General features: G+C 65.2%; 49 protein-coding genes, 1 tRNA gene and 1 riboswitch (2 of these 51 cut by a window edge). Of the genes, 25 read left to right on the top strand and 25 right to left on the bottom strand.

Going from position 1 to position 57671, the window contains the following annotated elements; genetic code table 11:
• The 4 genes from CH293_RS10745 to CH293_RS10730 form a co-directional block, all read right to left on the bottom strand.
• Positions 1-151, bottom strand: partial view of an ABC transporter ATP-binding protein gene (locus CH293_RS10745; protein ID WP_037104095.1) — the start only. 632 nt of this gene lie to the left of the window's left edge; 151 of the gene's 783 nt are visible here — the first part of the coding sequence; it begins with the start codon at positions 149-151; its stop codon lies off the left edge, out of view.
• On the bottom strand, positions 148-1185 hold the full coding sequence (locus CH293_RS10740) for an iron ABC transporter permease (protein WP_094720172.1): 1038 nt from the start codon (positions 1183-1185) through the stop codon (positions 148-150). The genes CH293_RS10745 and CH293_RS10740 overlap by 4 nt, the downstream gene beginning before the upstream one ends.
• Positions 1186-1187: 2 nt before the next feature.
• Complete coding sequence (locus CH293_RS10735) at positions 1188-2219, bottom strand: ABC transporter substrate-binding protein (protein WP_176459971.1); 1032 nt, start codon at positions 2217-2219, stop codon at positions 1188-1190.
• A 45-nt stretch (positions 2220-2264) separates the two neighbouring features.
• A riboswitch (cobalamin riboswitch) is annotated at positions 2265-2390 on the bottom strand.
• Between the two features lie 105 nt (positions 2391-2495).
• Positions 2496-3707 (bottom strand): MFS transporter, encoded by a 1212-nt coding sequence (locus CH293_RS10730; RefSeq protein ID WP_094720170.1) that lies wholly within the window; start codon positions 3705-3707, stop codon positions 2496-2498.
• Between the two features lie 46 nt (positions 3708-3753).
• Here CH293_RS10730 and CH293_RS10725 point away from each other — a divergent pair, with 46 nt between their 5' ends.
• From CH293_RS10725 to CH293_RS10710, 4 genes are all read left to right on the top strand, one after another.
• Positions 3754-4803 carry a LacI family DNA-binding transcriptional regulator gene (locus CH293_RS10725; protein WP_094720169.1) on the top strand — a complete coding sequence of 350 codons (1050 nt, stop codon included), beginning with the start codon at positions 3754-3756 and terminating at the stop codon, positions 4801-4803.
• Positions 4804-4916: 113 nt separating this feature from the next.
• Positions 4917-6968: a bifunctional diguanylate cyclase/phosphodiesterase gene (locus tag CH293_RS10720; RefSeq protein ID WP_037104083.1), complete on the top strand. Its 2052-nt coding sequence runs from the start codon at positions 4917-4919 to the stop codon at positions 6966-6968.
• Positions 6969-6987: 19 nt separating this feature from the next.
• Complete coding sequence (locus CH293_RS10715) at positions 6988-7401, top strand: TIGR03668 family PPOX class F420-dependent oxidoreductase (protein ID WP_094720168.1); 414 nt, start codon at positions 6988-6990, stop codon at positions 7399-7401.
• Between the two features lie 175 nt (positions 7402-7576).
• Positions 7577-8122 carry a GNAT family N-acetyltransferase gene (locus tag CH293_RS10710; protein ID WP_255122795.1) on the top strand — a complete coding sequence of 182 codons (546 nt, stop codon included), beginning with the start codon at positions 7577-7579 and terminating at the stop codon, positions 8120-8122.
• Here CH293_RS10710 and CH293_RS28555 read toward each other — a convergent pair.
• Positions 8107-8640, bottom strand: a complete 534-nt coding sequence (locus tag CH293_RS28555; protein WP_255122794.1) for a hypothetical protein — start codon at positions 8638-8640, stop codon at positions 8107-8109. The genes CH293_RS10710 and CH293_RS28555 overlap by 16 nt on opposite strands.
• Positions 8641-9434: 794 nt before the next feature.
• Here CH293_RS28555 and CH293_RS10700 point away from each other — a divergent pair.
• The 6 genes from CH293_RS10700 (at position 9435) to CH293_RS10675 (ending at position 16969) form a co-directional block, all read left to right on the top strand.
• Positions 9435-10676, top strand: coding sequence for a fatty acid desaturase (locus tag CH293_RS10700; RefSeq protein WP_037104251.1), 1242 nt, complete (start codon positions 9435-9437; stop codon positions 10674-10676).
• Positions 10677-10822: 146 nt separating this feature from the next.
• A complete protein-coding gene (lysX, locus tag CH293_RS10695; protein ID WP_255122808.1) occupies positions 10823-14134 on the top strand; it encodes a bifunctional lysylphosphatidylglycerol synthetase/lysine--tRNA ligase LysX in 3312 nt (1103 codons plus the stop codon).
• Between the two features lie 52 nt (positions 14135-14186).
• Positions 14187-15050 carry an alpha/beta fold hydrolase gene (locus tag CH293_RS10690; protein WP_176459976.1) on the top strand — a complete coding sequence of 288 codons (864 nt, stop codon included), beginning with the start codon at positions 14187-14189 and terminating at the stop codon, positions 15048-15050.
• A 78-nt stretch (positions 15051-15128) separates the two neighbouring features.
• Complete coding sequence (locus tag CH293_RS10685) at positions 15129-16133, top strand: beta-ketoacyl-ACP synthase III (protein WP_037104249.1); 1005 nt, start codon at positions 15129-15131, stop codon at positions 16131-16133.
• Between the two features lie 88 nt (positions 16134-16221).
• Positions 16222-16623 (top strand): PPOX class F420-dependent oxidoreductase, encoded by a 402-nt coding sequence (locus CH293_RS10680; RefSeq protein WP_094720164.1) that lies wholly within the window; start codon positions 16222-16224, stop codon positions 16621-16623.
• 46 nt (positions 16624-16669) lie between these two features.
• Positions 16670-16969 carry a DUF4190 domain-containing protein gene (locus CH293_RS10675; protein ID WP_037104072.1) on the top strand — a complete coding sequence of 100 codons (300 nt, stop codon included), beginning with the start codon at positions 16670-16672 and terminating at the stop codon, positions 16967-16969.
• Here the strand turns inward: CH293_RS10675 and CH293_RS10670 are convergent.
• Positions 16894-18162 (bottom strand): MFS transporter, encoded by a 1269-nt coding sequence (locus CH293_RS10670; protein ID WP_094720163.1) that lies wholly within the window; start codon positions 18160-18162, stop codon positions 16894-16896. The genes CH293_RS10675 and CH293_RS10670 overlap by 76 nt on opposite strands.
• Before the next feature lie 82 nt (positions 18163-18244).
• Between CH293_RS10670 and CH293_RS10665 the strand changes: the two genes are divergently transcribed.
• From CH293_RS10665 to CH293_RS10655, 3 genes are all read left to right on the top strand, one after another.
• Positions 18245-19147 carry a LysR family transcriptional regulator gene (locus CH293_RS10665; protein ID WP_241483574.1) on the top strand — a complete coding sequence of 301 codons (903 nt, stop codon included), beginning with the start codon at positions 18245-18247 and terminating at the stop codon, positions 19145-19147.
• Positions 19148-19151: 4 nt separating this feature from the next.
• Positions 19152-19748: a histidine phosphatase family protein gene (locus tag CH293_RS10660; protein ID WP_037104064.1), complete on the top strand. Its 597-nt coding sequence runs from the start codon at positions 19152-19154 to the stop codon at positions 19746-19748.
• 115 nt (positions 19749-19863) lie between these two features.
• On the top strand, positions 19864-21378 hold the full coding sequence (locus CH293_RS10655) for a phage infection protein (protein WP_094720162.1): 1515 nt from the start codon (positions 19864-19866) through the stop codon (positions 21376-21378).
• Here the strand turns inward: CH293_RS10655 and CH293_RS10650 are convergent.
• Positions 21361-21657 carry a putative quinol monooxygenase gene (locus tag CH293_RS10650; protein ID WP_094720161.1) on the bottom strand — a complete coding sequence of 99 codons (297 nt, stop codon included), beginning with the start codon at positions 21655-21657 and terminating at the stop codon, positions 21361-21363. The genes CH293_RS10655 and CH293_RS10650 overlap by 18 nt on opposite strands.
• 101 nt (positions 21658-21758) lie before the next feature.
• On the opposite strand from CH293_RS10650, the gene CH293_RS10645 reads away from it, so the two are divergent.
• A complete protein-coding gene (locus CH293_RS10645; RefSeq protein ID WP_037104246.1) occupies positions 21759-23264 on the top strand; it encodes an MFS transporter in 1506 nt (501 codons plus the stop codon).
• Position 23265: 1 nt separating this feature from the next.
• On the opposite strand, the gene atzF is transcribed toward CH293_RS10645, so the two are convergent.
• The 5 genes from atzF to CH293_RS10620 are packed head-to-tail and all read right to left on the bottom strand — an operon-like array spanning position 23266 to position 29935.
• A complete protein-coding gene (gene atzF / locus CH293_RS10640; protein ID WP_255122793.1) occupies positions 23266-24951 on the bottom strand; it encodes an allophanate hydrolase in 1686 nt (561 codons plus the stop codon).
• Positions 24938-26980 (bottom strand): 5-oxoprolinase/urea amidolyase family protein, encoded by a 2043-nt coding sequence (locus CH293_RS10635; protein ID WP_094720159.1) that lies wholly within the window; start codon positions 26978-26980, stop codon positions 24938-24940. The genes atzF and CH293_RS10635 overlap by 14 nt, the downstream gene beginning before the upstream one ends.
• Positions 26977-27597 (bottom strand): urea amidolyase associated protein UAAP2, encoded by a 621-nt coding sequence (locus tag CH293_RS10630; RefSeq protein ID WP_176459970.1) that lies wholly within the window; start codon positions 27595-27597, stop codon positions 26977-26979. The genes CH293_RS10635 and CH293_RS10630 overlap by 4 nt, the downstream gene beginning before the upstream one ends.
• Positions 27597-28388, bottom strand: coding sequence for an urea amidolyase associated protein UAAP1 (locus CH293_RS10625; protein WP_094720157.1), 792 nt, complete (start codon positions 28386-28388; stop codon positions 27597-27599). Before CH293_RS10625 ends, CH293_RS10630 begins: the two co-directional genes overlap by 1 nt.
• Before the next feature lie 5 nt (positions 28389-28393).
• Complete coding sequence (locus tag CH293_RS10620) at positions 28394-29935, bottom strand: amino acid permease (RefSeq protein WP_037104043.1); 1542 nt, start codon at positions 29933-29935, stop codon at positions 28394-28396.
• Positions 29936-30136: 201 nt separating this feature from the next.
• On the opposite strand from CH293_RS10620, the gene CH293_RS10615 reads away from it, so the two are divergent.
• Positions 30137-30829, top strand: a complete 693-nt coding sequence (locus CH293_RS10615; protein WP_094720156.1) for a TetR/AcrR family transcriptional regulator — start codon at positions 30137-30139, stop codon at positions 30827-30829.
• On the opposite strand, the gene CH293_RS10610 is transcribed toward CH293_RS10615, so the two are convergent.
• The 4 genes from CH293_RS10610 to CH293_RS10595 form a co-directional block, all read right to left on the bottom strand.
• Positions 30802-31728, bottom strand: a complete 927-nt coding sequence (locus CH293_RS10610) for a cutinase family protein (protein WP_094720155.1) — start codon at positions 31726-31728, stop codon at positions 30802-30804. The two genes, CH293_RS10615 and CH293_RS10610, sit on opposite strands and share 28 nt — an antisense overlap.
• Positions 31729-31972: 244 nt before the next feature.
• Entirely contained in the window at positions 31973-33424 is a 1452-nt protein-coding gene (locus CH293_RS10605; protein WP_037104035.1) for a glutamate synthase subunit beta, read from the bottom strand.
• A complete protein-coding gene (gene gltB / locus CH293_RS10600) occupies positions 33417-38006 on the bottom strand; it encodes a glutamate synthase large subunit (RefSeq protein WP_094720154.1) in 4590 nt (1529 codons plus the stop codon). Before gltB ends, CH293_RS10605 begins: the two co-directional genes overlap by 8 nt.
• 518 nt (positions 38007-38524) lie before the next feature.
• Positions 38525-38607 (bottom strand) — tRNA-Leu (locus CH293_RS10595).
• Positions 38608-38786: 179 nt separating this feature from the next.
• Between CH293_RS10595 and CH293_RS10590 the strand changes: the two genes are divergently transcribed.
• The 7 genes from CH293_RS10590 (at position 38787) to pknB (ending at position 48648) form a co-directional block, all read left to right on the top strand.
• Positions 38787-40238, top strand: a complete 1452-nt coding sequence (locus CH293_RS10590; protein ID WP_094720153.1) for a DUF3662 and FHA domain-containing protein — start codon at positions 38787-38789, stop codon at positions 40236-40238.
• A gap of 154 nt (positions 40239-40392) precedes the next feature.
• A complete protein-coding gene (locus CH293_RS10585) occupies positions 40393-40857 on the top strand; it encodes an FHA domain-containing protein (protein ID WP_020112263.1) in 465 nt (154 codons plus the stop codon).
• Positions 40854-42299, top strand: coding sequence for a PP2C family serine/threonine-protein phosphatase (locus CH293_RS10580; protein ID WP_094653353.1), 1446 nt, complete (start codon positions 40854-40856; stop codon positions 42297-42299). The genes CH293_RS10585 and CH293_RS10580 overlap by 4 nt, the downstream gene beginning before the upstream one ends.
• Positions 42299-43756: an FtsW/RodA/SpoVE family cell cycle protein gene (locus tag CH293_RS10575; RefSeq protein WP_026347777.1), complete on the top strand. Its 1458-nt coding sequence runs from the start codon at positions 42299-42301 to the stop codon at positions 43754-43756. The genes CH293_RS10580 and CH293_RS10575 overlap by 1 nt, the downstream gene beginning before the upstream one ends.
• A complete protein-coding gene (locus CH293_RS10570; protein ID WP_094720152.1) occupies positions 43753-45240 on the top strand; it encodes a penicillin-binding protein 2 in 1488 nt (495 codons plus the stop codon). The genes CH293_RS10575 and CH293_RS10570 overlap by 4 nt, the downstream gene beginning before the upstream one ends.
• A 7-nt stretch (positions 45241-45247) precedes the next feature.
• Entirely contained in the window at positions 45248-46717 is a 1470-nt protein-coding gene (locus CH293_RS10565) for a serine/threonine-protein kinase (protein WP_193748923.1), read from the top strand.
• The gene (gene pknB / locus CH293_RS10560) at positions 46714-48648 is read left to right on the top strand and encodes a Stk1 family PASTA domain-containing Ser/Thr kinase (protein ID WP_037110019.1); all 1935 of its coding nucleotides are present in this window, start codon (positions 46714-46716) and stop codon (positions 48646-48648) included. Before CH293_RS10565 ends, pknB begins: the two co-directional genes overlap by 4 nt.
• A gap of 142 nt (positions 48649-48790) precedes the next feature.
• On the opposite strand, the gene CH293_RS10555 is transcribed toward pknB, so the two are convergent.
• The 4 genes from CH293_RS10555 to CH293_RS10540 all read right to left on the bottom strand — a co-directional run bounded on the left by CH293_RS10555 (position 48791) and on the right by CH293_RS10540 (position 51412).
• On the bottom strand, positions 48791-49210 hold the full coding sequence (locus tag CH293_RS10555) for an SgcJ/EcaC family oxidoreductase (RefSeq protein WP_094720150.1): 420 nt from the start codon (positions 49208-49210) through the stop codon (positions 48791-48793).
• 59 nt (positions 49211-49269) lie between these two features.
• Positions 49270-49899 carry a maleylpyruvate isomerase N-terminal domain-containing protein gene (locus tag CH293_RS10550; RefSeq protein ID WP_094720149.1) on the bottom strand — a complete coding sequence of 210 codons (630 nt, stop codon included), beginning with the start codon at positions 49897-49899 and terminating at the stop codon, positions 49270-49272.
• A gap of 86 nt (positions 49900-49985) precedes the next feature.
• Positions 49986-50627: an aminodeoxychorismate/anthranilate synthase component II gene (locus CH293_RS10545; protein WP_019665036.1), complete on the bottom strand. Its 642-nt coding sequence runs from the start codon at positions 50625-50627 to the stop codon at positions 49986-49988.
• A gap of 29 nt (positions 50628-50656) precedes the next feature.
• Positions 50657-51412 carry a DUF881 domain-containing protein gene (locus CH293_RS10540; protein ID WP_094720148.1) on the bottom strand — a complete coding sequence of 252 codons (756 nt, stop codon included), beginning with the start codon at positions 51410-51412 and terminating at the stop codon, positions 50657-50659.
• A 275-nt stretch (positions 51413-51687) separates the two neighbouring features.
• Here CH293_RS10540 and crgA point away from each other — a divergent pair, with 275 nt between their 5' ends.
• Together crgA and CH293_RS10530 are read left to right on the top strand one after the other, a co-directional pair.
• Positions 51688-51951 carry a cell division protein CrgA gene (gene crgA, locus CH293_RS10535; RefSeq protein WP_019665038.1) on the top strand — a complete coding sequence of 88 codons (264 nt, stop codon included), beginning with the start codon at positions 51688-51690 and terminating at the stop codon, positions 51949-51951.
• Positions 51952-52008: 57 nt separating this feature from the next.
• Positions 52009-52491 (top strand): PH domain-containing protein, encoded by a 483-nt coding sequence (locus CH293_RS10530; RefSeq protein ID WP_170945201.1) that lies wholly within the window; start codon positions 52009-52011, stop codon positions 52489-52491.
• A 39-nt stretch (positions 52492-52530) separates the two neighbouring features.
• Here CH293_RS10530 and CH293_RS10525 read toward each other — a convergent pair whose 3' ends face one another.
• Together CH293_RS10525 and CH293_RS10520 are read right to left on the bottom strand one after the other, a co-directional pair.
• Positions 52531-53442 (bottom strand): rhomboid family intramembrane serine protease, encoded by a 912-nt coding sequence (locus tag CH293_RS10525; protein WP_094720147.1) that lies wholly within the window; start codon positions 53440-53442, stop codon positions 52531-52533.
• 43 nt (positions 53443-53485) lie between these two features.
• The gene (locus tag CH293_RS10520) at positions 53486-54013 is read right to left on the bottom strand and encodes a peptidylprolyl isomerase (protein WP_037110007.1); all 528 of its coding nucleotides are present in this window, start codon (positions 54011-54013) and stop codon (positions 53486-53488) included.
• 81 nt (positions 54014-54094) lie between these two features.
• On the opposite strand from CH293_RS10520, the gene CH293_RS10515 reads away from it, so the two are divergent.
• The gene (locus CH293_RS10515) at positions 54095-54529 is read left to right on the top strand and encodes a hypothetical protein (protein WP_094720146.1); all 435 of its coding nucleotides are present in this window, start codon (positions 54095-54097) and stop codon (positions 54527-54529) included.
• 3 nt (positions 54530-54532) lie between these two features.
• Here the strand turns inward: CH293_RS10515 and CH293_RS10510 are convergent, their stop codons facing one another.
• From CH293_RS10510 to CH293_RS10500, 3 genes are all read right to left on the bottom strand, one after another.
• A complete protein-coding gene (locus tag CH293_RS10510; RefSeq protein WP_094720145.1) occupies positions 54533-56152 on the bottom strand; it encodes an alpha/beta hydrolase in 1620 nt (539 codons plus the stop codon).
• A gap of 64 nt (positions 56153-56216) precedes the next feature.
• A complete protein-coding gene (locus CH293_RS10505; RefSeq protein WP_037110001.1) occupies positions 56217-57263 on the bottom strand; it encodes a GGDEF domain-containing protein in 1047 nt (348 codons plus the stop codon).
• A gap of 138 nt (positions 57264-57401) precedes the next feature.
• Positions 57402-57671 carry the 3' portion of an acyl-ACP desaturase gene (locus CH293_RS10500; RefSeq protein ID WP_094720144.1) on the bottom strand. It continues 678 nt past the right edge of the window, so the window shows 270 of its 948 coding nt (coding positions 679-948); its start codon lies beyond the right edge, outside the window; the stop codon is at positions 57402-57404.

Below are 57671 nucleotides of genomic sequence, written 5' to 3'. Positions count from 1 at the left end.
TTCCCGCCAGAATCCGCAGCAGCGACGACTTACCGGACCCGTTCGGTCCGATCAGCCCGACGGTCTCACCCGGATGCGGACCGAAATCCACTCCGTCGAGGATCTGGTTGTGGCCGCGAGACCACCGCACGGATGCGGCCTCGATCGTCATCTCGTCCTCCGCATTCTGAAGAGAATCACCGCGAACGCAGGCACGCCGATCAGCGCGGTCACCACGCCCACCGGAATTTCCTGCGGCTGGAACACCGTGCGGGCGATCGCGTCGACCCACACCATGAAGATCGCGCCGACGAGCACCGTCGTCGGCAACAGGCGACGATGCCGGGCGCCGACCAGGAACCGCGCCGCGTGCGGCAGAACCAGCCCGACGAATCCGATCGCTCCGGCGGCACTGACCAACGTCGCGGTGATCAACGCGGTGATGACCAACAGCACGATCCGAATCCACTTGACCGACACTCCCAGCGACGCCGCGGCGTCGTTGCCGAAGGTGAACGCGTCGAGCGCCGACGAATACAGCAGGCACACGACGATGCCGATGGCACAGACGATCCCGCACATCATCACATCACCCCAGTCGGCGCCGCCCAGGGATCCGAGCAGCCAGAACAGAACCCCTCGTGTCTGTTCCGCGTCGGCCGACGAGATGACGATGAACGACGTCAACGCCGAGAACAACTGCGTCCCAGCCACTCCGGCGAGCACTACCCGATCGGTGCCTCCCCCGGCACCGGCGGCGAGCAGCATCACCAGCAGAAACGAGAACACTGCGCCGACGAACGCGCCCGTCGACAACGAGTACATGCCGCTGCCGATTCCGAGGACAGCGACCAGCACCGCGCCCGTCGACGCACCGGACGAGATGCCCAGCACGAACGGATCGGCCAACGGGTTACGCAGCAGCGATTGCATGATCGCGCCGCACAGAGCCAGACCAGCGCCGCACACTGCGGCCAGCAGCGTCCGCGGGAGCCGAAGCTCCCATACAATTCCATCCTTGATTCGGCTCACGCCGGAACTTCCGAACCCCATGTGCTCGAACGTGATTCGGTAGACATCGGCCACCGACAGATCCGCCGGTCCGATCGTGATCGCAACTGCAATCGACAGCACCAGAACGACGGAGCCGATCAGCAGCAGCGGAAGCAGAAAGCTCCGCCGCACCGACGGCTCCGCCTGGGGCACGGTCAATTCGCCAAGCCCCAGCCCTGCAGTGCAGCAGCGACCTTCTCGACGCCGTCGACGGTGCGGATCGACGGATTCAGATCCGCCCCGTTCACGACGATGTAGCGCTTGTCGGTCACCGCAGGAAGGCGCTGGGTCACCGGGTTGGTCTCCAAGAACTCGATCTTGGAATCCAAGGCGTCACCGGCCAGCGACCGGCGGCTCAGATCGGCGAGCACGAACGCCGTCGGGTTGCGGTCCGCCACCGACTCCCAGCTGACCTGCGGCCATTCGTCGGTGGTGTCCGAGTAGATGTTCTCCGCGCCCACCGAATCGGTGATGATGCCCGACGACCCGCAGCACCCCGCCATGTACGGCGTCGCAGTGTCGGCGAACCAGTAGACCAACGAGGTGCCCGACGCATTCACCGTGCCCGACGCCTTCTCGAACCGCTCCTGCAGTTCGGCGACGAACTCCTCACCGCGCTCGGACACGTCGAAAATGGCCGCGAGATCACGAACCTCCTGGTAGACGGACTCGATCTCCAACGGCTGAGTACGAGCACCATCCGAATTGACGCTCTCGTCGGTCTTGCCGTTGCAGTCCGTCGGCGACAGGTAATTGGGCACACCGAGCTGCTCGAGCTGACCACGCTCCGCCACCCCGCCAGGCCCGAGGGTCCCGCCGAACGACGCCGACACGAAATCCGGCTCGGCGTCGAGCACCACCTCCAACGACGGCTTGTTGTCCGCCAAACGCGGAACACGCTCGTTGTCCGCCGCCAGGTTCTCCCGCACCGGATCCGTCCACGTCGCCGACCCGACCATCCGATCCGCCAAACCGAGACTCAACAGAATCTCCGTCGACCCCTGATTCAGCGACACCGCTCGCTGCGGAGGCGCATCGATCACCACCTCCTGACCACAGTTGAAGATGGTCAACGGAAAATTGCCGGACGATTCCTGCACCGCCTCCGACTCGGAACCGGAAGAACAAGCAGACAGAACAAGAGCTGCTGACAGCACAGCAACACCAAGGGGGACACGAATAGCCATGAGGTGGCGCAAACTTCCTACTAGGGGCCCTGTTCGCGGAGCCGCGGGACATACGCTGCAACAGGCAAGCGATCGGACTCCCACACTCGTGGTCACCGTTGCGCGTCAGTCCCGGATTCACACCGGATTCCCTCACCCATCACACAGATCACCACACAAGCGACCCTGGGGTCACTTTAACCCCCCTTGACGTTTCCCCTCGACCCGGTCGTTCAGCTCTCGCCTTGTTCCCGGACCGAACGTGGCCCCTGTTCCCGGACCGAACGTGGCGTTCGGTCACTTGGAGTGACTGAAGGTCACGTTCGGTTCGGTGGGAACCGCGCCCGGGAAGGTACTGCGCCCAGCGATGACGGTGATGAGAGCTCCGATGACGAGTAGGCCTGCGAGGGCGATGACGTCGGCGATGGAGGCCCTGTCGACGACGATTCCGCCCACGAGGGCTCCCGAGGCGATGGCCAGCTGGAATGCGACGACGTAGACGGCCGAGGCGCGGTCGGGGTCGGCGCGCGTGGTGTTCAGGACGGTCGACTGCAGGCAGACCGGGACGGTGGTGAAGGCCAGACCCCACAGTCCGATGCCCAGGACAGTTAGTGCGGCAAGGGAACCCGGGGCGGAAAGCATGGTTGTCCACAGCAGGGCCAGTGCGGCCAGAACGACGGACAGTGCACCGATGGTGGATCGCCTCGGCCATCGATCGAAGGTTCTGCCGACGATCCAGATTCCGACGACTCCGCACAGCCCGTACAGCAGCAACATCACGGTCAGAATCGTTCCGACGGAACCGAGGCCGCGGTCCACGATCAACGAGAAGTAGGTGTACGCGACGAAGTGGCCGAGCACTGCGAGAAATGTTGCGACACAGATCATCACCAGGGATCGGTCGAGTACTCGCACGCGGGCTGTCGGGCCGGAGCCGACGTCAGCGACCTTCATCGTCGGCAGAACCGCGAACAGTGTCACCGCGATGATCGCCGCGACCACACCGATGCACACGGCCGCTGTGCGCCAGCCGAGCCACTGGCCGAGTGCAGCGGTCAACGGATTGCCTGCCACCAGCGCCAACGACGTTCCGGCGTACACCGTCGCGATGGCCTTTCCTTTGCGTTCGGGGGCGACGAGCGATGCCGCGACCGGTGCGACCACTGCCCAGAACACACCGTGCGTCGCAGCACAGACCATTCGGGCTATGACCAGCATGGGGTATCCGATGGCGACGGCAGACAGAAGTTGCGACACGGCGAGTGCACCGACGGTCACCACGACCACCGTTCGACGCGGCCACCTGCGTACGAACGTCATCAACGGCATCGTCATCACTGCGACTCCGTAGGCATAGAACGTCAGCAGCAGGCCGACGCTCGATTCGCTGACCCCCATGTCCGACGAGATCTCCGGGAGCAGCCCGACGGGCAGAGTCTCGGCGGTCACGTAGACGAAGGCCGCGGCCGCGAGAACCAGAAGCTTGACGAGAGATCTACCGTCACCCATGTTGTGTATCGTTACACATGCCGTCGAGGAACGCTAGGGTGAACCCATGCAACCCCGCCCGACCATGGCCGACGTCGCCGCCGCCGCGGGCGTGTCCACGATGAGCGTCTCCTACACCTACAACCAACCCACTCGCGTCTCAGACACCACCAGGACGCGAGTCCTCGCCGCCGCGGAGCGCCTCGGATACACCGGCCCGCACACGGGCGCACGGTCGCTGCGCAGCGGCAAGACCAACAACGTGGGCGTCGTCCTCACCGAGAAACTGACGTACTCGTTCGAGAACCCCCAGGCCCGCGCTTTCCTGACCGGAATCGCCGAGGCCTGCCTCGACACCGACTCCGGACTCGTGCTGTTACCCAATGGAGGCCGCTCCCAGCCGAATTCGCCGGCGAAGGCCGATCTGGAGCGCATACGCGGCGCTCAGGTCGACGGGTACGTGTTGTGGACCACGGTGTCCGACGACCCGATGCTGGACGTCGTGATCGGCACCGGCAAGCCCGTCTGCATCCAGGGCGGGCCTATCGTCCCGGGTGCGGCAATAATCGGAATCGACGACTCCGCAGCAGCGTTCGCCGTCGGGAAAGAGGGACTGCGACAGTCGACTGCGCCTGCGGTGATCAGCTTTCCGCGCAATCGCGACCGCGTCGTCGAGATCGTTCACGGCCCCGATCCGGCCGACGCCACCTTCCCGGTCACCGCCGCACGTCTCGCCGGCTTCCGCCGGGCCGTCGTCGACGCGGGTTTCCAGTGGGAATCCACTCCCGTTGCCTTCGTCGGGACGAACGCGTCCGCCGACGGCGCCGACGCCGCACGCCGACTCGTCGGCGCCGACGCACTTCTTTGTTGCAGTGACGATCTCGCGCTCGGAGCGTTCGATGTCGTCGGCCCGCTCGACGGCGGCAACGGCGTCGCGATCACCGGCTGGGACGATTCCGATGCGGCCGAAGCAACCGGTCTGACGACCGTCGCGCAATCACTGTTCGATCAGGGCTGCAACGCTGCGCGCTGGGTGCTCGGCTCCCTCGACCGCATCCCCGAAAGCCCGTGGTCGGTGCAGGTCCGGAGTTCGACGAGACCCTCGCATCCGTGCTAACCGGGCAATTCACACTCGTTCGCGCGCCAAAACGGGGAAGACGACCTGTTTGTAGCGGATAAGCAAACTTCGGGTTATGGTGAATCGCGGCCGACCGGCCACGGGGGGGAAGTATGAACCGAGAGACACCCATGCCCCGCCCTGCCGTCGAGAATCCTTTTGCCGTTCCTCGGGCGGAGCTGGATCTGCTGTCCGACCCCCTCGTGCTGGTCGATCGAGACTTCGTCGTCACCTACGCCAATCCCGCCGCCGCGGCGCTGCTCACGGCACCATTGGACACCCTCGTCGGACGCTGCATCGACGCCTGGTTCTCCGATCCCGCCTGGACCGCGTTCGTCTCCTCCTGCAACGGACCGGGAGTGTACGAGGACTTCTCGTACACCCTGCAGAAATGGCTGTCCTACCGCACCGTCAAGGGCACTTCCGGGCACGCGATCTGGGCAACGGACATCACCAGCGAGCGACTCGGGGACACCCGCGTCGAATGGACCGACGACCTCGCGCGCACCATGCTCGACGCCGTTCCATCCGGCGTCGTCGTCCTGGACGTCGACGGCATGATCGTCCTGGTCAACAGCGTGTGGTCCGCGTTCTGGGCGGATCGACCACAGACCGACGGGTGCCTTCCCGGAGCCAGCTACTTCGACCTGTGGGCTCCGGCGATCGCCCGAGGTAACGACGCGGCAATCTCACTGGTCGACGGCCTGCGCGCCCTGATCTCCGGATCCGGGCAGGTCTTCTCCTCCAACCACAGATTCGGGTCGGTGGTCTACCGAATCCGAGCCACCCGCCTCGCCGACGGCGGCATCTACCTCACCCATACCGACATCACCGCGCAGGCCGCGGAGGCTCCCGTCCGCCAGGATCCCCTGACCGGTCTGGCGAACCGCGACGAGATCGAGGCGCTCCTCGCCACCGAACTCGCGGTGCGCTCCGACGAGAACGAAGTAAGCATCCTCCTCGTCGACATCGACGGTTTCCGCGAATTCAACGACGCACTCGGCCCCGTCCACGGCGACGCGCTTCTTCAGCAGGTCGCGAACAGAATCGCCGCCTCCACCCGGCCCAACGACACCCTCGGCAGGCTCACCGGCGACGAGTTCGTCGTCATCGCCCGAGGCTGCCAGTCGATCGCTGCTCGCGCCCTCGCCGCCGGATTTTCCAGCGTCCTCGAGCCTGCATTCACCATCGACGACCGTCAGCTGACCGTGACCGCGAGCGTCGGCGTCGCCACCTCGGGGCCGGACTCCGACGACCCGGTCCAACTCATCCACGACGCCACCACCGCCATGCACGCGGCCAAGAACCTCGGCCGCAGCAGCCACCAGGTGTTCTCGGAGGATCTGCGCGACAGCAACCGCACACGCCTCGAACTCGTCGAACGCCTTCGCGGAGTCGCGATGGCCGAACACGAGCTGCAAATGGTCTACCAACCCATCGTCGAACTCGCGTCCGGCGCAGTCATCGGCGCCGAAGCACTGATCCGGTGGAACCACCCGGAACTGGGCCTGCTGATGCCGGACAGCTTCATCGGTCTCGCCGAGGACGCAGACCTGATCATTCCGCTCAGCAACTGGATCCTCTCGCAGGTCTGCCGCACCCTCGCGGCTTGGCAGTGCAAAGGCCTGAACATTCAGGTCGGCGTCAATGTGAGTCCACTCCACTTCGCCGCAGGCACACTCGCCACCGACGTCAACAGCATCATCGACTCCCTCGGAATCGAACCGGGGCGGCTGGTCCTCGAACTCGCAGAGTCGAAATCGCTGCACGACCTCGACGCAGTGCACTACCAACTGATGGACGTCCGACGCCACGGCTCCCTCATCGCCATCGACGATTTCGGCTCCGGCTTCTCCTCCCTCGAACGCCTCGCCACCCTGCCCGTCGACATCCTCAAGATCGACAAATCACTCACCCAACACCTCGACAGTCGCGACCTACAGCGCAGACGAGCCATGACCTCGCTCTGCAAAGCCGTCGTCGACGTCACACACGATCTCGGACGCGACACCGTCGTCGAAGGCATCGAAACCAAAGACCAACTCGCCAGCTGCGTCGACATGGGCGTCACATTCGGGCAGGGTCATCTATTGGGCAAGCCCATGACCGCCACTCAGCTCGAAACGATCCTGCTGCCGAACGACGCACACAGCGCGTCGGCCTGACACGAGGAAACGACGCACCGTGAAGATCGACGACGAAATTGGACGCTTCAGCGAAGCCCGACGCGCCATCCTCTCCAGCGTCAACGCCGACGGCACCCCGCACCTCGTGCCGATCGTCTTCGCCCGCGTGGACGACACCCTCGTCACCGCCATCGACTGGAAACCCAAAAGCACCCAGAAACTCAAACGACTCGAGAACATCCGCGCCGACCCGGCCGTCAGCCTCATCGTCGACAGCTACTCCGAGAACTGGAAAGACCTCTGGTGGATCCGCGCCGGCGGTTCGGCCGAAGTCATCGACGCCGACACCGATCGCGGCCGCACCGCCATCGCCGCCCTGGTGAAGAAATACGAGCACTACACCCCCACACCTCCCGACGGCCCCGTCATCGTCATCAGCAAACTCACCTGGCGATCCTGGCAAGCGTCCTAGCGTCGGCATCATTTCCGTCCCGTTCTGGCCCCCTTCTTCCCCCTTCGACCCCGTTCTACCCCCTTTCTGGAGCGAACGTCCCGTTCGGTCAGTCTGACTGACCGAACGGCACTTTCGCTCAGGGGTTGACGAAAAATGACTCGCAATGAATCAGCAACTGATGCAAACTGCACGAATGCAGCCGATCCCCCCGGAACTGATCGAGTTCGACGACTTCGTACTTCGTCGGGAAACGCTTGCCGACGCTGCACCGGTGGCCGAGGCGATAGCGTCGAACATCCCGCGGCTGGCGCCGTGGATGGAGTGGGCCGTCGAGGACGCCACACCCGTCGCAACCCAGGAAAGTCGAATTGCCGACTCTCTTACACAATGGGATTCGGGTTCGATGTTCGACTACATGATCGCCAGCGGTTCCGGCGATGAATTCCTCGGCAAAGCGGGGATTCGATTAGCGGGACCGGATCACGCGACGATCGGTTACTGGGTCACCGAAGATGCGGAGGGACGAGGAATCGTCACTCGTGTCGCGCGAGCTCTGACGGCCCTCGCCGCGGAGCTCGACGGCATCGTTCGAGTCGAAATCCATTGCGATGCTGCGAACGACCGCAGTCGGGCGGTACCCGAGCGCCTCGGATACCGCCTCGACCGCGTGATCGATCACCCGATCACGACGTCGCATCAGACCGGCCGTCAAATGATCTGGATCTACGACGCGTCCTGACGCCACTCCGATCGTGGGATTGCAACTACCCTCGGCCGCGGGCGGTTCCGGGCTCTGTCGTAAGCGTGTCGCAGGTCGTCGATTACTGTATTGGGTTGAGAACGAATCGCTTTGGGAGTATGCGCGACGAGGACGACATCATGGCTTTCGATGTATGCGCGTCGTTCCAGCGTCTTCTCGAACGCCTCAGGAGAAGAGTGGTGTTTGAAGGATTCGATTTCCTGAGCCATTCCTACCGCGTCCCACCAGTTGTCGACGATTGCAATGAAATCACCGTGGGCAGTCAAGAGCACCTGGTTGGACACCACCGGAGGCAGGCCACTACTTCTGCAGAGTGCCTGAGCGTCGACTTCCGCCACCGAATGCGCGCCGTCTCCGAGTTCGTACAGCACCCTCCTCGGCATGGACGTTCCCCGTGATGACCCGTCGTCGAGTTCTTTCATCAACGCGCCGACGTCAGCTGCGCCGCGCTGCACCACCTCGGCGACGAGGGCCGTGCATTGCTTGCGATCGGACATTCGGCGGGCTGCATCGAGCAAACACCGATCGACCGGTGCGACGGGCAATCCTGCTTTCCTCACCGCCAGCGGTAGACGCGTCGTACGCTCGACACTCACAAATCCGGTAGCTTGACGATTTCGGGCATTCGGTATCAGGAGTACGCAGTCCGTGGGTTGCGTCGAAGACCCGAACCCATGCAACGCCAGACCAGCACGACCGGACAGCATGGAATCCTGCCCGCCGTACAGCACCGCCGCCGTGTTTCTTTGTTGCCTGGTTGGCTGACCATTGTGCAAAAGCACCAATCCGGGCAGGATCCGCTGCCACGGCCCACCGGCGGTTCTGTCCACTACCGTTTGCGCCCCCACTCCGAGCCTCCTCAAATCTGCCGTACGGATCACGCCATTCCGTGCATGACGCATCAGTAGTTCCCGGTCGTCCGCCCACTCGCCCCGTTTCATGCTGAGCATCGAATACGAAGGGTCGGACATTCTGCACCGCAATCCCGGCTGCCTGTGGATAACTGCCCGATGCTGTGGATAAGTGTCCGAAGCACGGATTGACCGAACCCCACGTTCGCTCCGAAACGAGCGCGCACGAACACAGCACGAGGCCGCACCCACCCGAGCGAAAGTGCCCTCCAGTCCGTCAGACTGACCGAACCCCACGTTCGCTCCGGAACGCCGGGGCAAACTCCGCCGGAAACAGGCGGAAACTGGGGGGGAGCCGACACCGGTCGACGGCTGGGCCGGGGGTACGTAGGGTCGGGGTGGTGACCGGGGACACTCGGGTTCGCATGTGGAGGGGAATCATGGCGATATCGGATATTCAGGAATATGCCCATTTGACCGAGGCGGATATCGAGGCGCTCGGTGCGGAGTTGGATGCGATCCGGCGTGATGTCGAGGATTCTCGTGGTGAGCGGGATGCCAGGTATGTCCAGCGGACCATCGCGTTTCAGCGGTCGTTGATGGTTGCGGGCCGGGCTGTGTTGTTCGCGAGCAAGAAGAGGCCTGCGTGGTTGCTCGGGACTGCGTTGCTCGGTGCGGGGAAGATCATCGAGAACATGGAGTTGGGGCACAACGTAATTCACGGTCAGTGGGATTGGATGAACGATCCCGAGATCCATTCCAGTAACTGGGAGTGGGACAACACGTGTCCGTCGTCGGGGTGGAAGCATTCGCACAACTTCACGCATCACAAGTACACCAACATCGTCGGCTTGGACAACGATGTCGGGTACGGGATTCTGCGCATCACTCGCGATCAGGAATGGCATCCGAAGTATGTTGCGCAGCCGCTGGTGAATGCGTTGCTGGCGACGTTCTTCGAGTGGGGCGTGGCGCTGCATCACCTCGAGACCGACAAGCTTCGGACCGGCGAGGTGAAGTGGGAGGACAAGAGGGAGATGGCGGTCGACGTCGTCCGCAAGATCGGAAAGCAGGTGGGCAAGGATTACGTTCTTTTCCCGCTGCTGACCGGTCCTGCGTGGAAGTCGACGCTCACGGCGAATGTCGTCGCCAATCTCATTCGCAATTACTGGTCGTACGCGGTTATTTTCTGCGGCCATTTTCCGGATGGTGCGGAGAAGTTCACGCTGGAGGAATACGAGACCGAGACGCAGCCGGAATGGTATCTGCGACAGATGTTGGGCAGCGCCAATTTCGAGGCCGGCAACACGTTGGCGTTCATGAGCGGCAACCTCTGCTATCAGATCGAGCATCACCTGTTCCCGGATCTGCCGAGCAATCGCTACGCGGAGATCGCTCCCAGAATTCGCCAGTTGTGCGACAAGTACGACCTTCCGTACACGACGGGTTCGCTTGCGCACCAGTACGGGCAGACGCTGCGCACCATTCTGAAACTGTCGTTGCCGAATCGGTTGCTCTCTGCGACATCGGACAACGCTCCGGAGACGTCGTCCGAGCTGAAGTTCCGCATTCGCGGCGGGATCAAGGAAGTGTTCGGCGTGGATCCGGCGACGGGTCGGCGTCGTGGCCTGAAAACTGCATTGGGAATGCTGAAGGAGCACACACCGGTCCGTTCCGCCTGATCCGCGGCGGGTGACTACCGCGCCGCGAGGCGCCGAATGATCACTCGAAGTCGGTCCTCGGCGCTACCGTTACCTCGGCTGTTTTCGAAGCAGTCGACAGTGACGGCAAGTGCCGAGGGCAGGAGCGGATCGTGACGAGCACACCGGTGGCATCGGAGTCGACGAAGAATTCAGAACACCGAACTCCGCGGGCATTCACACCGCCGGAGCACGGGCGCCTGCGCGAGGTGCCGCACATCTCCGGGCTCGTCCTCGGGGTGTTCGCGGTACTGGTGTTTCTCTGGAGTCTGTCGCCGGCGCTGCGGGCCGTCATCCGTGTGCCGCGTGAGTACATCGACAACTACTACATCGACGCACCGGACACCTCGCTCGCGTGGGCTCTGGTGCTCGGGCTCACCGCAGCCGCCCTGGCGAGTCGCAAACGCATCGCCTGGTGGTTCCTGACGCTGTATCTCGTGCTCGTCGCGGTCAGCAACCTGGCGGATGTGATCGACGGCAACAACGTCAGTGCGTGGATCGCGCTGGGCGTGCACATCGTGATCATCGGTGTGCTCATCGCGGCTCGCAAGGAGTTCTACACCCGTGTTCGGCGCGGTGCGGCGTGGAAGGCTCTGGGTGTACTGATCCTCGGCGCGGTGGTCGGAACGCTCGTCGGCTGGGCACTGGTCGCTCTGTTCCCCGGTACGCTCCCGGAGAACCAGACGTTCCTGTGGGCGTTCAACCGAGTCACCGCCCTCGCGACCGTCGACAACGAGCAGTTCGACGGCCGCACACACGTTTTCGTCAACACGCTCCTCGGCTTGTTCGGGGCGCTCGCGTTGTTGGCGGCCGTCGTCACGTTGTTCCGTTCGCAGCGCTCGTCCAACGCACTGACCGGTAGCGACGAGTCCGCGCTTCGCGGCCTGCTGGACAAGTGGGGTGCCGAGGACTCGCTCGGGTACTTCGCGACCCGCCGCGACAAGGCCGTCGTGTTCGCACCGAGTGGCAAAGCCGCCGTGACCTACCGTGTCGAGATCGGAGTGTGCCTCGCCAGCGGCGATCCCATCGGCAACCCGGAGGCATGGCCGCACGCGATCGATGCCTGGCTGGACCTGGCGGAGAAATACGGGTGGACGCCTGCGGTCATGGGCGCGAGCGAGACGGGCGCCACGGCGTTCAAGCGGGCCGGGCTCAGCGTCCTCGAACTCGGCGACGAGGCTATCCTCGACACCAAGAAGTTCAATCTCGCCGGCCGGGAGATGCGGCCGGTCAGGCAGGCGGTCAACCGCGCCCGCAAGGCGGGCGTCACAGTGCAGATACGACGCCACCGCGACATCCCGGCTCAGGAGATGGCCGACATCATCCGGTGCGCCGACGAGTGGCGTGACACCGAGACCGAGCGTGGGTTCTCGATGGCGTTGGGGCGCCTCGGCGATCCTCTCGACGGCGACTGCCTTCTGGTTCAGGCCCGCGAGGGCGAGAAGACCGTCGCGGTGCTCTCGCTCGCTCCGTGGGGCCGTACCGGTGTGTCGCTGGACCTGATGCGCCGCGATCCGCAGGCACCGAACGGCGTGATCGAGCTTCTGGTCACCGAATTGGCGACCGGCGGGGATCAATTCGGAATCAGCAGGATTTCGTTGAACTTCGCTGTGTTCCGTGCGGTCTTCGAGGAGGGCAGCCGCATCGGCGCGGGGCCCGTTCTACGGATCTGGCGTTCGGTACTGGTGTTCTTCTCCCGCTGGTGGCAGCTGGAGGCTCTGTATCGCTCCAATCTGAAGTACTTACCGGACTGGGAGCCGCGGTACCTGTGCTTCGCGGACAACCGTGAGCTTCCCAAGGTCGGCATCGCGTCGGCCATCGCCGAAGGGTTCTTGACGCTTCCCAGCTTCCGGCGCGCCCACAAGCACACCGGTTCTCACACGGCGGTCCCGGCGGCGCTGGCGGACACCGCGGACATCCACGCGGACGGCAGCGGTCCCGATCAGGTCGACGAGGACGACGAGCCCCAGCGGGGCCCCAAGCGTCCCGACCAGGTGCGCGTGCGGCTGGCGAAGCTCCAGCGGTTGAACGACGAGGGCACCGAGGGATATCCCGTCGCCTATCCTCCGACGCATTCCGTCGCCGAAGCACTGGCCGCCCCACAGGGGACGACGGTTCGCATCGCCGGCCGTATCCTGCGCAACCGCGATTACGGCGGCGTCGCGTTCGCGGTCGTGCGGGACTGGACGGACGACATCCAGGTGCTGTTCGACCGCGAACGGGTCGGCGACCGGTTGGACAGTTTCGACTCCGACTTCGACCTCGGCGACCTCATCGAGGTCAGTGGCATCATCGGTCGCAGCAAGAAGGGTGAACTCTCGCTCCTGGCCGCGGAGTGGCGGATGAACGCCAAATGCCTGCACCCGCTGCCGGACAAGTGGAAAGGACTGCAGGACCCGGAGTCGCGCGTGCGTCAGCGTTACGTCGACCTCGCGATCAACCGCAGTGCCCGTGACCTGATGATCGCGCGCAGCAACGTCGTGAAGTCTCTGCGGGATTCACTGTCCGACCGCGGCTACATGGAAGTCGAGACGCCGATCCTGCAGCAGGTGCACGGAGGTGCCAACGCAGCGCCGTTCATCACCCACATAAACGCGTACAACCTCGACCTCTATCTCCGTATCGCACCGGAGCTGTACCTGAAGCGTCTGTGCGTCGGCGGCATGGACAAGGTGTTCGAGATCGGTCGGGTCTTCCGCAACGAAGGCGCGGACTTCAAGCACAATCCGGAGTTCACGATCCTCGAAGCGTACGAGGCACACAGCGACTACGAGCGCGCAATGGTGCTGTGCCGCGAACTGATTCAGAAAGCAGCCGTCGCGGCACACGGGCGCGAGATCATCCTGCGTCCCGACGGTCCGAACGGCGAGATGATCGAGATCGACATCTCCGGGGAGTGGCCCGTCAAGACACTGCACGGGGCCGTCGCGGAGAAGCTCGGCGTCGACGTCGCACCCGGTACGCCGCTCGCTGAACTGCAGCGACTCTGCGACGAGAACGACATTCCCTACGAGAAGGACTGGGACGCAGGTGCCGTCGCGCAGGGAATGTACGAGCACCTGGTGGAGGACTACACCGAGTTCCCGACGTTCTACAAGGACTTCCCGACGTCGATGTCGCCGCTGACCCGGCCGCACCGGTCCATACCGGGCGTCGCGGAGAAGTGGGACCTCGTCGCCTGGGGCGTGGAGTTGGGTACCGCGTACAGCGAACTCACCGACCCGGTCGATCAACGTCAACGTCTCACCGAGCAGTCGTTGCTCGCAGCAGGCGGCGACGAGGAGGCGATGAGTCTCGACGAAGACTTCCTGCAGGCCCTCGAGTACGGCATGCCGCCCACCGGTGGACTCGGCATGGGCGTCGACCGCGTCGTCATGCTCATCACCGGTGGCTCCATCCGCGAGACCCTCGCGTTCCCGCTCGCCAAACCCCGGCAGTGATTGTTTCAACGTGAAACAATGTGCGCCCGGGCAGTTCGTGACCGTCGACGACCTGACAACGCACGTCGTCCTGTCTCACACGCGGGGCGAGGACGGATTCGGAGCCGCGCCGACGGTGGTGCTGTGCGGCGGCCTGGCGAGCAATTGGTTCGACTGGGACGACTGCGTCCGAATTCTGTCCCCGTTCCATACCGTCGTGGTGTTCGATCGGCCGGGCTTCGGGCTGAGTGAACCGCTTCCCGACGACCGGGTCCCGACGGTTGCCGACGAGGCCGCCCGCATTCTCGCCGTCCTCGACACGCTGGAGCTGACGAGCCCAGCGGTGATCGTCGGGCACTCGATCGCCGGTTTCTACGCCGAGGCCTTCGCGAGGCTGTATCCGCAGCGAACCGCCGGTGTGCTGTTGCTGGACTCCAGTGCCGAACGCGACCCGTGGGTCGTCCTCCCGAAGCCCTGGCGAGTTGCCGGGGCCCACCTGCTCGCGGCGGTGGCGTCGGGCAGCGGTCTTCAATTCGTCCTGGGACCGACCGTCCGAAGGATTCTGAACCACGCCGTCCCACCCGACGGCATTCCGCTCGAGACGCTGGACTGGACCCGGCGGATCTACCGGAGGCGGTCGTACCTGAAAGCCGCCCTGATCGAGGACTTCGTCTACCCGGACATGGCTGCGGAGTTGAACGAGATCCGGCGTCGAACACGGTTCGAGACCGCGGCGATCGTCGCGGCCGCGCACACCGGCAGGCAAACGCCGTGGGGTCGCTGGTGGCTGCGCAAGCAGGCCAGGCTCGCGAGATATCTGGGTGCCGAGTTCGCAGTGGTGGACGACGCACATCATCACGCGATGATCGATCAGCCCGCCGATGTCTCCGCACTCATCGTGAGGTTGGTGTCACATCACAGGAGCATCGACACGTAACGTGTTCTGTCGAGCCCGTTGCCCAAGACCCGAGCCGAAGCCCGGCGATGGCACGGTAGCCACCGAGAGGAACTGAAGATGGGTGCGATCAGCACAACGCAAGGCCGGCAGACCAAGCTCCTCGGCTTGGGAGTCCACCGACCCGAGCGGGTGGTGACCAACGACGAGATCTGCGAGTTCATCGACTCGAGCGACGAGTGGATCCAGACTCGATCGGGCATCAAGAACCGCCGGTTCGCAGAGCCCGAGGAGAACGTCGTCCAGATGTCGATCTCCGCAGGTAAGAAGGCGCTCGAAGCCAGCGGCATCGCCGCCGAGCAGATCGACACCGTCATCGTCGCGACGTCGACGCACCTCGAGTTGACGCCTCAGGCTGCCGCGAAGGTCGCACACGGCCTCGGCACCAAGGGCCCCGCCGCGTTCGACATCTGCGCCGGATGCGCAGGCTTCTGCTATGCGCTCGCTGTCGCATCGGACCTGGTGAAGGCCGGAACGGCACAGTACGTCCTCGTCATCGGCGCCGAGCAGCTCAGCCTGACCACAGACCCGTACGACCGCACGACGCGCTTCATCTTCGCGGACGGCGCAGGCGCGGTAGTCGTCGGACAGAGCGACGAGACCGAGATCGGCCCCGTCGTCTGGGGTTCGGATGGATCGCAGTCCGACGCCATCGTCCAGACCATCGACTGGTACGACTACATCACCGGCGAAGACGTCGAACGTCCGTGGATCAAGATGAACGGCATCTCCGTCTTCCGTTGGGCCGCGTTCGAGATGGGCAAGGCAGCACAGAAGGTCCTCGACGTCGCCGGCATCAAAGCCGACGAACTGCACGCCTTCGTCCCGCACCAGGCCAACAGCCGCATCACCGAACTCCTCGCCAAAAGCCTGAACCTGAACGACGAGACCCCCGTCGCCAACGACATCGCCGAGACCGGCAACACGTCGGCCGCGTCGATCCCCCTGGCCATGGAGGAACTCCTCCGCACCGGCAAGGCCAAGGAAGGTGACACCGCGCTGCTGCTCGCATTCGGTGCAGGCCTCTCCTACGCCGGGCAGGTCGTCAAACTCCCCAAGCTGTAGTAGGCTCCACTCCCGCCTTAGGTTGTGGACGAGATTCTGCTGATTCTCGTCCACAACCTCGACCTCGTCGGCGGTTAGGCTGGGCGTCATGCCGAAGCCACCGTTGCCTGCAGATGCCATCGAACTTCTGAAGAAGCCCAATCCCGCTGTCATGGCGGTTGTTCGTGCCGACGGAACGCCCATCACGGCGCCGACGTGGTACCTCTGGGAGGACGACAAGATCGTTCTGAACTTCCAGGCGGACCGCAAGCGTCTCGAGCACATCCGGGCGAATCCGAAGGTGTCCCTTTCCGTGCTGGACGAGGCGAGCTGGTACACGCACGTCACCGTCCACGGCACCATCACGCTGCAGGACGATCCGGGCCGGGTCGACATCGACCGCATCGCCACTCATTACACCGGCAAGCCGTATCCGGTCCGGGACCAGGAGCGCGTCACCGGTCTTCTCGAGATCGACGCCTACGTCGGTTGGGGCAAGATCAGCTCCTGACGCCCGGTTGGATTGCCCGATTTGTCCGACAGTGCAACACTCGGGCATGACCTATCCGCAGGGCACCCCGTACGGGCACTACGCGGGGCCTGTGTCCGGCCCGCCCAGGACCAACTCCACCGCTGTCGCGGCGCTGATCTGCGGCCTGGTGGGGTTGTTCACCGGGCTCGTCGGTTTCGTCGCCATCGTTCTCGGCCATATCGCTCGGAGTCAGATCAAGCGGACGGGCGAGGACGGCGCCGGAATCGCGCTCGCCGGGTTGATCCTCGGTTACGTCAGCGTGGTGCTTCTGTTCGTCGTGATCGCCGTCTTCTTCTGGATCGCGGTCCTGTTCGTCAACGCATGATGCGAGGCCGCCGCGATCAGGGCCAGTAGTGCGAGGCCCATGACGAACAGTGCCATCGCGGTCCACCCGAACTGCTGGTACACCACGCCGCCGAGCCACCCGACGACGGACGAGCCGCCGTAGTAGAAGAGGTTGTACAGCGACGTCGCCTGCGCACGCCCGACGGTCGCGCGTTGACCGGTCCAGCCCGACGCGATGGCGTGGGCCGCGAAGAACCCGATGGTCAGTATCACCAGGCCGACGAGGATGACGATCAGGTTGCTGCTGATCGTCAGGCCGATGCCCGCGATCATCAGCAGCGTGGACCCGGCGAGAACCCCGGCTCGACCGTGACGGACCGCCAGCTGACCAGCGACACGTGAGGACACCGTGCCACTGAGGTACGCGAGGAAGATCAGGCTGATCAGCGACTGCGGCAGGCCGAACCCGGATCCTTCGAGGCGGAACCCGAGGAAGTTGTAGATCGCGACGAATCCGCCCATCAGTAGAAACGCCTGCGCGTACAGCACGAGCATTCCCGGTTCTTTCAGGTTGGCCCACAGGCGGGTGCCGAGCGACGGTCCGGCCGAGTCACCGGCCCGGAAGCGTCGGGGCGCCGGTGCGAGGACCAGGAACAACGTCGCGGCGACGGCGGCGAGGATCGACACCGTGAGGGTGCCGATGCGCCAGTTGGTCACCTCCGCGACCGGTCCGGCGACGATGCGGCCGAGCAGACCTCCGAGTGTCGTGCCCGACACGTAGGTGGCTGCGGCGAGCGCTGTGTGGTTGCGATGGACTTCCTCGCTCAGGTACGCGATCGCGATGGCGGGGAGTCCGCCGAGCGCCGCACCCTCGAAGAAGCGGATCGACAGCAGCAGAGGCAGCGACGACGACAACGGCACCACCAGACCGAGGATCGTCGCGACGACGATCGAGATGCTCATCGCCTTGACCCGGCCGATTCGATCGGCCACGACGGACCACGGCAGTACCGAGACCGCGACTCCGACGGTCGCCAATCCGACGGCCAACGAGGACTGCGACGGGGTGACGTCGAGACCCGAGGCGATCAGAGGCAAGATTCCCTGGACCGAGTAGAGCTGAGCGAACGTCGCGATACCCGCGAACAACAGGGCCGCCACCAGGCGCTTGTACTCGCCGGATCCACGAGGGTGGCCTTCCCACTCCACTGCCGCTTCGGTCGTTGCACTCATGACGGCAACGTTAGGCCGGGAAATTACCTCGGTCCAATGCATGAACACTCCGTCACTCATGCATTGGCATTATGATTCGGTCATGCGCGACGAGGCCCGTCACCTGCTTCCACTGATTCCGGCACTCCTCGCGGTCGCGGAGACCGAACACATGACCGAGGCGTCCGACCTCCTCGGCATGCCGCAACCGACCGTCAGCCGACAGATCGCCCGGGCGTCGAGCATCCTCGGGGTACGCCTCGTCGAACGAAGCGGACGCGGTATCGCGCTGACCACCGCGGGCCGAATCCTCGTCCCGTACCTTCAACGCGTCGCCGTGGACCTCGAAGCCGGCCTCGACGCCGCGGGCGAACACGACGCGAACGCCCGGGGCCGCATCGCCATCAGCTTCCAGAACACTCTCGGCGAGGACATCGTCCCCGCGCTGATCAAGCAATTTCGCGGTGACCATCCGGCGGTGACGTTCGACCTGGATCAAGGCGCTCGGGCCCGGTGCCTGGACCGCCTCGACGACGGCGTGGCCGATCTCGCGTTCGTCTCGCTCAGCGCCGAACACACCGAGGACAACTCGTTCCAGCTCTACGACGAGCGACTCGTTCTCGTCGTACCCGCCGACCACCGTTTGGCACGTGCGCGATCGGTCCACGTCCGGGACACCGCAGGCGACAGCTACATCGCGATGGGTCACGGCTACGGCATGCGGTCGATCTGCGAAGACCTGTGGGCCGACGCCGGGATAGCGCCGGACATCGAATTCGAAGGCAGAGACATCCACACCGTGCGGGGCCTGGTCGGGGCGGGCCTGGGCATCTCGATCCTGCCTCGATCCCGTGGCCTGGGTCCCGAGGTCGTCGAGGTGAAGATCTCCGATCCCGCGGCGAGACGACGGATCGGCATGGTGTGGTCCGGCAGGACGGCAGCCGGGCAGGTGCATGCTTTCCGGACGATGGTGATCCGCAGCGGTAGATCGCTCGTGGTTAGGTGATCGTGTGCAGCTGATCCTGATTCGACACGCGCTCCCCCTGCGATCCGACGAATCCGCCGATCCGCCCCTCGCCGAACTCGGCCGCGAGCAGGCCGGTCGCCTGCCCGATGCCCTGTCCCGCTTCCCCATCACCCGGACGGTCGCGAGCACTCAGCTCAGGGCAGTGCAGACCGGTACCCCGGTGGCGGCCGAACTGGGACTGGACCTGGGCACCGACGACAGAATCACCGAATACGACCGCGACTTCGGCGGCTACATCCCCATCGAAGATGCGCGCACCGAGCTCCGCGACGCGTTCGACCGCATCAAGGCGGGCCATCTGCCCGAGCAGGTCGACGAGGCCGCCTTCCGCGCCCGAGTCCTCGGCGGTATCGCGGCCGCGGTCGACGGAATCGAACACACCGACACCGTCGCCCTGTTCGCGCACGGCGGGGTCATCAACATTTTCCTCCAGGACATCCTCGGCACTCCGAAAGCTCTCGGTTTCCCCATCGACTACTGCTCCATCACCCGAGTGCTGTTCTCGCGCAACGGCACCAGATCCGTGTCGTCGGTCAACGAAACCCACCACGTCTGGGACCTGCTTCCACGCAACCGGTAGCGCGCTGGAATCCTCATAGACCTCTTAAACAGGCAGTTCAGAGACGGTTTCGACGCCGTTTCCGCTCGTCGGCTGGTCAACCGGCCCGCGGAAGGCAGTTAGCCTCAGGATCACTATGGGTAAATTCAGTCTCGCTCGTCGGCCGTCCGTCGCACTTCTCGCCATCGCTTTTCCGCTGGTGGCTGCCGGTTCGTTCGCGCTCGGCGCCGGCGTCGACCTGACTGCGGACACCCAGCCGACCACGGTTGCGTCGACGGCCGAGGCCCCGACCGACACTCCCACCGGTGATCCGCTGGCCACCTCGCGGAAGAACCTGCAGGAAGCCGGACTGCCCGTGAGCTTCCTGTCTGCAGGCGTCAGCCAGCTCACCGACGGCGGCAACCAACTCAACGACGGAGTCGTGCAGCTCACCGACGGCATCACCCAGGCACACGACGGCACGGTCCAACTCGCCGACGGGTTCGTGGAGTACCGCGCAGGCATCGGCCAACTCGGTGACGGCGCGTCGCAGATCAGCGGAGGCGTCGACGAGGTCGTCGACACCCTCGCCGGATTCGGTGCCCAGCAGGCTCAGTTCACCGCGTCACTCGAAGCCGCTGCGCAGCAGGTCGACGCGTTCCCCCACCCCGGATCCGACGGCATCTCCGGCCAGATTCGCGGGGTTATCGACACTCTGAACACCCAGGGTTTCGGCCCCGACACTCTGGATCAGTTGCAGACACTCAAGGCGGGAGCGCGCCAGCTTTCCGGGGAACTCAACGACCCGTCGAGCCAGTTCCTCTCGGCCACAAGCCAAATCGGCGACGCCACCGTTCAGCTCCGGGACGGGCTGGGACAGCTCGACGACGGCGGCGGCCAACTGCGTGCCGGCACCGATCAACTCGTGACCGCGGTGGAACCGGTCTCCGGCATCGTCAGCGGCATCCAGACCAACGTCCAGGAAGCAACAGCCGGCCTCCCAACCGCCAAGCAATTGAACAGCGGGCAATTGAACGGCGGGGAATTGAACAGCGGGAACGCTGTCGCCACCGGCGATTCGACCGACGTGGCAGCAGCCTCCGGCACATCCGGCTCCACGACCTCGGTGGCTCCGTACCTCATCGCCGCACTCGTCGCCGTCGGCGCGGTCGGTGCCGTCAGCCTCGTACGAGTCCTGAGCCGCGACTCCCGTCTGCGGTGGGTTGCCGCCGCCGTCGCAGTGGCAGCCGTGGGCGCGTGCGCAGCCCTCGCGTTCGCCTTCACCGCACCCGACGCCTCGATCGGTGCCCTGATCGGAGCAGGAGCGTTCCTCGTCGTCTCGGCAGGCGCCTACCTCGCAGCTGCGGGTGCCATCCAACGGGTACTGGGACCGGCCGTCGGGCAGGCGGTGAACGTGGTGCTGCTCGTCGTCCAGGTCGTCGTCTGCGGCGCCGCCTCGGCCAGTAGCGCGGCGATCTGGGGACACCTGTCGGCCTTCATGCCGATGGCGTACACCGCGGCGGGTGCTCGCGAGATCGGTTACTCGTCGATGACGTCGACCGGCTGGCTGGCGTTGGTGCTGACCGCCGCGCTGCTCGTCGTCTCCGGCGTCGTGTATCGGGCGTCGACGCGCACCGAGGGAAGAACTGCGGAGCTACCGAACCACGCGTAGCGGATGGATGGCGGGCGGGGCTGCCAAGTGCTCGCCGAATTCGCTCAGCGCCTTCTGTAGGTGCGGGGTCTTCATGTGCGCGTCCAGATCGTCCTCGGACCGCCACACCTCGATGGTCACGAACGTTCCCGGTTCGGCGGCGGATTCGAACAGTTCGTAGGACACGTTGCCGTCCTCGTGCAGTGACTCCGCCGCGAGTTCGGCCAAGCCTGCGCGGACGACGTCCACCGATTCGGGTTTCGCGGCGATCGTTGCGACGACCTTCAGATCACTGAGCACAATTCTCCCTTTCGCCAGTGGTGGGGTGTACGGCAACCACCGAGTCCGACGGTACCGTCATGAACGCATCCGCATCGGCTGAAACAGATCAAAGGGGAATCGTGAGCGACGTGCACGAGAAGGCGACGCGGAAGGACTGGCTGGGGCTCGCTGTCCTCGTCGTACCCATTCTGCTCGTCTCGATGGACATCTCGGTGCTCTACCTCGCGTTGCCCGCGGTGACCGCCGACCTCGAGCCGAGCAGCAACCAGACTCTCTGGATTCTGGACCTCTACGGGTTCTTCCTCGCCGGACTTCTCATCACGATGGGGTCGGTAGGTGACCGGATCGGCCGACGGCGACTGTTGATGGTCGGCGCCCTCGTGTTCGGTGCCGCCTCGGTACTGGCCGCGTTCTCCACCTCGCCGGAAATGCTCCTGATCGCCCGCGCTCTTCTCGGTGTCGGCGGTGCCACCATCGCGCCGAGCACACTGTCCCTGATTCGCAACATGTTTCGCGACCCGGCGCAACGCAAGGAAGCAATAGGGTTGTGGACGGCCGGTTTCGCCGGCGGCGGGGCGATCGGGCCCGTCATCGGCGGTTTCCTGCTGGAGCACTTCTGGTGGGGATCGGTCTTCCTCGTCAACATCCCGGTGATGATCGTGATCCTGGTCGCGGCGCCCCTGCTGGTTCCCGAGTTCAAGGACCCCGAGCCAGGCAAGTTCGACCCCATCAGTGTCGCCCTGTCCATCGTCGCGATGCTCGGCATCGTCTACGCGATCAAACACGGTGCACAGGAAGGTTTCGACGTCGCCACCGTCTCCACCGCGGCAGGTGGGCTGGTGCTCGGATTCCTGTTCGTCCTCCGGCAACGCAAGGCCAAGGACCCGCTGATCGACGTGACACTCTTCGGCGAACGCGCGTTCAGCGCAGCCGTCCTGGTGCAATTCCTGGTGATCTTCGCACTGACCGGCTTCAGCCTGTTCGCCTCGCAGTACCTCCAACTCCTCGTCGGCCTCGGCCCGCTGGCTGCCGGACTGTGGTTGCTGATCCCCGCTGCGGCAGCGGCAGTCGGTGCCGTCTTCTCCCCGACGCTGAGCAAGATCATCCCGACGGGCACCATCATCGCCGGTGGATTGGTGCTCATCGCCGTGGGTTCGCTGGCTCTGCACTTCGTCGGTTCGAACTCCGGCATCCCGCTGCTGATCACCGGAATGTCCCTGATCACCCTCGGTGTCGGTGCCGCGTCCACCCTCAACTCCGACATCGTCCTGACCGCCGCCGCACCCGAAAAGGCCGGTGCCGCATCGGCACTGTCCGAGACCGGAGCCGAGCTCGGAGGTGCCGTCGGAATCGCCATCCTCGGCACCATCGGATCCACCGTCTACCGCAACGGCGTCTCCGCCCAGGTACCTCCGGAAACACCCGCGGACATCGCCGGACCCGCCACCGAAACCGTCGGCGGCGGAATGGCAGTGGCCGAGCTACTGCCACCCCCACTGAACGACATGCTGCGCGAACTCGCCGCGCAGAGCTTCGTCGACGGCCTGAACCTGGCCGCCGTGTGGAGCGCAGGCCTCATGGCCGTCTCGGCCGTCGTGGTCTACGGCCTCCTCCGTCGCACCTGATTCATACAGGTGCAGGGGTGCGCTCGCGGTACGCCCGCCAGCCACCGAATTTCGTGATGTCCACACCCGCGCCGGCCGCCTCGTACGAGCAGCAGAATCCCGTGACCCACCGGCCGTCGGACAGTTCCACCGGCGTCAGACCCATCGGAACCGGAAGACCGGCCAGGAACGTGCCCACACCCGCCGCGGACATCCGATACAACTCCCCGGCAATCGCAGCCCCGGCGCCGGAGGTATGCCGCACCAGACCGGGTTTCGGCGGCGTCGTCCCCAGATCGACCAGGCGATACGCGTCGGACGTCAGGACATCGCCGAGGAAGCGTGCACCGCGATCGGTCAGCTGGTGGTGCACCGGAAAGCCCTTCAGATGCGCTCCCACGACGAGAACATCGATGCCATCGGCGACGAGGACGGGTGCCGGGGCCGAGGTGAGCGCAGCAGCGAGGTCCACGGCTACCTGATCGTGGAAGCCCGGTACGACGACCATGACTCCGAACGGGTCGCCGGCACCGGTCGATTCTCCGGGAACCGCGACGGCCGCCATGTCCAGTAGGTTGCAGAAGTTGGTGAACGTCCCCATTCGCCTGTTGACGGCAAGCGGATCCGCTTGTACTGCAGCGATCGTCGGGTGCTCGGTCGTCGTCGGCAGCAAAAGCCCGTCGTACCCGTCCAGCAGGCCCACGGCGATGCGCTTGCCTGCGGCAATCGTCGACAGATCGTCGACGTACCGGTGCGCCGACGGCTCGGCGGCCCCGGAGACGATGCGCGCCACCGTGGCGTCCGCTGACGCAGGATTCGAGTCCAGGAACTCTCCCACCGCCGAATACCTCTGCGCAACAATCGCTCCGTCGTACAGCAACGTCGCGATGTCCAGAAGCGACGAGATGTCCACGGTGTCGTACTCGATCCCCCGTACCCGCAGGCCGGCCACCGTTCTGTCGAACGCATCGCGGTACTCGGGACTCAATGCGGCGAGGTCTTCGGCTCGGGGCACCGCCACCCTCGGGCTCGGCGACGCAGCCAGTCTCACGTCCGCCGGCCACGACCGGCTGCGTGGATCGGCGTCGTCGAACCCGGCCATGACGCGGGTGGCCAGGGTCGCCGTGTCGAGGTCGGTCGCCATCACCGTCACGCAGTCGTAGTCGACGCATGCCGGGACCACACCGGTCGTCGGAACGATCCCGAGAGTCGTCTTGATCCCGACGAGACCGTGGAACGACGCCGGTACGCGCCCCGAACCTGCAGTGTCCGTCCCGATTCCGATATCCGCGATTCCCAGCGCGACCGCGACGGCGGAGCCGGAACTGGAACCGCCCGACACTCGCTCGGGATCCCACGCACATCGCACTGTCCCGTACGGGCTCCGCGTCCCGACGAGACCGGTGGCGAACTGGTCGAGATTGGTCTTGCCGAGCACCAGAGCACCCTGCTCGACGAGGCGGGTGACCGCCGTCGCGGACACCTCGGGCACGTACGAGAACTCGGGGCACGCAGCCGTCGTCGGCAGCCCTGCGACGTCGACGTTGTCCTTCACCGCGACGAGCATTCCCGCGAGGGGCAACGATGCGTCGACGAGGTCCGCATCGGCAAGAACGTCGGCCTCACTGCGCAGCGTGATCCACACCTCGGGACGATCGACCTCGGCAATTCGCTCGTACGCCTGACGAATCCTGTCATGCAGCTGCATGGGACCCCTCCTTCTTGCTGAACTCGCCCGCTGCCGACCATGCAGCACGCTCGGCATCGAACGCTGCCGCCTGAATCGTGCGGAACTGCTCGATCGACTCGTGTTCGGCGGCGAGGAACTTGTCGTGCTCGGCAAGGGAGAATTCACCGTCGGTGATCTCCACTCCCCCGTTACCCCGCCCGGCCGCCGTGTCCGCGCGCAGATCCATCAGTTCCTCGGGCTCGACCGGATACCACGAAATCCGGTCGAAAAACCTGAGCAGCCAGGGGCTTTCGGGTTGGAACTGTCCTGGGGAGGCAGGACCGGAGCCTGTGGACTTTGTTTCGCCGGAATAGCGGTGGTTCCAGACCTGAGTTGTGCGGCCGACAAACTGGTAACCACCGGGGCCTTCCATTCCGTAGATGCAGAGGTATGCCCCGCCGATTCCGACGGCGTTCTCCGGGGTCCAGGTACGTGCGGGATTGTATTTGGTGGTGACCAGCCTGTGCCGCGGGTCGAGTGGGGTGGCGACGGGTGCCCCGAGGTAGACGTCACCCAGTCCGAGAACCATGTAGTCGGCTGCGAAGACGGTGTCGAACACGTCTGCGACGGAATCCAATCCGTTCATGCGCCGGATGAATTCGATGTTCCACGGGCACCACGGTGCGTCGGACCGGACGCCGTGCATGTAGCGGGCGATGGCTTCGCGGGTCGACGGGTCGTCCCAGGACAGAGGCATACGGACGGTGCGAGACGGAACGACGAGCTCCGATGCGGCGGGGAGGTCGGATTCGACGTCGTCGAGCAACCCCATCAGCGTCGTGATCGGCAGTACGTCCGGGTCGACCTTGACCTGCAGCGACCGGATTCCGGGTGTCAGATCCAGCAGTCCCTTCGGGGCGATCGCTTCGATACGCTGGTGCAGCGCATGTGCCCGTGCGCGCAGTGCGAGGTCCAGTTTCATGTCTCCGTACTCGACGAGCACGTTGTCGTCGCCGGAGCGCCGATACGTCACCGCGGTCTCACCGTCGCGGCGCGCGATGACGCCGTCGTCCCCGTCTCCGCCGGCGGAGAAGACGACCGGAAGCGATGCCCTGCGTTCGAGTCCCAGTGCGCCGAGTGCGGCCGCATGGGCGGCCTTCACCGGTACGAACCGGATGGTGTCCCCCGGCTTCAACTGCCCGAGCTTCCAGCGTTCGGCCGCAACGACGGTGACCGGACAGACGAAGCCGCCGAGGCTCGGGCCGTCGGGCCCCAGGAGGATCGGGGTGTCACCGGTGAAATCGAGCGCGCCTACCGAGTACGCGTTGTCATGGATGTTCGACGGGTGGAGCCCGGCCTCACCGCCGTCCTCGCGCGCCCATTCCGGCTGGGGACCGATGAGGCGCACACCCGTGCGGTCGGAGTTGAAGTGGACCTCGTACCGCGTCGCGTACAGGGTGTCCATGTCCGCGCGGGTGAAGAACTCGGGCGCGCCGTGCGGCCCCTCGGTCACCGCGATGTCCCACGTCGTCGTCAGGACGGGACGATGTTCCATGGGAATGGATCGAATGCCGTCTCGACCGGCGCCCCCGGCGACCTCGAGGACATCTCCTTCGGCAAGGGTGCCGCCGCGGTGGCCCCCGAATTTGCCGAGCGTGAACGTGGCCGCGCTGCCGAGATAGTCCTCGACTTCGATCCGTCCCTGCACCGTCACGTAGACGCGCAGGCCTGCTCCCGTGGTGGGTCCGACGTCCAGCACCGCACCGGCCGGGACCAGGACGGGCCGCCACTGAGGCACGTCGGTCCCGTCGATCCGCACACGAGCGTCCGCACCGGTGACACACACGTACGTATCGGCGTCGAACGTCAACGCAGGGCCGGCCATCGCGGACTCGAGGCCCGGGGCGCCCTCGGGATTCCCGAGGGCCACATTGCCCAGGCGGAACGACAGATCGTCCATCGGCCCCGACGGAGGAACCCCCACCTTCCAGTAGCCGACGCGTCCCGGCCAGTCCTGCACCGTCGTCAGCATGCCCGGCCGCACGACGGTCATCTTGGTGGTGCTCATGGCCTGCTCACCACCATACGAACCGACGTCGGGTCGAACCCGTTGCAGGGATTGTTGATCTGCGGGCAGTTCGAGACCAGAACGAGGGTGTCCACCTCGGCGCGCAAGGACAGCGACTTCCCGGGCGCCGACAAACCGTCGACGATGCCGAGTGTGCCGTCCGCGTCGACGGGCACGTTCATGAAGAAGTTGATGTTGGACACCATGTCTCGCTTGCCGAGTCCCCACTTGGCTCCCTCGATCAGGAAATTCTCCACGCACGCGTGCTGGTGCCGAGTGTGGTGGCCGTAGCGCAGGGTGTTCGACTCCTGCGAGCAGGCGCCGCCGACGGTGTCGTGATTACCGACCTCGTCGGCGACGATCGTCATCAGCGGTGACGAATCATCGCTGCGCAGCACGGTTCCGGAGGTGAGGAACAGGTTGCGCTGGGCAGTGACCGTCGCTGCTGCCGAGTACCGGACGGCGTGATCGTCGGCGGCGTAGAGCAACGTGTCCACGGCCTGGTTGCCGTGCAGGTCGATCATCGTCAGGACATCGCCCGCCTTCACGATGGCCGACCACGGGCCACGAGCGTCGGCGACCTGGTCGAGGACTACCGCTCCGAGTGTCGTTGTCATCATGCACCTTTCGGGTTCAGCGCGGTCCAGGCGCTCTCGGTGTTCCATACCGCGCGCTCGTACTCCGGTTCGGAGTTCGGGAGTGCGAGCAGCTCCTCCGACGCATCCCAGGCGGTCACGTCGAGTGCCGTCGTGCCGAACGAGTCCGCGGGATCGAGTGGGTGCGCGGTGTTCGCGAGCAGCACGACGACCGGCAGGTGGATCAGCAGATCGACTTCGGTACCGGGGCCGGCCGAGCCGGTGCTGGTGAGTGTTCCGTCGGCGTCGACACGCACTCCGTGGAAGAACGAGATCGACGGGGGGAGATCACGTGGCTCCAGGCCGTTCTTGGCGGCTCCGACGGTGAACATCTCGCGGCCCGCGGGCGACGCGGAATGCAGGGCCCCTGTCCCGTACTTCGCCGCATTCGTTGCTGCCGAGGTGGTTCCGCACAGCGCGTCGTGACGGCCCGAACTGTCCGCGACGACGGTGGCGAGGACTCTGCCCTGATCCGACAGCAGCGGATGCCCTGTCGTGATGTACGCCTGCCAGGGGACCTTGACCGTGTCGGCCGCATTGAGTCTCTCCCACGGCGCGTCGGCGCGGTAGAGCAGCAGATGGGCGCAGGCGGCGCCGTCGACGTCGCGCAACCTCAGCCGTGTCCCGCGGGCCAGGACCTTGGTGGAATACCGGCCGCCGGGAATCGTCTCGGCCCAGGTGAGCTCCACACCGTCGGGGCCGGTAGGGGCGTCGACCTCAGCGGCCTGCGAGCGCGCATGTTCCTTGGCGGCGTGAGTGGTTGCTGTGCTCATGTGTTCTACGCTCCGATCGTGACGGGTCGTGGGTGTGCTTTTGCGCGGGGGAAGCAGGCGATGCCCACCACCACGACGGCCAGCACGGTCAGTGGGGCGGCCCACTGCAGAATCGGGTATTCCCCAGTGGGATTGAAGATTTCGGCACGCGGCCAGGACAGGTTGATCACCATCAGTCCGCCGTACAGAACGGCTGCGATGTTCACGGGGATGCCGAGCCAGCCGAGGGTGAAGAGTTTCTTTCCTTCGGCGTCCACCTGCACTCCACCGCGGGGCCAGCCTTTCAGGCGCTGGACCAGCAGTGGGACGGTGACCATCATGTAGGCGAGGTAGATCAGCACGATGCAGACACTGGTGAGGGTCGTGAACAGGGCGGCGTTGCCGACGTTGACCGCGAGTACTGCAACACAGGCCAATCCGATGAGAACTGAAGGGGCAATGGGCGTTCCGGTCTTCGAGTTCACCTTGGACAGAATGGCCGACGCGGGAAGCCGTCCGTCGCGGGCCATGGAGAACATCAACCGTGATGCAGCGGTCTGGATGGCCAACGTGCAGATGAAGACTGCGATGGCGACATCGATCAAGAGGACCGTGCCCCACGGCGACGTCAGGATGGAGTCGATGACATAGGGAAGGCCGAGCGTCGCGAGATTGCCGTCGGTCAGCGACGGTGCCGCCATCAATGCGCCGACGATCATCAGCCCACCGCCGAGGGCCGACGCGGACAACGCAAGCCTGATCGTACGGGGTGCGACCCGACGCGGATTGTGGGTTTCCTCGGCAAGCTCACCGGCAGAACCGAATCCGACCATCACGTAGGCAGCCATGAGTCCCGAGACGATCCACGCCCAGATGTAACCGGGTTCGGCTCCCGCGGCACCGGTGTCGAGGACGACCTGGGGTCCGCGCTGTGCGTGGGTGAAGAACACGAGTACCAGGGCGATGACGCCGACGATCTCGCACGTGACGCCGATCGAGTTGATGCGCGACATCCAGTTCACGCCGATCGAGTTGATGGTCGTCGTGAGGACAAGCAACACGGACCCGAGGATGACTGCGTTGGTGGCACCGCTGGGGGACGTCAGTGCCGGATCGTCGCCGACGATCTGGAATCCGCTCCACACGCTCGGCAGAACCACCTGCAAAGCGATGGCCGCGGCCGACGCCGTGACGATTTGCGCGATGATCATGAACCAGCCGGCGAACCAGCCGACGATCTCTCCGCCCATCCTGCGCGCCCACTGGTAGATGGCGCCTGAAATGGGATACCGGGCAGCAAGTTCCGCGAAGTTGAGCGCGACCATGAACTGACCGAGGAACACCAGCGGCCAGGTGAAGAAGAACGCGGGTCCGCCGAAACTGAAGCCGAGGGCGAACAACTGGAAGATCGTGGTGAGTATCGAGACGAACGAGAATCCGGCAGCGAACGATGCGAACTTGCCGAGCGAACGGTGCAGTTGCTGTTCGTATCCGAGCTCCGCGAGATCGGAGTGGTCACTGCGTAGTGGCGAGGACCCTTCGGGTGCGGGCAGAGTAGTCGAGCTCATGGATGTCTCCTCGAGAGAAAGAGTGACTGCGGGAAGGTGCATGACCGCCCGTCTGCGCTGCCGGTGCGGGCTTTTCTGTCAGTCGATAGTTTTCCGGCCCGAGGTGCCCCGCGAGTGACGGCGATGAAACAACTACGTTTCGCAGGTTTCTATCGAATGACAGAAACTTCACGGCCGCGTCGTCGATGCCAGGATGGACCCATGACCACCGCAGGCCGACCAAGGCTCAGTACCAAGAAGCGGCCAGGAGACACTGCTCTCGACGAAATACTCGACGCCGCGGCAGAGCTGTTCACCACCCGCGGCTTCACCAACACGTCCACGCGCATGATCGCCGACGCCGTCGGCATGCGTCAGGCATCGCTGTACCACCACTTCGCCAACAAGGACGAGTTGCTGAGCCTGTTGCTCAGCGGAACCGTCGACGGTCCACTGGCCGTCGCACAGCGCATCGCCGATTCCGACGCGGCCCCCGCGGTGAAGATGTACGCGCTCGCATTGTTCGACGCCGACCAGCTCTGCCGATCTCACTGGAACCTCGGTGCGCTGTATCTACTCCCGGAGATCCGCGAGCCTCGCTTCGACACCTTCCGGGCACACCGGCACGCACTGATGGACCGGTACGCCTCGATTGCAGCGGATGTTCTCCGCGAAACGACAGCCGCACTGCCCGGCACCGAGGAGTTGCCGTTCCGGCTCGTCGAAACCGTTGTCAACGGCCGCGCCGACGCCGAGAGTGGCCGCGACGCGTCAGGAGAGGACTACGCCCGCGTCGTCGCGGAAGCAGCGGTCCGAGTACTCGGCTGGAGCGGCTCGGTGGACGAGCTGCACACCGAGGCGACGCCGCTGCTGGCGCATGCGGCCGATCACGTACCCGACGCACCCACGAGATAGTTCGCCAGCCACGTCGTTGCGCTCACGCCGCTCGAATCCACCGCGTACGACGCGTACTCCTGGTGGATCCCCGAGCGGTAGAACGCCTCGATCTCTCGGCGCCGCTGCTCGTTCGCCTGGTCCGACAGTTGCCCCTGCAGAACCGGAAGCCCGCCGGCCGACGCGATGTCACCGAGCAGAATCTGCGCATCCTGCTGCGCTTTCGCCGCCACGTCCGGGCTCGGATCCGAGGACACCGCAAGGAAACCCGCGAGCCGCGCCACGTAGTCGTCCTTCGGCGTCGAGCAATACAGGTCGCCGACCGCGCAGAACGTACGGACGACCGGGCTGACGTATCCGAACCCGCCCACCCGAGGCCCACCGACACCGGTGCCGACCACCTCGGGCCCGACCAGCGCGTCGGCGTCGGACCGCTTGGGATCGGAGATCAACCCAACCGCGACGACCTTGTCCGCCGGAACCACGCCGAGGCCGGTACCGATCGACGCCGCGAGGTCTCCGGCAGCATCCGCCCCCTGGCTGTATCCGATGATGCCGAATTTCGTTGCACCACAACGGTCTGCCATCGACTTCAGCATGCCGCCCGCGTTGGCGGTGGCGATTGCACGCGACTCGCCGTAGATGCCGCCCTCCCACGGAAACGCCGTCGCCGGATAGGACACGTACTCCGTGCGGATCTCGCTGCTCGCGATGCGGTCGGTGACGGCAGTCAGCATCCCCGGCCGCGGCGCGGCGCCCGAACTGGTCTCCCACGTGCCCGGAATCGCGACGACGTACATGCTGGGGCACGACGCCGGATCCGCCGCCGCCGTGGTGGCAGTGGCGGTGGACATCGCCGCCGACCCAGCAGCGACCGTCAATACGGATCCGATGGTGGCGACAAGCTTCTTCACGCGCATGGTGCGGCCTCACTGCGTCAGCGGACATTCGACTACTGGCTGTGAGAATTCCAGTGCCTGATGTCGAATCGATGCCCAATCGGTAAACGCAGGTTACCTAAATTCGTGATGGTTCACATACGGGAACGAAAACGAGGTTTCAGCGCTCGAAACATGCATTTCGACCGTCCCCCAACGCATGAATGGCGCCACCGCAGCCGTCTGACGGTTGCGGTGGCGCCATTCATGCCGAAGCGAGAAAAAACTACCTCTGCGGCGCCTGGGTGGGGACGATCGGCGCGGGCAGTGCAGTGGCACCCTGCAGGAAGGTGTCGACGGCGGCTGCGCAGGAGCGACCCTCGGCGATGGCCCACACGATGAGCGACTGGCCGCGGCCCATGTCACCGGCGACGAAGACGCCAGGCACGTTGGTGACCCACTCGTTCGAGCGCTTGACGTTGCCGCGTTCGTTCAGGTCCACACCGAGATCGGTGAGCAGGCCTGGCTTCTCCGGTCCGACGAAGCCCATGGCGAGGAGGACGAGATCGGCTTCGAGGGTGAACTCGCTGCCCTCGACCTTCTCGAACTTGCCTGCCTTGAACTCGACCTCGTGAGCTTCGAGTCCGGTGACCTTGCCGTCCTTGCCGAGGAAACGCTCGGTGTTGACGGAGAACACGCGCTCGCCGCCCTCTTCGTGCGCCGACGCGACACGGAACATCAGCGGGTACAGCGGCCACGGAGTGGACGTTGCACGCTCTTCCGGCGGACGCGCCATGATCTCGAACTGGTGGACGCTTGTCGCGCCCTGACGGTGCGAGGTACCGAGGCAGTCCGCGCCGGTGTCGCCGCCGCCGATGATGACGACCTTCTTGCCCTCGGCGCTGACGGGAGGCTCGGCAAAGTCGCCCTGCTGCACGCGGTTGGCGTGGGGCAGGAACTCCATGGCCTGGTAGATGCCCTCGTTCTCGCGGCCTTCGATCGGCAGGTCGCGCCACGCGGTGGCGCCACCGGAGAGCACGACAGCGTCGAATTCCGCGCGCAGTTCGTCGGCCGTGATGTCGACGCCGACGTTGACGCCGGTGCGGAACACCGTGCCCTCGGCCTCCATCTGCGCCAGACGGCGGTCGATGTGGCGCTTCTCCATCTTGAACTCGGGGATGCCGTAGCGCAGCAGTCCACCGATGCGGTCGGCGCGCTCGAAGACCGTCACGGTGTGGCCGGCACGCGTCAGCTGCTGCGCTGCAGCGAGACCCGCAGGACCGGAGCCGACGACGGCGACCGTCTTGCCGGTCAGGTGCGTCGGGTAGACCGGGGTGACCCAGCCTTCCTCGAAGGCCTTGTCGATGATCTCGACCTCGACCTGCTTGATCGTCACCGGATCCTGGTTGATGCCCAGGACGCACGACGCCTCGCACGGCGCCGGGCACAGCCGCCCGGTGAACTCCGGGAAGTTGTTGGTGGCGTGCAGACGGTCGATTCCTTCACGCCAGCGGTCCTTGAAGACCAGGTCGTTCCACTCGGGAATCAGGTTCCCGAGCGGGCAGCCGTTGTGGCAGAACGGAATTCCGCAGTCCATGCACCGACTGGCCTGGGTCTGCAGAGTGTCCTTCGAGAAGTCTTCGTAGACCTCTTTCCAGTCCATCAGTCGCAGGTCGACCGGCCGACGCTTCGGCAGTTCGCGGACGGTGTTCTTCAGAAATCCCTGTGGGTCACCCACGAGCTGCCTCCATGATCGCCTCGTCCACGTCCGCGCCGTTCTTCTCGGCCTCGGAGATGGCAAGCAGTACCTTCTTGTAATCGCGAGGCATGACCTTCACGAAGTGGTTCACCTGCTGTGACCAGTCCGCCAGGATGCGCTCCGCGACATCGGATCCCGTTTCCTCGTGGTGGCGAGTGACGATTTCCTTGAGCCAGGTGAACTCGTCGCCCTCGATGTTCTCGATGTCGACCAGCTCGGTGTTGAGGTTCGCCTCGAACGTCTTGTTCGGGTCGAAGACGAACGCCACGCCGCCGGACATACCGGCACCGAAGTTGCGGCCGGTCTCACCGAGGATGACGACCTTTCCACCGGTCATGTACTCGCAGCCGTGGTCGCCGACACCTTCGACGACGGCAACGGCACCGGAATTACGGACCGCGAAACGCTCGCCGACGACGCCGCGGATGAGAGCCTCACCCTGCGTCGCGCCGAACAGGAAGACGTTGCCACCGATGATGTTGTCCTCGGCGACGAATCCTGCAGGAGCGTTCAGCGACGGCCGCACGATGATGCGTCCACCGGACAGGCCCTTGCCGACGAAGTCGTTGGCGTCGCCGTTGAGGCGGAGGGTCATGCCCGACGGCACGAACGCGCCGAAGCTGTTACCGGCCGAACCCGTGAACGTGATGTCGATGGTGTTGTCCGGCAGGCCGACTCCGCCGTACGCCTTGGTCAGCTCATGGCCGAGCATGGTGCCGACGGTGCGGTTGACGTTGGTGATCTTGGACTCGAACGTGACCTTCTCGCCCTTGTCCAGAGCATTGCGACTCTGAGCGATGAGCTGCTGGTCCAGCGCCTTGTCCAGCCCGTGATCCTGGACGCCCGTGTTGTAGAGGTCCTGGTTCATGAACGCCGACTCGACCTCGTCGAGGATGGGCGACAGATCCAGCTTGGACGCCTTCCACGCTTCCTTCGCTGCGGTGGTGTCCAACAGGGCGACCTGACCGACGGCTTCGTTGAGCGTGCGGAAGCCGAGCTCGGCCAGAAGCTCGCGAACCTCTTCTGCGATGAACATGAAGAAGTTCTCGACGAACTCGGGCTTGCCTGCGAAACGCCTGCGCAGCACCGGGTTCTGCGTCGCGACACCGACGGGGCAGGTGTCGAGGTGGCAGACGCGCATCATGATGCAGCCCGACACGACGAGAGGCGCGGTCGCGAAACCGAACTCCTCGCCACCGAGCAGTGCGGCGACCATGACGTCGCGACCGGTCTTGAGCTGTCCGTCGACCTGCACGACGATGCGGTCACGGAGACCGTTGAGCAGCAGCGTCTGCTGGGTCTCGGCGAGACCGAGTTCCCACGGTCCACCTGCGTGCTTGACCGACGTCAGCGGCGTGGCACCGGTGCCGCCGTCGTGGCCGGAGATGAGCACCACGTCGGCGTGCGCCTTGGAGACACCGGCCGCGACCGTGCCGACTCCGACCTCGGAGACCAGCTTCACGTGGATGCGTGCCTGCGGGTTGGCGTTCTTCAGGTCGTGGATCAGCTGAGCGAGATCCTCGATCGAGTAGATGTCGTGGTGCGGCGGCGGCGAGATGAGGCCGACGCCAGGCGTCGAGTGACGAACCTCGGCGACCCACGGGTACACCTTGTGCGCCGGAAGCTGGCCGCCCTCACCGGGCTTGGCACCTTGGGCCATCTTGATCTGGATGTCGGTGCAGTTGGTCAGGTAGTGCGAGGTGACACCGAAGCGACCCGACGCCACCTGCTTGATCGCGCTACGACGCCAGTCGCCGTTCTCGTCGGGCTCGAAGCGGTCGACGCTCTCGCCGCCCTCACCGGAGTTGGAACGTCCGCCGAGGCGGTTCATGGCGATCGCGAGGGTCTCGTGAGCCTCGGCGGAGATGGATCCGTAGCTCATCGCGCCCGTCGAGAATCGCTTGACGATCTCCGAGGCGGGCTCCACCTCGTCGATGGAAATCGACTGGCGCTCTTCGGTCTTGAAGCGGAACAGACCGCGAAGCGACGCGAGGCGCTCGGACTGATCGTCGACCATCTTCGTGTATTCCTTGAAGATGTCGTACTGACCGGTGCGGGTCGAGTGCTGCAGCTTGAACACGGTGTCGGGGTTGAAGAGGTGGTACTCCCCTTCACGGCGCCACTGGTACTCGCCGCCGACCTCGAGTTCACGGTGTGCACGTTCCTGACGGTTCTCGAGGTACGCCATGCCGTGGCGGGTGGCCACGTCCTGTGCGATCTGCTCGAGTTCGATACCGCCGAGGTGGCTGTTCAAACCGGTGAAGTACTCGTCGACGAGACCCTGCGACAGGCCGATGACCTGGAACAGCTGAGCGCCGGTGTACGAGGCGAGTGTGGAGATGCCCATCTTGGACATCACCTTCAGCACGCCCTTGCCTGCTGCCTTGATGTAGTTGGAGACGGCCTTGTCGAACTCGATGCCCGTCAGTGCACCGCGCTCGATCATGTCCTCGATGGACTCGAACGCCATGTACGGGTTGACCGCAGCGGCACCGAAGCCGATGAGCAGAGCCATGTGGTGCACCTCGCGTGCATCACCGGACTCCACGATCAGACCGACCTTGGTACGCGTCTTCTCACGCACGAGGTGGTGGTGCACCGCCGAGGTCAGCAGCAGCGACGGGATCGGGGCCAGCTTCTCGCTCGACTCACGGTCCGACAGCACGATGATGCGCGCGCCACCGGAGATGGCGGCGGACACCTGAGCGCGGATGGCCTCCAACGACTTCTGCAGACCTTCGCCACCTTCGGCGACGGGGTAGAGGCCGCGCACGACGACCGAGCGCAGGCCTTCCTGGGTGCCCTCGTCGTTGATGTGGACGAGCTTGGCCAGGTCGTCGTTGTGCAGGATCGGCTGCGGGAGCACGATCTGCTTGCACGCGTCGGGGCCGGGGTTGAGCAGGTCGCCCTCGGGTCCGATCGTTCCGCCGAGGCTGGTGACGATCTCCTCGCGGATCGCGTCGAGCGGCGGGTTGGTGACCTGCGCGAAGAGCTGCGAGAAGTAGTCGAACAGCATCCGAGGACGAGCCGACAGCACGGCGATCGGAGTGTCGGTACCCATCGAACCGATGGCCTCGGCGCCGGTCTTCGCCATCGGCGAGACCAGAACGTTCAGCTCCTCGGTGGTGTAGCCGAAGATCTGCTGACGGATGAGAACGCGGTCGTGCGGCATGTGCACGTGCGGACGGTCCGGCAGGTCGTCGATCGAGGTCAGACCTTCGTCGAGCCACTGCTGGTACGGGTGCTCGGCGGCGAGCTCGTCCTTGATCTCGTCGTCGGAGACGATTCGGCCCTGCGCGGTGTCCACCAGGAACATACGGCCGGGCTGCAGACGAACCTTGCGGACGACCTTCGCCGGATCGATGTCCAGGACGCCGACCTCGGAGGCCATGACGACCAGACCGTCGTCGGTGACCCAGAGTCGGCTGGGGCGCAGACCGTTTCGGTCCAGGACCGCGCCGATGACGGTGCCGTCGGTGAAACACACCGACGCCGGTCCGTCCCAGGGCTCCATCAGCGAGGAGTGGTACTTGTAGAACGCCCGGCGAGCGGGGTCCATCGACTCGTGACGCTCCCAGGCTTCGGGAATCATCATGAGGACGGCATGCGGAAGGCTGCGTCCGCCGAGGTGCAGAAGCTCGAGAACCTCGTCGAAACGTGCAGTGTCGCTTGCACCTTCGGTGACGACCGGGAAGATCTTCTCGAGGGCGTCGGATCCACCGAACACGTCGGAGGTGATGAGCGCCTCGCGGGCGCGCATCCAGTTCTCGTTACCGGTGGCGGTGTTGATCTCACCGTTGTGCGCGACGCGGCGGAACGGGTGCGCCAGCGGCCACGACGGGAACGTGTTGGTGGAGAAACGCGAATGCACAAGGCCGAGAGCGCTTTCCACACGCTCGTCCTGCAGGTCGAGATAGAAGCCCTTGAGCTGAGGCGTCGTCAGCATGCCCTTGTAGACGAAGGTCTGCGAGGACAGCGACGGGAAGTAGACGGTCTCGCGGCCGGGGCCGTCCTTGCCCGCGCCCTCTTCGCCGAGCTCGTGCTCCACGCGCTTACGGATGACGAAGGCAGCGCGCTCGAGAGCCAGATCGGTAACGGAGTTGTCCGACGAGGCGAAGAACAATTGACGGAACGTCGGCATCGCGTCGCGCGCGAGCGCCCCGAGGGAGGAGTCGTCGGTGGGAACCTCACGCCATCCGAGGACCTTCATGCCCTCTTCTTCGACGATGCGGACGACGTCGTCGCTCGCACGGGCGGCGTCTTTCTTGCCCTGCGGCAGGAATGCGATTCCGGTGGCGTACGAACCAGCGGCGGGCAGCTCGAAATCGACCACGGCACGGAAGAACGCGTCCGGTACCTGGATCAGGATTCCGGCGCCGTCACCGGTGTTGGGTTCGGAGCCGGCGGCGCCCCGGTGCTCGAGGTTGACCAGCGCGGTGATGGCCTTCTCGACGATGTCTCGACTACGACGACCATGCATGTCCACCACGAACGCGACACCACATGAGTCGTGTTCGTTGCGGGGGTCGTAGAGGCCTTGGGGGCCCGGAGTGTGCTTCATACCTAGCCTTCGGATAAGTCCAGCCTTCAAGTACGTCGGATCGGCGCGGTACAGATAACCGGCCGTCGCGGACGGCTATTCGGTGCCGTTCGCCGTTGAAGCAGCACCACCGGAGGCGATCTTCGGATAACGTCGAGCGGGTGCGCTCGAAACGGTGAAACGAAGGTGCCTTTCGGGCGGATCGACAATTGGGTACGTCGGTCCAACAACAAACGATAAGTCAGCACCTAGGCCAACCTGCAAATAAGGTAAGCCTATTCAGGCTCTCTACCTGGACTTTTACAATTCCCTGACCCCTGCATTGCGCCCCCCTGGCTCGTTCGATGATCGTTCGAACCCGAAAAATACCCTCATCGACCCGCGTTCGCGGCGAGTTCTGCGGTACTGGAAGAGGATCCGGGAATTACACGGACGACATTCGAGTCTCGTGGACACGTATCGGGGGCGCATCACCCCGAAAATGACTACCCGAAAATGACTACTGGCCGCAGCGAGTGAATCAGCTGCGGCCAGTGTTGTGGGCGGAGGGGGACTTGAACCCCCACGTCCCGAAGGACACTGGCACCTGAAGCCAGCGCGTCTGCCATTCCGCCACCCGCCCGGGCGACCGATGAACATTAACACGCAGATATCGCTGCATGAAAATCGTGTCCGTTCGTCGGCCGACCGCAGCACCGACAGGCTCCGAGCGGCAACGTATATCATGCTGAGACGACGACCTGTAGGCGACACGCGCCTGAGGCGCAATCCAACGAAGCACGACCGGGAAGTGAGGTCACCATGGGCATTGTCCAGCGTTTCGAGCGAAAGCTCCAAGGCGCAGTGGGCGACGTCTTCGCCCGAGTGTTCGGCGGTGGTGTCGTCCCTCAGGAGGTCGAGGCGGCGCTTCAGCAGGAGGCGTCGGACAGAGTCCGCCCACTCGACGGTGGTCATTATCTCGCGCCGAACAGCTATGTGATCACCATCAACAGCTCCGATCACGAGGAACTGGCTGCGGACCAGGACCTGACCATGAAGGCATTCTCCCGCCACCTGGGCGACTACATACGCGATCAGGGCTGGCAGACGTACGGAGAGATCGCGGTTCGCTTCGAGCCGTCCCCTACTTTGCACACCGGCCAGTTCCGGGCCAGTGGTTCGGTCGACCCCGATGTGGGACGATCACCGACTGCAGCCGGTGCCGCGCCACAGAAACCTGCAGCACCCGGTCCGCGACCCCCGCGCCCGTCCGCCACACCTAAGTCGACATCAGGAGCCGGCCACATGACGCAGAACCCAGGTTACGACCCGCAACGCGACCCGGCCGACGGCTCTCGCCCCGACCCTCGCGCACGCGGTGGATACCCGGCGCCGGGTCAGGACCCTCGGTACGCACAGCAGAACGGGCGCGATCCGCGCGCAGCAGATCAGGGCTACCGCAACGGTGCGCCGTACGGGGGCGGCTACGGCGCCCCGGCAGCGCAGGCACCCGTACAAGAAGGCCAGTACGACCCTCGGTCCTACGGTCAGGGCCACGACGACCAGGCGTACGGCGACCAGCAGTACGCAGATCAGGGCTACGACCAGCAGTATTCCGATCAGGGTTACGACCAGCAGGCATACGGCCAACAGGCGTACTCGGATCAGAACGGGTACGAGCAGGCGGGGCATGAGCAGGCTGCACGTGACCAGGGTGGCCAGGCCTACTCCGATCCGTCGTACGGACGCCAGGGTTACGAACAGCAGGGTTACGACCAGCAGGCATACGGTCAGCAGCACTACGGTCAGCAGGCGTACGCGGACCAGGGCTACGACCAGCAGGCGTACGCAGAACCGGCCGGCTACCAGCAGCCCGCGTACGACTACCCGCCGCAGCAGAACGGCTACCCGCAGGGCCAGTACCCCACCGCGGGATACCAGCAGCCTGCTTACGGTTACGACGAGCCCGCGTACTCCGACAGCCAGGGTCTGACGGCAACGCTGCAACTCGAGGACGGCAGCGGACGGTACTTCCAGCTCCGTGACGGCCAGAACATCATCGGTCGTGGCCAGGATGCCCAGTTCCGTCTACCGGACACCGGCGTGTCCCGCCGACACGTCGAGATCCGCTGGGACGGCCGGGTGGCAATGCTCTCCGACTTGGGCTCCACCAACGGAACGACGGTCAACGGATCCCCGGTCCAGGATTGGCAACTCGCCGACGGCGACGTCATTCGCGCTGGTCACTCGGAGATCCTCGTCCGCATCGTCTGACGCACCTCACCCGTATGGTGATCGACACGCGCAGCTTCCCCTTAGGATGCTGCGTGAGACGTCGTGTCATTACGATCGCTGGCGACTCGGGGGGAGATCCCGGCGTACGCCCGCGACGCCGACCAAGTACGACCTGCGAAGGAGGTGGACGGCTGTGCAGGGCTTGATTCTGCAGTTGACCAGGGCAGGCTTTCTGCTGTTGTTGTGGTTCTTCGTCTGGGCCGTGCTTCGCACACTTCGCAGCGATATCTACGCGGCGTCGGGCATGCGGATGCCTGCGCGGTACTCGGGCGGATCGAAGGTCCTCCCGTCGTTCAACAAACAGAAGGTTGCCAAGAATCTAGTGGTGACACAGGGCGGTCTCGCCGGAACACGAATTTCACTCGGTACACAGCCTGTTCTCATCGGCCGCGCGGACGACTCCACGCTCGTGCTGACCGACGATTACGCGTCGACTCGCCATGCTCGAATTTCGCCACGCGGCGGTGATTGGTACGTCGAGGATCTGGGTTCGACCAACGGGACCTATCTCGATCGCGCGAAGGTGACGACGGCAGTTCGAGTTCCGCTCGGCACTCCGGTGCGTGTCGGTAAGACCGTGATCGAGCTGCGCCCGTGACACTGGTACTGCGATACGCCGCCCGCAGTGATCGCGGCTTGGTGCGCTCGAACAACGAGGATTCCGTCTACGCCGGTGCCCGTCTTCTCGCCCTCGCCGACGGCATGGGCGGGCACGCGGCAGGCGAGGTGGCGTCGCAGTTGATGATTGCAGCGCTCGCGCACCTCGACGACGACGAGCCGGGCGACGATCTCCTCGGCAAGCTCGAGGCCGCGACGCGCGAAGGCAACGCGTCCATCGCCGATCAGGTCGAGGAAGAGCCCGAGCTCGACGGCATGGGCACCACCCTTACCGCGATTCTGTTCGCGGGCAGGAAGATCGGGCTCTGCCACATCGGCGACTCCCGCGCGTACATGCTCCGCGAGACCAAGCTGACCCAGATCACTCGCGACGACACGTTCGTCCAGTCCCTCGTCGACGAGGGCAGGATCACTGCCGAACAGGCACATACGCACCCGCAGCGTTCGCTGATCATGCGTGCACTGACCGGCAACGAGATCGAGCCGACGCTGACCGTGCGGGAAGCGAAGGCCGGAGACCGTTACCTCCTGTGCTCCGACGGATTGTCCGACGTCGTGAGCGACGAGACCATCGAGAACACGATGAACGAGGGCGATTGCGCGTCGTGCGCGGACCGCCTCATCGAATTGGCGTTGCGCAGTGGCGGTCCGGACAACGTGACCGTCGTCGTCGCCGACGTCGTCGACATCGACTACGGGCAGAGCTCACCCATTCTCGGCGGCGCAGCCAGCACCGAGGACGAGGAAGACGCTCCGCCGCCGAACACGGCAGCCGGACGCGCCGCGGCAATGCGCCCACCCCGGACCACACCGAAGCGGGTGACGACGCCTGCGCCGGTGCCGGAGAAGAAGTCGCACAAGCTGCGGTGGACGCTGGTTGCTCTCGCCGTCGTCGCACTGCTCGTCGGTGGCGCTTTCGTTGCCAACGCGGCCATCCGTGGCAACTACTACGTCGGCGAGGACAACGGCCGCGTCGCCGTGATGCGCGGTGTGCCCGGTTCGATCCTCGGATACTCGCTGCAATCCGTGCACAGCATCGGATGCCTCGGCGACGAGGGCGCACTCACGTTGAGCGCACCCGACACCGTTCCCGCAGACTGCACCGTCTTCCAGGTCGACGACCTCGCACCTGCCGCACGCGAGCAGGTGCGCGCGGGGCTGCCGTCGGGCAAGCTGGACGACGTCAACAGCCAGATGAACCGCCTCGCCTCGGGAGATCTTCTCCCGCCGTGCGACGAGGTCGCTGCGACGACGAGTCAGACCACACCGTCGCCGACGCCTGCCGCGCCTCCCGCGGATCCGGCCGCACCTCCCGCCGACCCGGCCGCGCCGCCTGCCGATCCTGCTGCGCCGCCGACCACGACCACTCCGGCGCCCACGGTTACCCAGTTGCCGGGTCAGAACTGCAGGACCGGTACTTGATGAGCTCCAATCCATCTGTGGGGGCGTCCTTTCCGAGCCCACCGGGCGGATTCGCGCCTGCTCCGGTCCAGTCCAATCGCCGCAACATCGAGTTGCTTCTGCTCGGTATCGCAGTGCTCATCACGACGCTGTCGCTCGTCCTGGTGGAAGCCAGCCAGGAACAGGCGATCACGTGGGATCTGGCGAAGTACGGTCTGGCGTACCTCGCTCTGGTCACGGTCGCTCACCTGGCCGTGCGTCGGTTCGCTCCGTACGCGGACCCGCTGCTGCTTCCGATCGTGGCGCTGCTCAACGGGCTCGGATTGGTGTTGATCCATCGCCTGGATCTCGCGGACCAGCAGTCGGCTGCATATCTGGGACAGGAGATTCCGTCTCCCGACGCCAACCAGCAAGTGCTGTGGACAACACTGGCTATCGCCGGTTTCATCGCGCTCCTCGTGCTCCTTCGCGACTACCGCACTCTCGCTCGGTACAGCTACACCGTCGGATTGTGCGGTTTGGTGCTGCTCGCCATCCCGGCCGTCCTGCCATCGGCGTTCTCCGAGGTCAACGGTTCGAAGATCTGGATCCGGCTGCCCGGGTTCAGCATTCAGCCGGGTGAGTTCGCCAAGATCCTGCTGCTCATCTTCTTCGCGTCGCTGTTGGTCGCCAAACGAGAACTGTTCACCACCGCCGGCAAGCACTTCCTCGGCATGGACTTCCCGCGTGCCCGCGACCTGGGGCCCATCCTTCTGGTGTGGATCGTCTCCGTCGGTGTTCTCGTGTTCGAGAAGGATCTCGGTTCCTCGCTGCTGATCTTCGGCACCGTGCTGGTCATGATCTACATCGCGACCGAACGCGTCGGATGGCTCATCATCGGTTTCGGCCTGCTGCTCGTCGGGTTCCTGTTCGCGTACCAGGTGTTCGGCCACGTCAAGATCCGTACCGACACGTGGCTGCACCCGTTCGACGACTACAACGACACCGGCTACCAGATCGTCCAGTCGATGTTCAGTTTCGCCACCGGTGGTCTCGCGGGAACAGGCCTCGGCAGCGGACGTCCGTCGCAGGTGCCGTTCGCGAAGACCGACTTCATCATCGCGGCCATCGGCGAGGAACTCGGTCTCATCGGACTCACCGCGGTGCTGGTCCTGTACCTGGTCTTCATCATCCGTGGTCTGCGGACGGCGTTGGCGGTGCGTGACAGCTTCGGCAAGCTCCTCGCCGCAGGCCTGTCCTTCACCGTCGCGATCCAGTTGTTCGTCGTCGTCGGCGGCGTCACCAAGCTCATCCCGCTCACCGGCCTCACCACGCCGTACCTGTCCTACGGAGGATCGTCGCTTCTCGCCAACTACCTGCTCGTCGCCCTGCTGATCAAGATCTCCGACGCCGCACGTGAACCCGCGACGCCGAAGAAGAAGCCGGCACCGGCCGCCCCCATCGCCGAGGCGCCGACCGAGATGGTGAAGCGCTCATGAACACTCCGCTCCGCCGCGTCTCCGTCGCCGTCATGGTGATGGTCGTCGCGCTGCTCCTCAACGCCACGTACCTGCAGGTCATCAAGGCCGACGACCTGCGGTCCGATCCACGCAACTCCCGAGTCCTGCTCGACGAGTACTCCCGCCAGCGCGGTCAGATCTCGGCCGGCGGCCAGGTCCTCGCCGCGTCGATCGCCACCGACGATCGGTACAAGTACCTGCGTACCTATCCACCGAACCAGTTGGCGCCCAACAGCCCGATGGCCAACGCCCCGATCACCGGTTTCTACTCGATGCTGTATTCGAGCACCGGCCTCGAGCGGACCGAGGATCAGGTACTCAACGGTTCCGACGACCGCCTGTTCGGTCGCCGGCTGTTCGACCTGATCTCCGGGCGCGATCCACGCGGCGGCAACGTCGTCACCACGATCGATCCCGTCGTTCAGCAGGTCGCCTACGATCAGCTGTTCTCCCGGGGATACACCGGATCGGTCGTGGCGATCGAACCGTCGACCGGCAACATCCTCGCGATGGCCAGCTCGCCGAGCTACGACCCGAACCTGCTGGCCAGCCACGACGGTGCGCAGACCACCGAGGCCTGGGACGCACTGAACGCCGACCCCGCGAAACCGCTTCTGAACCGCGCCATCTCGGCGACGTACCCGCCCGGGTCGACGTTCAAGGTGCTCGTCACCGCCGCGGCCCTGGAGAACGGTGCAACACCCGACGACCAGTTGACGGCGGCGCCGACCATCACCCTGCCCGGCACCGAGACCACCCTGGAGAACTACAACGGCAGCACCTGCGGCGGCGGCCCGACGGCGACACTGCGCGAGGCCTTCGCGCGCTCGTGCAACACCGCCTTCGTCGAGCTCGGTATCGCAACCGGCGCCGACGCGCTGAAGGACACGGCGAGCGCATTCGGCATCGGCAGCGAGACGACGTCGCTTCCGTTGCCTGTCGCGGACAGCACCATCGGCCAGATCCCCGACGACGCTGCTCTCGGCCAGTCCAGCATCGGACAGCGCGATGTCGCGCTGACGCCGTTGCAGGACGCGGTGATCGCAGCGACCGTCGCCAACTCCGGCGTACGGATGGACCCGCACCTGGTCAGTCAGCTGCAGTCCCCTGACCTGTCCAACCTGTCCACGACGGTCCCGCAGTCCGCAGGCGACGCGATCAGTCCCGAAACCGCGAAGACGCTCACCGACCTGATGATCGGGTCGGAGAACAACACCGGCGGCGAAGGCAAGATCCCGGGTGTGCAGATCGCGTCGAAGACCGGAACCGCCGAACACGGCACCGATCCGCGGAACACACCGCCGCACGCCTGGTACATCGGGTTCGCGCCCGCCGACAATCCGAAGATCGCAATCGCAGTAATCGTCGAGGACGGCGGTGACCGCGCCCTCGCCGCAACCGGTGGGTCGGTCGCAGCTCCGGTCGGTCGCGCCGTCATCGCTGCCGGATTGCAGGGGAGGTGACCATCTCGTGCCACTGAAGAACGGTGCAGTCATTGCACAGCGCTACCGCCTGCTACGACTGATCGCGACAGGCGGAATGGGCCAGGTGTGGGAGGCGATGGACAACCGCCTCGACCGCAAGGTCGCCGTCAAGGTGCTCAAGGCCGAGTTCTCCGAGGACCCGGAGTTCTTGCAGCGCTTCCGTTTCGAAGCCCGGACCACCGCCCAGCTCAACCACCCCGGCATCGCGGGTGTCTACGACTACGGCGAGACGCGCGACGAAGCAGGCGAATCACTCGCGTACCTGGTGATGGAACTCGTCAATGGCGAACCACTCAATGCCGTCCTCGGACGCATCGGCCGGCTCCCCCTGGGTCATGCCCTCGACATGCTCGAGCAGACCGGGCGTTCACTGCAGGTCGCCCACACCGCGGGAGTGGTACACCGCGACGTCAAGCCGGGAAACATCCTGATCACTCCGGCCGGCCAGGTGAAGATCACCGACTTCGGAATCGCGAAGGCCGTCGACGCCTCCCCGGTCACCAAGACCGGCATGGTGATGGGCACCGCGCAGTACATCGCGCCGGAACAGGCCCTGGGCGAGGAAGCCACCTCGGCTTCCGACGTCTACTCCCTCGGAGTCGTCGGATACGAGGCGTTGTCGGGGACACGCCCGTTCGTCGGTGACGGGGCCCTGACGGTCGCGATGAAGCACGTCCGCGAGACACCTGCCCCGCTGCCCGCCGACCTCCCCGCAGGCGTCCGGGAGCTCATCGAGATCACGATGGCGAAGGACCCGGCACAGCGCTACGCCAACGGTGGTGAATTCGCCGACGCCGTCGCCGCTGTCCGCGCAGGCCGCAGGCCGCCAGCTCCCGGTACCAGTCGGGGGCCTGGCACGGGTCGCGTGATGATGCCGGGAGTCGTACCGGCGCCGACGCCGACCAGCACACAGATGATGCCGACGTCGCAGAACCGCTACACCGGCCCGCAGACAGGTGCCGCTGCGCCTGCCGTACCCGAACAGACCGGCATGTCCTCGGCGCAGAAGGCTCTCGCCTGGGGCGGTGGAGGCCTGTTGCTGCTCGCGATCGTCATCGGAGGGTTCGTGCTGCTGAATCGAGAGGACGAAACTCCCGCTCCGTTCGTCCCGCCGACGACGTCTCAGCAGCCGGTAACCACCACCACGACCACCACACAGCCGACCACCACCACGACCGAACCGACGACGACCACCACGGAACCGACCACCACCACGACGACCACCACCACGGAACCGACGACGACCGAACCGACCACCACCTCGGAGACCACGACGACGAGCCGCGGCGGGATCACCATCCCGTCGTTCACGTTGCCGTCCATCCCCGGAATCGGCGGCGGCCAGGAGGAAGAACCTCAGGCGTCGGGCGCCACGGACGGCGCAGCCGCCGCGGACGAATTCTCGGATCGACCCCCCACCGATCGACCCTTCTTTGATCGACTAGGACAGCCATGACGACTCCCCGCAACCTCTCGTCCCGCTACGAGCTGGGCGAGATTCTCGGATTCGGTGGCATGTCCGAGGTTCATCTCGCGCGCGACAATCGCCTCGACCGCGACGTCGCCATCAAGGTCCTGCGGGCGGACCTCGCCCGCGACCCCACGTTCTACCTGCGTTTCCGCCGGGAAGCTCAGAACGCGGCCGCGCTGAACCATCCTGCGATCGTGGCGGTCTACGACACCGGTGAAGCCGAGACGGAAGCAGGACCGCTTCCGTTCATCGTCATGGAGTACGTCGACGGCAGCACGCTGAGGGACATCGTGCGCGCCGAAGGCCCCATGCCTGCCAGGCGCGCGATGGAAGTCATCGCCGACGTCTGTGCTGCGCTGGATTTCTCGCACCGCAACGGAATCGTCCACCGCGACGTCAAGCCGGCGAACGTGATGATCAACAACGCCGGCGCCGTCAAGGTCATGGATTTCGGCATCGCCCGTGCCATCGCCGACAGCTCGAGCCCGATGACGCAGACCGCCGCCGTCATCGGAACCGCGCAGTACCTGTCGCCGGAACAGGCCAGAGGCGAGCAGGTCGACGCACGGTCCGACGTGTACTCGCTGGGCTGCGTCCTGTTCGAGATCCTCACCGGTGAGCCGCCGTTCAAGGGTGACTCGCCCGTCGCCGTCGCCTACCAGCACGTCCGTGAGGATCCCGAGCTTCCGTCACGCGTCAACTCCGACGTTCCGCGCGAACTCGACTCGATCATCCTCAAGGCGATGGCCAAGAACCCGGCCAACCGTTACCAGTCCGCCGCGGAGATGCGTACCGATCTGGTCCGCGTACTCGGTGGGCAGCGCCCCAGTGCACCGACGGTCATGAACGACGAGGACCGCACCACGATCCTCGGCGCCATGGATGCACGCGCACCGCAACCGCGAGCGAAGGCGACGGCCGACTCCACCGGCAGTGCGAGCACCGGACGCCATGCGGACTCCGACGATTCGGAGCCGCGGCATCGCGGTGTCAGGATCGCTCTCCTGTCCGTCGCGGCACTGGTGATCGTCGGAATCGTGGGTGCGTTCCTGTGGTCACTCGGCCCCGGCTCCTCACCGGACCGCGTCGCGATCCCCGACGTGTCCAACCTGTCCGCGTCCGACGCCGAAGCGCGTCTCCAGGAGGCGGACCTGCGGGTCGCGATCCAGGAGAAGCCCGACGCCACCGTCGCATCCGGCAACGTCATCACCACCAGACCGGGCGCAGGCGCCGAGGTGGACTCGAAGAGCACCGTCAACCTCGAGGTGTCGACCGGCCCCGAGCAAGTTCAGGTGCCGCAGCTGACCGGCAAGACCGAACAGCAGGCCGCGCAGGCCCTGTCCGCGCTGGGCCTCGAACTCGACGGCACCCGAGCGCGTGCACCGTCGACGCCGGAGAACCTCGACAAGGTCGTCGAGCAGAATCCGTCGTCGGGGGTCGGCATCACGGTCGGATCGTCCGTGAAGATCACTCTCGGCTCCGGTCCTGCGCAGATCCGCGTGCCGGACGTCGTCGGCCAGCAGGTCGCCGTCGCGCAGCCGAACGTCGAAGGCGCCGGATTCAGAGTTCAGGTAGAAAACATCGACTCGAGCCAGCCCGTCGGAGAGGTCGTCTCGACCAGCCCGGCAGGTGGGTCCAACGCAGTCGAAGGTGACACCGTCACTCTGCGGGTGTCCAACGGCGACAAGATCCCGATGCCGGACTTGTTGGGCCTGACGGTGTCCCAGGCACTGTCCGCCCTCGAGTCCGCGGGTTGGACGGGCACGACGTCGAACATCAGCACCACGACCGAGGTCCAGCTCGACCCGACCGTCGTGAACCGCATCGTCAATCAGGCCGAACCAGCCGGGTCGGAGATCACCAAGACCCAGACCGTCAATGTCACGGTCGGCGCCCTGGGAATTCCGGGGCGCTGACCGTCCGCTGTCTGTCCGTATCGCGCGATTACCTACTCGCCTCGTGTATCCACGGATGCGGCGTACGTATCCCGATCAGGCGCGACATGGCACTGAAGTTCGGCCACTGTCGCCGACATCAGCTGGATCGGCATGGAAAGCGCTACGCAGCCATGGTGTTCTGCCGACGCCAAATGAGCCAGCGTCCAGAACGGCGAACGAAGATGTATAGAGCGTTCATCTCCGGCGCGCGGCCGTCCTCGGCGCTCTCTTGGGTCGACCAAGCATCTTTCCGGGCGGAAATGACGTCCACGGACAAGGCCACAACGTCGGCCAGCTGATAGTAGGCGGTCGCGTCCCGCAGAAAGTCCGAGGCAAGAGCTTCCCGCGTGGCGTTCTCGATCGCGAGACGACCTTCGAGTACCGCGCCACGGGCGGTCACCACCACGGCATCGTCGGCTAGGTGCGCGTTCATGAGCGCAGAATCTTTGTTGTTGAAGCCGAGCTCGACGTCTTCGAGGATTGTTCGAATAGCCCTGAGGTCAGGGCCGCTCACCGTTCCGAAGCCAGTGGAAGAATTCATGGGTGGAGGCTAAAACCTCGAGTTGACTTCGGGTCAAGCGCCGCACATCCGAGCCGGGGCTAGTTGTACCAACGCCATTCGCTGCGCATTGCCCGGTCCGGCATTTCGCTCCGGCCCGTCGCCCACAGGAGCAGCGTAAACGGATCCACATCCGGTGGGGCGTCGACATCGGGGAACAGTCTGACCAGCACCCGACGGCACAGCAAGCCGTCCGGATTCCACTCGATATCCGTACCGTCGAACAGGTCGTGACCATGCACGATCAATTCGACGGCGGCCATCGCCGCGAACCCTTCGCCGTTGGTCTGGCCGAACACATGAGCAACACTGATGTCCGGCGGGCTCACCGCCACTACCGCGATCAGGATATTCGAGGCGGCCTCGATCATCGCGGCGAGGCCATCGGGGCCGGCTTCGCGGTCGCAGTGCATCAACTCGTCGGGCGATCCGGGGCGACGCTGCGTCGTCTCGAACGGGATATCGCCAGTGACGGTCGGCGCGGCCACGGTTGCCGCGTACACCATCAAATCGTCGGCAACGTGCTCTGCTGTCTCCCAGCGTGTCCACGACAGCGAACCAGCCGGCTGATCCCACAAGCCCGGTTCCAAGGCGGCGATCCCATCGAGCAGGCTCGATGCGAGAAGTCGGACGTCACCGACAAACGACTGTCCTCGTTCCGTCATGTTCATGATCCTGTCAACAGTGGCTCGCGTGGTTCAGAATCGGGTGGCGCACCAATTCTCCTGCTCGAGACGCTGCAGTTCTTGTGACGCTGCTATCGGAACGCCAGCGCCACCTCGGCCTCGAGCCGATCCACCAACGCGTCGTCGGCTTCCGCCCCGCATACCTTCAACCAGTTCGCCAACATCCGGTGTCCGCCCTCGGTCATGATCGACTCCGGGTGGAACTGGACACCGTGGATCGGAAAGTCTTTGTGCCGCATGGCCATCACGAGACCCGAGTCGGTTCGGCCCGTCACCTCGAGCTCGTCGGGAATGGTGTCGGCGAGCACCGTCAGCGAGTGGTACCGGGTAGCGGTGAACGGTTGCGGCAGCCCTTCGAGGACACCGATGCCATCGTGATTCACCGAGCTGGTCTTGCCGTGCAGCAGTTCCGGAGCGCGGTCGACCGTCGCGCCGAACGCGGCCCCGATCGCCTGGTGCCCGAGGCACACACCCAGCAGAGGGGTCCTTTCCTTTGCCGCGGCGGTGACGAGATCCATCGTCGCTCCTGCACGCTGAGGAGTGCCTGGTCCCGGGCTGAGCAGAATGCCGTCGAAGTCGCGGGCCACGGCGTCGCGGTCGTCCAGGCGCGGATCGTCGTTGCGCCACACCGTCGCGTCGACTCCGAGCTGGCCCAGGTACTGGACGAGGTTGAAGACGAAGCTGTCGTAGTTGTCGACGACGAGGATGCGCATGCGCCCCAGAATAGGTCACGGCCTGTCGCTCATCCTGGCTGGGCGAACTGCAGCCGAAGAGACCCCTGGTAGGCGGGCACCGTCAGATCGTCGGAGGCGCCGACGGTGAGACCGAGGCCGTAACGGACCGAGTACTGCCGAAACAGTTGCACACCCGGCTCGGCGTCGAGAGCGGCGTTCAGTGCGGCCGCATCGCCCAGCGCGGTGACGAAGTACGGCGGGCTGTACGTCCGCCCGCCCAACAGCAACGTGTTTCCGATGCATCGGGGTGCGACATTGCCGGCGACCCGCTGGTCCTGCATCGCGAGCGCCGTCGCGCCGCCGGACCACAACGCATTGAGAACGCTCTGCACATCCTGTTGATGGACGACGAGATCGTCCGGGGATGCGTCCGACGCGTACCGCCCGTCGCTTCCCCTCGGTGCATCGGTCAACGTCACCACGACTCCCGGGCCCGATTCCGCTTCGAGCCCGGCAGGCGCCAACAGTGGGCCGACGCCGGCGAGCGCGTCGGCGACGTCCGAGTCTCCGGCGCCGGCCTCCCGCTGGAGTTGCTCGACCTGCACCGCCAACTCGTCCCGCGTGCTCTCGGCCTGGTCCGCACTGTCCTGAGCTGATCTGACCAGCGTCGACAGGCGTGTGGTGTCGGTCCGACGGATCTCGTCACCGCTGGAGAACTGCCGCGTGGTGGACAGCAGCACACCGACGAGAAGGCACACGACGACCACCATCACCTGCCATGCGCGCGACGCAAGCACGCCCGAGCGGTCGTTGTCCGAAGCCATGAAATCCTCCGGTGCTCTCCCCAGCGTTTCCGCTGAGCTAGCGTGTACAAGGCATGTGCACGCAGTTGGGCCTTCAGGCTGCCGTGATCATGTGACAGCACCGAACGCTACCTGCTCGGGGGATCTCCGCGGGCCGCAAGGTCACGCAGTGGCGACTCGGCCGTGTTCATCCACAGGCCGGTCCGCGATTGTCCACAGCTGTTCACAGTCCGGTATCCACAGGCACCGCTTCCGTGCACACACAGACGAAGACCGCGACGACGAAAGGGCGAGGAATGCCGAAATCGAAGGTACGCAAGAAAAAGGACTATGTGATCGCTCCCGGGACGCGTACTCCCGGTTCGGTGGCGTCGGGCCCGTCCAGCCCGTTCTACGTTGCCGTGATGCTCGGATTCATGCTGGTGGGGCTCCTGTGGCTGCTCGTCTACTACTTGGCCGCCGAGGACATCTCGTGGATGAACAGCCTCGGAGCATGGAACTTCCTGATCGGCTTCGGGTTCATGGTGGTCGGTCTCGTCATGACGATGAAGTGGCGATGACGGCGTCGCTCACTCATCGTCCGGCCGAGCTACTTACACACATGTTATTCATCCCCAATGTGGATAAAGCCTGTGGATGAATCGGGCGGCCATCCACAGAATGTGGACAACTTGTCGTGGGCGACACCCATGCCCGCGGTGATCGCACTGACCGTCGGCGGGTTTGCCCTGCTCGTGGCCGCATTTCTCACCGACAACGATCCAGCGGGTCGTGTGTTGATCTCCGTCGGTGCCATCGGCCTGTGGATAATCGCGGGTCTCGCTGCGTACCAGCGACCGCGCCTGTGGATAGATTCGGCGGGACGGCTGTCCGTGAAGCGTTTGTCCGGCATTCACACGTACACACGCGAGGAGATCTCCCGGATCACCCTGGTGCCGTACCCCCGCCTGGGGCGACGTGTACCGATGCTCGAGCTGAACGTCCGCCACCCGGACGAGGACGACGATCGACTCGTGATCTTCGGTAGGTGGGATCTGGGGACGAGCCCACAGGACGTGTACGACGCCCTCGAGCAGCGCGGCTTCGTCGAGGAGCGCTGACAGCGCTCCCGACACCGGACCCGGAAGACGGGTAGGGCGTCAGAGGCCCATCTGGGACCGGAAGTCGAGCACCCGCAGGACGATAGCCGCGAGCGCCGCCACTGCGACCGCGGCTACGGCCGCCCATCCGAGGTTGCTGCGGGTCCGACGGTTCTGCACCCGCGCGGGAACGAACAGAATGCCCGCTGTCGCGAGCGCACCAGCGACCAGGCCACCCATGTGTCCCCACAGCGAGATGCCAGGGATGGTGACACTGATGACGACATTGAGGCCGATCACGACGAGTGCGGGCGTCGGGCTCCGACGGAGTTTGAGCAGGATGATCGCCTGTGCGCCCAGAAGGCCGAAGATGGCACCGGATGCGCCGACCGTCGCGGTGAACGGGTCCTCGAGCAGCATCACCGACGCACTACCGCCGACGAGAGAGACCAGGTACACCGCGATGTAGCGGGTCTTTCCGAGAATTGCTTCCACGTCGCGACCGATGATGTACAGCGCGAACATGTTGACGAGCAGGTGAATCGGGCCGTAATGGAGAAATCCGCTACCGATCAGGCGCTCGTAGTCTCCGAGCGCGACAGCAGGCGGAAACAATGCCCAGGACTCGTACAGCGACGATGCGCCGGTGTTGTCCATGGCACTGCGGGACTGCAGGGCCGTCGCCGCGAACGCCAGAACGTTCAGAGCCATGATGACGTACGTGACCAGACCGTACGTCGAATCGGCAGACCCGCCTGCCACGGTGCGTGCACGACGGACCTGCGCATTGCCTGCACGTACACAGTCGACGCAGTGCTGCCCGACGGCCGCTGCCTGCAGGCACTGCGGACACGCGGGACGACCGCACCGCGAGCACGCGAGGCCCGTGGGTCGGTCCGGATGCCTGACACACCTCGACTGAGGTGGAGTGGGCTGATCGCCGTACGCGCCACCCCAGCCGGGGTTCGTCATCTACCGATGCTCCTCTTCGAGAAAGAGTTCGAAACTCGAGGTATCAGGCCAGCGTGACGCTGGTGATGACGACCTCGTCGACGGGACGGTCCCCGCGTCCGACGGGAGTGCCGGAGATGGCGTCGACGACCTTCTTCGACGCCTCGTCGGTGACCTCACCGAAGATGGTGTGCTTGCGGTTGAGGTGCGGCGTCTTCGTCGTGGTGATGAAGAACTGCGATCCGTTGGTCCCCGGTCCGGCATTGGCCATGGCCAGCAGGTAGGGGCGGTCGAACTGAAGTTCCGGGTGGAACTCGTCGGCGAACTTGTAGCCGGGGCCACCTGCACCGGTACCGGTGGGGTCTCCGCCCTGGATCATGAAGCCGTCGATGACGCGGTGGAAGACCGCGCCGTCGTAGAACGGCCCGGAATCGGAGCCCGACGCGTTGGACGTCGTGTACTCCTTGGAACCGTCCGCGAGGCCGGTGAAGTTCTCGACGGTCTTCGGCGCGTGGTTGCCGAACAGCTCGATGACGATGTCGCCGCGGTTGGTGTGCAGCGTTGCCGTTGATGTCTTGTTTGGTGTGCTCACCCCACCATCGTGCCACCCCGCACTCGTCGGCCGGTCGCGGACGGTCGGATGTGGCCGCACAGGATGTGGAACAGTGGGGGCATGACGAGCACAACGAAGTCTGCGCAGTTCCGGGATGTCGCCGTGAGCACCGGGGGCACCCTCGTCAAGGCAGCGAAAATTTTCGGAACCGGATCCGCAGGCGTCGGCCTCCAGCTGGCGACCCGGGCGTACGCACTGGCCCGCCGCGAAGCCGCGCGTCGCCGAGTCCGTCGGGCGACCTCGGCATCGTCGAAGATCCAGACGGCGAAGACCTCCTCGGGCCCGTCGCTGCTCGGTACTCCGACACGCAAGATCGTCGCGGTCGGCGCAGTTCTGGGTGCTGCCGGAGGCGTCGCCGTACTCGTGTCCAAGCGGCGCAACGCGTTCGACCCGCCGGCCGACGCACCGCCGAGCCTCGGGGACTACAGCGAGTCTCCGGTGAACGGATCGTCCGCACAGGCTGCGACGCGCGCGGACACCCCTCAGCAGACATAGCGTCTAGCCGCTCACCTCACCGGCTCGACCCGCGATCACCAGTCCGACGTTTCGCTGCGTGACGGTGCCGTCCGTCAGATACTCGCTGTGGCCTCGGCTGTCCGCGAGATCGCCGTCGGACCGCGTCGCCAGTGGCCTGACACCGTCGAGCTCACTCGGATCCGATCCGAAGAACCCCGTATCGGCGACGACGTCCTCGCGGGTCTCCGCCACGAACGTGTGCCCCGGCGGGACCGACAGGGCCGAGATGTCGTCGAAGCCGAGACCGGGTGAGCCCAGCGCCACGAGATCGTCCACGCCGGACACCCCACGTAGAGCGAGCGCGGCAGTGAGAGAACCGTACGAGTGCCCCAGCAGCGTCAGATGCGGATCCTCCGTGCGTGAAGCGTCGAGACCATCCAGGAACGCCGCCAAACGGGGAGCCCCGACCGCGGCCGCCATCGGTGAGACGACGGTGCGCGTCGGATCGAGCAGGCTCCAGCCGAGATGGGGTGCCTCGTAGTTCATCCACGTCACGCAGGCCACCGATTCGTCCGGAGGCAGCACGCCTCGCACTGTCGCCGCCAGCGCATCCATGTCGGCGTCGTAACGTTCGACGTCGCCGCCGACGTCCGAATCCAGTCCAGGGACGAACACGGCGACGTGAGTAGCCGTCGACACGTTGCCCACCGAAACAGCCGCCAACGTGTCCTCACCGCTCGTGTTGTCCAGCACCAGCAGTTGCCGATTTCCCTGTGCCAGAACGGCTTCGATCTCGTCGAGGGCTTTCAGTCGCTTCTCGGTCTGAGCGAGACCGGCGTCCGCGTCGTCGAACAGCCCGCCGAAGACGTTGCCGTCCAGCGTCCGAGCAAGCTCGTCGGCAACCGACTCCAAACGCGCTCGCTCGGAGACCAGGAGCCTCCGATTCGCGGCGTCACGTACCTCGGCCGGAACGCCGTCGAGATTCCCGACAGCTCCGGGGTCACGGACGAGCAGTGCCGTTCGCTCCGCCGGACTCGCCATCTGCCAGGCCACGTTGTTCGCCGCTGCTGCCGCTGTGGGAGTGGGTAGCATGGCCGGGGCCGTATCGGCGTCCGCGGCAAGCGCAGCGGCCGTTGCGACGTCGATGTCGGTGGCGCGAACGATCACCTGCCGGGCTCGGGCCTCGAGTTCCCGTATCACTCCGAGGCGATCACGTGCGTGGTCGAACGCGTCCTCGGCTGCGACGGAGTACGTCGTCAGCGGATCGGCCACCGTTCCCGAATCGGAAATCTCGAGCCTGTGTTCGACGCCGATGCTGTCGCACTCTCGCAGCGCGGCCCGCACGGGATGGGCCTGTTTCGCGAACGTCGTCACAGCGCGAGCGATGCGACCCAGCTCGTCGGCGTGAGCGCGGTAGTCCGCGATCAAGCGCGACACCGAGAACTGTGCGGCATCGGCGGCGTCTCCGCTCCACTCGAGCTGTGCAACGGCGGCCTCGATCTCGCCGACCGTGGAGGCGAGAGAGTCTGCCCTACGTGCCACCCGCGCACCCAGCAGGGTGATCTCCGACGGTTGCCATCGCTGAATTTCGTTCCACAACAACACATCCACCCCGATGCCGGTCAGGTCGATGCGGACGCGATCGACATGACAGACAGTCAACCCCGGTCGAGGCCAAGCTGCGGAGCGTTGTCCACAGCCTGTGGATGAAATCTGTGGAGCAACGTCAGCGCGCTATTCTCCACTCCGACTGATCAGGCCCCGACGTGCCCGGGCGGGGCGGTGTGGACGGTTGGGGCGACGTCGATGGACGGGCTGACTTCGGAGGGCGGCTTCGCTTCGCCCGGTACAGATCGGCGTCGGCCGCGCGGTAGATCTCCGCCCAGCGACGTGCAGCGGGCATGCAGACGATGCCAACACTCCACTCGGCACGATGAGCACGCCGAAGACGGTCGATGATCTGCCACGCCTCCGCCTCGAGCACTCCGGGCATGAAGAGCACGAACTCGTCGCCCCCCAACCGGCCGAGCACGTCACGTCGGCTCAACTCCGCCTTCCATGCCTTCGACACGCGCGCCAGAAGGACGTCACCTGCGATGTGCCCGTACTCGTCGTTGATGTCCTTGAAATGATCCAGGTCCAGTACGGCCATGCTGACCGACAGACCGCGCGCCGCGCACGCCGGCAACATCTTGGCGACCTTGGACTCGAAGCCGAATCTGTTCAACAGACCGGTGAGAGCATCGTGAGTGGCGGTGTACCGCATGCGCCTGGCGAAGGCTCCGAACACTTCGGTGGCACCCACGACGCCGAGGGCGATGAGAACGTACGCGATGAACGAGGACTCGAAGGGGCCTGCCGCAGCACCGAGTACCGCGAACACCGCAAGCGCGCCCACCCACATCCCGGCGTTGCGCTCGGACCAGAAAGCGCCGATGTGCATGCCGAGGAACATCGTCGCCAGGACACAGATCAGGTACGTCGGCAAGGTGTTGCTGGCCGAGAAGGACAGCGCGACAGCGACAATCCCCATGAAGGTGACATGACCGATCGTGCGCTTGGGGCTCGGACCCTTCAAACGCATCAGCATGATCGTTGCCGCGATACCGAGAAGTAGAGACACGAGAACCGCACACCGCGCCCAGGTACTCGCGCTCGGCCAGTACGCACTCCCCCCTGCCGCGTACAGAACCGTTGTGCCCCCGATGTACACGAGAAGGGTGAGCGCGGATTCGTCCAGCTTTCGAGTCTTCGCCATCAGACGATCGAGCATTGCCGCCCCACCTCCCCCAGAACATCGCATCCAGCGTCGACGGCGACGTCTGTCGTGCGGGACTTTAACACCTTCCGCCGACGTCCGAACACGAAGCGAAGCCGGTGGACCGTGGGGACCGATCCGAGGGGAGAGAGCCTAGGACACCATCTCGGCTCGAGCCGACTCTCGGGCAAGGAGGCGATCGCGCGACTGTTCGAACTTGGTCGCCTTCACCCCGAGCTGTTCGACGAACGCCGCGAGACGGTCCCGGTCTCGCTCGCCATCGGGCCCGAAGTCGTTGCGCTCGAATATGCGCCACTTTCGGAGGACCGGCATCAGTACCTCGTCGAGGTGCTGGCGTAGATCGTAGATTCCGTGCTTGGCAAGGGACATCGCGTTCTTGCGGAAGTTGGGCATGTTGAGTCC

The organism is Rhodococcus sp. 14-2470-1b, assembly GCF_002259415.1.
In the GTDB taxonomy this organism is placed as follows: Bacteria; Actinomycetota; Actinomycetes; order Mycobacteriales; family Mycobacteriaceae; genus Rhodococcoides.
Note: the sequence above shows the minus strand (reverse complement) of the source record. Positions and strands in the feature narration are given on the sequence as shown.

Coding starts and splice junctions, on each gene's coding strand:
- CH293_RS10735 (WP_176459971.1), bottom strand. CDS start 2,219: ATGGCTATTCGTGTCCCCCTTGGTGTTGCTGTGCTGTCAGCAGCTCTT.
- CH293_RS10730 (WP_094720170.1), bottom strand. CDS start 3,707: ATGGGTGACGGTAGATCTCTCGTCAAGCTTCTGGTTCTCGCGGCCGCG.
- CH293_RS10725 (WP_094720169.1), top strand. CDS start 3,754: ATGCAACCCCGCCCGACCATGGCCGACGTCGCCGCCGCCGCGGGCGTG.
- CH293_RS10720 (WP_037104083.1), top strand. CDS start 4,917: ATGAACCGAGAGACACCCATGCCCCGCCCTGCCGTCGAGAATCCTTTT.
- CH293_RS10710 (WP_255122795.1), top strand. CDS start 7,577: ATGCAGCCGATCCCCCCGGAACTGATCGAGTTCGACGACTTCGTACTT.
- CH293_RS28555 (WP_255122794.1), bottom strand. CDS start 8,640: ATGTCCGATCGCAAGCAATGCACGGCCCTCGTCGCCGAGGTGGTGCAG.
- CH293_RS10700 (WP_037104251.1), top strand. CDS start 9,435: ATGGCGATATCGGATATTCAGGAATATGCCCATTTGACCGAGGCGGAT.
- CH293_RS10685 (WP_037104249.1), top strand. CDS start 15,129: ATGGGTGCGATCAGCACAACGCAAGGCCGGCAGACCAAGCTCCTCGGC.
- CH293_RS10680 (WP_094720164.1), top strand. CDS start 16,222: ATGCCGAAGCCACCGTTGCCTGCAGATGCCATCGAACTTCTGAAGAAG.
- CH293_RS10675 (WP_037104072.1), top strand. CDS start 16,670: ATGACCTATCCGCAGGGCACCCCGTACGGGCACTACGCGGGGCCTGTG.
- CH293_RS10670 (WP_094720163.1), bottom strand. CDS start 18,162: ATGAGTGCAACGACCGAAGCGGCAGTGGAGTGGGAAGGCCACCCTCGT.
- CH293_RS10665 (WP_241483574.1), top strand. CDS start 18,245: ATGCGCGACGAGGCCCGTCACCTGCTTCCACTGATTCCGGCACTCCTC.
- CH293_RS10655 (WP_094720162.1), top strand. CDS start 19,864: ATGGGTAAATTCAGTCTCGCTCGTCGGCCGTCCGTCGCACTTCTCGCC.
- atzF (WP_255122793.1), bottom strand. CDS start 24,951: ATGCAGCTGCATGACAGGATTCGTCAGGCGTACGAGCGAATTGCCGAG.
- CH293_RS10635 (WP_094720159.1), bottom strand. CDS start 26,980: ATGAGCACCACCAAGATGACCGTCGTGCGGCCGGGCATGCTGACGACG.
- CH293_RS10630 (WP_176459970.1), bottom strand. CDS start 27,597: ATGACAACGACACTCGGAGCGGTAGTCCTCGACCAGGTCGCCGACGCT.
- CH293_RS10625 (WP_094720157.1), bottom strand. CDS start 28,388: ATGAGCACAGCAACCACTCACGCCGCCAAGGAACATGCGCGCTCGCAG.
- CH293_RS10620 (WP_037104043.1), bottom strand. CDS start 29,935: ATGAGCTCGACTACTCTGCCCGCACCCGAAGGGTCCTCGCCACTACGC.
- CH293_RS10615 (WP_094720156.1), top strand. CDS start 30,137: ATGACCACCGCAGGCCGACCAAGGCTCAGTACCAAGAAGCGGCCAGGA.
- CH293_RS10610 (WP_094720155.1), bottom strand. CDS start 31,728: ATGCGCGTGAAGAAGCTTGTCGCCACCATCGGATCCGTATTGACGGTC.
- gltB (WP_094720154.1), bottom strand. CDS start 38,006: ATGAAGCACACTCCGGGCCCCCAAGGCCTCTACGACCCCCGCAACGAA.
- CH293_RS10590 (WP_094720153.1), top strand. CDS start 38,787: ATGGGCATTGTCCAGCGTTTCGAGCGAAAGCTCCAAGGCGCAGTGGGC.
- CH293_RS10575 (WP_026347777.1), top strand. CDS start 42,299: ATGAGCTCCAATCCATCTGTGGGGGCGTCCTTTCCGAGCCCACCGGGC.
- CH293_RS10570 (WP_094720152.1), top strand. CDS start 43,753: ATGAACACTCCGCTCCGCCGCGTCTCCGTCGCCGTCATGGTGATGGTC.
- pknB (WP_037110019.1), top strand. CDS start 46,714: ATGACGACTCCCCGCAACCTCTCGTCCCGCTACGAGCTGGGCGAGATT.
- CH293_RS10555 (WP_094720150.1), bottom strand. CDS start 49,210: ATGAATTCTTCCACTGGCTTCGGAACGGTGAGCGGCCCTGACCTCAGG.
- CH293_RS10550 (WP_094720149.1), bottom strand. CDS start 49,899: ATGAACATGACGGAACGAGGACAGTCGTTTGTCGGTGACGTCCGACTT.
- CH293_RS10545 (WP_019665036.1), bottom strand. CDS start 50,627: ATGCGCATCCTCGTCGTCGACAACTACGACAGCTTCGTCTTCAACCTC.
- CH293_RS10540 (WP_094720148.1), bottom strand. CDS start 51,412: ATGGCTTCGGACAACGACCGCTCGGGCGTGCTTGCGTCGCGCGCATGG.
- crgA (WP_019665038.1), top strand. CDS start 51,688: ATGCCGAAATCGAAGGTACGCAAGAAAAAGGACTATGTGATCGCTCCC.
- CH293_RS10530 (WP_170945201.1), top strand. CDS start 52,009: ATGTGGATAAAGCCTGTGGATGAATCGGGCGGCCATCCACAGAATGTG.
- CH293_RS10525 (WP_094720147.1), bottom strand. CDS start 53,442: ATGACGAACCCCGGCTGGGGTGGCGCGTACGGCGATCAGCCCACTCCA.
- CH293_RS10515 (WP_094720146.1), top strand. CDS start 54,095: ATGACGAGCACAACGAAGTCTGCGCAGTTCCGGGATGTCGCCGTGAGC.
- CH293_RS10505 (WP_037110001.1), bottom strand. CDS start 57,263: ATGCTCGATCGTCTGATGGCGAAGACTCGAAAGCTGGACGAATCCGCG.